Here is a 57671-nt window from a genome sequence, read left to right on the forward strand (position 1 = left end):
CACCAACGGCGGATCTTCCGGCGCATTCGCTGGCCAGCCGCTGCGGTCAATCTGCTGGACGAAGGCGTACAGCATGCCCATTTGGTGGGCGACCCACCCGGTAGTCATTAAATAGCCTTCGACACGCGTTGTCGGAAAGTACGCTCTGCTCTGCTCGCGCACCCGATTGAACGAATCAAGGCTATATCCAAGCTGAGCCAGGTCACCGAGTCGTCGGAGGGCCGAGGCCATGTCGTCGGGCTGACCAGGCTCATGCCCGTAATCGCCGTCGTGCATCTCGAAGAACGGGCGCATCGGGTTCCGGTCGGCAACCATCTGTTCCTGCAGGAGTGAATCAAGCTCGCGGTGAAACCAGGGCAACCCTCGCTCCAAACGTTGAAGTCGGACATCCTGGTCCAACGTATTCCAGTCGCGCACCGCTGCAAACCATTGCAGCCGTAGATCTGACGTCTCGCCGACCTGTGGCATCAGTTCTGAAGCGCTTCGCCCCAAATGCGACTTTGGTTCTGCGCGAGGGCAATTCGTTGTTGGAACTCTTCGGGCGTGAGTTCGCTGCCATACCTGTTGATCCCCTGCCATGTCTCATCGTGGATGTCTTGGATACGCTGAGCGCAGGCCCTTACCGCCGCTATGCGTTCAGGGCTGCAAAGCGTTACCACCGCGTCGCGGTATTGGTTCCACGCGATCTGGCTGATCGCCTCGACCCTATCTACAGCTGCGGTCTGGTCGCGTTGGCTAGCAAGCGTAGCGGGTCGACCAGCGCAAACGGCACGCCGATGAGTAAGCCAGTTAAGCCCGCTAGCACATTCGGTATGTAGGAATACGAATCGATCCACTCCGCTCTGGTCAGGTCGGCGGCCAGACATACGAGGAGCAGAGTGACGCCGAGAGCCAACATGGCCCACACGAGTATCTTTGTAGAGAGCCCGAAGTTACGGAAGACGTCAAAGATTCCTTCGGGTTTCACGGTAGTAGGATGGTGCTTCGGCCATATCCCCGTTCCGGCCATATTCAAGCGATCTCCTAGAACAGCTCTTCCTGCCCGTCATCGAACTCGGGCACTGCTTCGTCATCGTCCCCCACGCCTTCCGCTACGTCATAGTCGGATTGCTTTGCACCCCGAAATACGGTGACCGATGACGGCGCATAGATCCAGTTGTAGTTCCCCTCGCGCTCAACAACTCCGCTTACCTGCAGCGGGATGTCGTCGCCATGAGCGCGCCATGCGACGCCGTATTGTTCGGGCGACACGCGCACCCGAACAGTACTCATGCCGGGCCGCCTTCGAATTTGCAAGCGGATGGTGTGGTCATCGAAAGTCGGAGTGTGATCTAAGCGGGTTACTTCTCCAATAAGAGTCACAGCTTCTGGCTCACGGGTATCAGAAAAGTGCTTCGCGACCCTCTCTAATACTGGTGACTCAGCCGCATGAAATTCGAACTCGCGCAACCCACCCGTTGCGCGCTCAATCCGCAGCCCACCGTCGCCAGCTCGAGAGAACTCTGCAAAGGCGTTAGCCATCTCGTGCGAAAGGCCAATTGGCACAAGCTCGTCGAATAGCTCGGTTCGCGGTGTCTTGCGGTACTCGTCTAGACCGGCTCGAAGACCTTCTGAGACTTCGATTAGTTTGTCGATGATCTCCGAGCCTGTCTTGCCTGTGACGCTCATTAGATGCTTCTTGGATGCAGATTCTTCGGCCTTGCTGAAGAAAAACCGGCTTCCGGATGGCGAGAAGGCAGTCACCGCATAGCTACCAATTTCAGTCTGGCCCATATACGTTGCGGCTAAGAACTGCCTAGCAATGTATGCCGCCGAACTACCGAAGTATCTCCGTTGTTCCTTCGTCGCCTTCGCTGCTGCGGACAGAGCCGCACGCACAGAAGCGTGCAGACTTTCGCCTTCACCCCACTGGATCAGACCGGCATCCAGTGCCGTTTCCTTCTCCCAACGTGTTCCATCGAGCATTGCAGAAGTTTGTAGGTGCAGAAAGTCCAACGCCCTGGATGCGTCGGATCCGTACGTGCTTATGAACGTTGACTGCGCTCGTTGAAGGAGCTCGCCATAGTCTCCTGCGTTCACGTCGGTAGGAACGATGACCTCGTTGCCTTCGCCCACCGTGTCGCGCCAGATCTCGTATCGACCGGGAACACCTCCGGATCGCTCCCATGAGAACCGTCGCAAGAGTGATAAGACGATGTCAGGGTCTGGCGTCGTTTGGTTGCTGTCTGATGGGCTCACGGCTTGCCGCCCTGCCCAATGCGCACCATCATTTTGCATAGCTCGACGTCGGTGAACTTATTTGCTGTAGGAGCGGAGACGGTGATGGTCGGTGCGTCGGTCTCGGGCTTTTCTTCCAAGTTGACCCAGTAAGCGCCATAGTGCACCTGCGTATAGTCCTTGCCAAGCGACAGCCAATCGTCCTGTTTCTTTGGAAGATGCATGATCACAACGATTTTGGGGATAATCGGGCTAGGAGTGCGAAAGTAGTTGTAGCGGTCCTTCTTCATTGAGACGCTGATCCGTGAGCCATCGGCCGACAGTTCGTGAGCCGTCGCTTTCAGCTGAACTTCGAGACGCGCAACCTTATCGTCACGGTGCTGGTTAGCCTTATGGGTGAGGATGAGGTCCACACCTTCGTCAATCCGAGGCTCAGAAACGACGCACCCGGCTGCCGATGCGACACCTTGTACGTGGGCTTGTTGGTACTGCTCCATGAGGTCCTTCAGCCTTTCGGGCGAACCCCTGACGACGGGCGACAGCCCTCCGGCCCCGGCAGTCGTCGCCCCCATCTTCGGCAGTTTATCGACCGCAGTTCCATGGCGTGAGCATGCCAGCAGGCCCCGACAAATTTCGAACTGCTGTTCGGGTTGCTGGGATAGCGGCCCTCAGGGCGCGGGCCGCTGACTGCTGACACGTTGCTGACGCGGAAGGTCGGCGGCGACAATGAGCCCGCGCAGATTGGCGACACAAATGCCCTCTGACCTGCATCGATCTCTGTGCCCCCAGTGGGACTCGAACCCACACTGGACGGATTTTAAGAACGGGCGTGCGGGTTCACGCGACCAGCGATAACAGGTAGCTGATACCGCCCATATTGCCTGCTAGACCGCCGATTCGAGCATTGCCAGCACGTTCGCGGTACGGCTTCGGTACACCCCCAGAACGCCCCCGGGTCGCGTACACGCCGCTACACGAGCGTGTTGGATATCGAGCACGCACGACAACGGCACTCGTACTGTGGAAGGGGTACGAGTGCCGTGCCGTCGCTCGCGTGCTGAGTGGTGCTCGACACGCTAGACTCCGCACTTGGAACGTGCGTGCCCTCGGGCTTCGCGCTTCGCCCGGTCTCCTTGGGGGAGAAGTCAGGACTAAGAGGTTGCCGCCTGCTAGTCCCGCCCGCCGTCGCATGCAACGGCAAGTCCTGTTATTCGTCGTCTCCGTTCTCGAAAGCCGGAGCCCCGGTGTCGGAGTCCTGGAATCCGACGGTGTAGATCGTGTCGTGGCCTTCGACTTCCACCGCCTCGATGTAGTGATCCTCCGCTGCGCGGTCGATGGCGGTGTTTAGCGCGTTGTCCGGCCTCTTCCAGTACTTTTCCAACTCTTCTCGACCGTAGTGATCAAAGAAGCGTTGCCGCAACTGTTCTCGCGTTACCGGCTCGCCAATCACCTTCATGAGATCAAAGATCATCCGCTTTGACTTCAACCGCGTTCCACCTCCGGGCGCCACATACGGCTCAAGCTGCGGCGGAGCTACCGGCGGGGACACCGATGCCTTGACCTCGCCTATCCATTGGGATCCAGATTCGCCTTCGATGACAAAGTCCGACTGCCTGTTCGAGGCATCGGCACTCGGCGTATACAGGTGCAGCGCATACAGGTTAGAAAGGGCATCAAGTGAATTGAGGGCCGTTTCGATCCGCGCGACGACGTCCTTGGCGGAGTTGAACTCCTCTTGCTTCTTCTTCATGACCACGACGGCGTCCTCCAACTGAATGCGAAGCGACACGACGTACGCGTCGTGCAAGGCGCTCATCTCGTTGGGACACTCGGTGCCGGTCATACGGTCCACACTAAACTATGTGGAGGACAATCCCCATCCTTAACGCGCCACAAGTTGGATTCTCAGGAAACCCACATCTTTCCGCATCTTTCCGCATCTTTTCGCCCGCAGGTCCGTCCACATCCGTTCCACATCCTAGCAACTCGTTGCACATCGACTCAGCCGAACAGCGACACCACGTTGGAGGCCGTGGCGGTGGCCTTCACCGGGGCTGGCGGTTCCGGGAGGCTGTTCACCGCGCCGCCGTCCTCCTCGGGCACGAAGTCGCCGTACACATCAAGCGTCAACGTGAAGGTGCTATGGCCGAGCCACTTCGATACCTGCATGAAGTGGACGCCCGCCGACAGCTGGAGAACCGCGAACGTGTGGCGCAAATCGTGCACCCGAACCCCGCGCACCGCTGGGCGGGCCGGGGCTGCGGCGGTCGCAGCCCTAGCTGGCCGGCTCGCGGGCAAACCGACCGCTTCCAGTGCCGGCTTCATGATCGTGTCGTAGAACGCGCCGAGAGCCAACGGAGAGCCCCAGTCGAGCGGGACCGCGTACCGCTGGCCGGTCGCTCGGTGCCCGCCGCCGTTCTTGCGCGAAGGCCATAGCGGCGCAGTGGGTTCCGCTGACCGCGGGTCGTGTTCGCCAGGTAGTCAGCCAGTTTCGTAGCGAGCCAGGGCGGGAGCGGTACGGTGCGCCGAGACTTCTTCGACTAGGGCGTGCCGGTAACCCACTCGCCGCCTTTGCGGTCCTTCGTGCGCGCGACCTTCACCGAACACTTCGGCCCCGGCGTGAACACGAGGTCGCCAACCTCCAACCCGGCTACCTCGCTCGCCCGTAACCCGCTGTACGCCACGAACTCCACCATGAGCCCGTACACCGGGTACGCGGGCAGGCCGGGCACCTCCCGCGCGATAGCAGCCGACGGCCGGCCAACCTGCTCGGCGGTGAGCGGGTGATGTTCGAAGCCTTCCCGGTCCCCGGTCGCGCGGCTGGCGGAGAAGTCCACCGCGTCGCACGGGTTCGCGGCGATGGCTTTGTGCCGAAGGGCGTACTTCATGACCCGCCGCCGCGTCACGTCCCAGGCGTGCTTAACTGTGCCCGGGGTAGGGGCTCTTGGTCGCCTTGCCGGGAGGACTGCCGGACCCACGCCGCTAGTAGCTTCTCGCAGTGCGCCGGAGTGATCGCGGCGACAGCGGTTCCGCCCAGCCCGCCGAGCACGTAGCACCGCAACAGCCGTGCGTACTCGTCGGCGGTGCGCGCTTTGAGCTTCCCCTGTGAGACCTTGACCGCCTGCTCATCGAGCCATCCCCGCGCGTAGAAGCCGAACGACAGCTCACCAGCCTTCCGCTGCTCAGCGAGGGCCGATGTCCTGGTGGTGTGTTTCGCCGCGTTCAGCTCATCGACGCGGGCCTGCGCGGCCGGGCGCGTGGGGTAGCGCTCGGAGCGGTTGCGCATCTTCTTAGGGCCGTCCGGGTGTGCTGCGTCCTCGGGGACCGGCAGCCCGAAGTCGTCGTGGACCGGCTCTCGCCAAATCACGGCGTAGCTCTTGACCGGCTTGCCGTTGCGCTTGCGGGCGGTATCCATAACCTTCATGTAGGCCATGGCTAGTCCTGTTCTCGGGGAGTGATTTCGGTGTGCACCCTGGTCACCAAGGTGTGCGGGTGCTCTTGATCTCACTGATGTAGTAGTCAGCCATCTGGCCATCGGCGAACATGACGCGGTGGACCATGTCGCCCGCGTCGGCGTAGGTGCGCTCCACGTGCCCCGTCTGGCCTTTGCGGTCGTCGTCGGGCAGCCGTACGAGCACTCTCACGGGCTCGCCGGGTGAGTACCGGTCGACACGCGCAGTCATGCGGCGGTGCCCTCTCCGCGAGCCAGAATGCGGGCGACGACGGGGCTGGTCCACCTACCGCCGCGCTTGGTGGGGTGGCCCTCGTCAGCGAGCACCCGCGCTATCTCGCGGGTGGAGTAGCCCACGGTCTGTAGCTCGCGCATGCGGGCCAGCGCGGCCTGTTCGGCGGGCTCTGGGACGAGCGCGCCCTTGACCGTGCGATAGCCGTAGGGCAGCGCCCCGTGGGCGTAACCGCCGCGAGCAGCCTTGGCAGCCCGCCCTGCGGCCAGCCGATCCACGGTCATCTCGCGGTCGTACTCGGAGATGGCACCCATGATGACGCGAACCAGCTTGCGCGACGGGTCGTTCGACTCGCCGTTGAGCATTTCATTCTCGTTATCGCGGGTCGACAGGACGATGCCGCCGAGGTCGGACAGCTTGCGTAGCAACAACTCCTGCACCATGACGTCGCGCGCAAGCCGGTCCAGCCGCGCCACACGATCCCCGCCGCCTTCCCCGCCTTTACCAAGGCTGCGGCCTCAGCACCAGCTGACGCGGTTGCGTAGCTCGGACGCGCCGCTGATCGTGTCCTCCTGCCAGGCCACGATCCTGTGGCCGGCTGACTTCGCCCACTTGGTGATCGCGGCGCGCTGAATGGTCGGCCCGAATGCCTCCTGCTGGTTGGCTGACGAGACCCGCACATAAGCAACGAGTTTCATGGTTTTGGCTCCAGGTCGGCATCGGGGAACGCCACGGCCTCTGCGAGGTGGTCTAGGCGAATGTTGTTGCGCACGTGCCGTTCCGCGAACACGTCGAGCACGGTGCCGGTCTTGCCAATCAGCGTCTTGCCGGTCCAGTCGATGGCGCCGGGGTGGGCCGGGTCGGTTATGGGCTCGCGGCCCGCCGCTGGCGTGACCGAGACCACGCGCACGCGGTCGCCGGGTTGGTATCTGCTCACATCGGTTCCTCTCGTCGGGGACAGGTCACCTGGGGCGACCAGGAGCGCCGCGTTGTCCCTAGTACGCCGCCCCGGCAGACGGCGGCGCATACCGCCCCAAAGCGCCGAGCATGGCGGAACCGCCGCGTAGGGCTCGCCGCAGCGAGGCGCGCGGCAACCCCGGCGACATCGTCGCCGGTTGACCGGCCCCGCTGGTGGGTGGCCTTCGTCGCGAGCGAGTCATCCACCCACCAGCGGGCTGCCCCCAATCGTGGTCGTGGTGGCTGGTAGGGATGTCCGTCGTCCCCCATAGGTTCTGGTGCCATGGACTGGGGATGGCTGATTCCGACGGCCACGGTGGTGCCGGCCATCCTCACGCTCGTTACGTTCTTGGTTTCCGTGCCGTTCAGCCCTGCCCGGTACTGGGCTTGGCGATTACGACGGCAAGGGGAGACGGTCGCGGCGCTCGATCCCGAACGCCATAGGAACCAACGCGAAGCACTCCTGTGCCAGACCGACTATTTAGCCGATAGAGCGGTTGCCGCGGCCCAGATCCCCACACCTTGGAAGCGCTACACGCTTGGAATTTTCGCGTGGACACACTTGCTGACGCTCGGCTTGTCACTAGTCATACTCGACCCACCACCAGCACGGGCATTTGGTGAATGGGCAATGATCGCTTTCTTCTTCTACGCGTTCCCCGTGTTCGGGTTCACCTTGACCTTTGGCATGTGGCAATACATCCGTTCCGAGCGAGTCAGGTTTGTCAGGTCAGGCTTCCCGCCGAATTTCCGTATACGGCGTGACCCCTGGATACAAATGTGGCGCGATTATGAGCGCAGAGAGAACCTCGCGAAGGCACTTCAACGTGCCAAACGTATGGACAGGACCGGGCTCATCCCGCCGCGATGGAGGCCACGCGCACCCCATGTGCGTCTGTGGCGACGAACTAAGCCGACAGTTCGCCGAATTCTGTTCGGCATCCAAGCGCCTCGGCATTAGCTAGGCTGGCACGCACTCGCTGGACCGCGTACACGCCGCGTACACGAACGGCCTCCCAGCGCGTCGACGACCCGACAATAACGCCTTTACCAGCACCTATCCCGTGCCCCCAGTCGGACCCGAACCGACACTGTGCGGATTTAAGAACGGGCGAGCCGCTTCCGGCGGCTAGGAGAAATGGCTCGCCATGACGCCCATATGACTGCAGGACAGGCCTTTTGACCTCGTCGCCAACGCGGACGGGTGGGCTCATTCTGCAGTGCGGCAAGCACATTGGCCTGCTTATGGACCCAGCACCGCTGCTCGCGGGTCGCCGCGACCACCTCGCGGACGGCTTTCCAGAACCCGAGCGCACCGTCACCGGTCGCCAGGACCGGTGCTGTCATTCCGCGGCGGCGGCAGTCGCGCAGCAGATCAGCCCATGACTCGGTCGACTCCCGATACCCGTCGGTGATCGCCACCAGTTCCTTGCGGCCGTCAGCACGCTCGCCGAGCATCACCAGCAGCTTCTCCTGCTCGAGCTGAAAACCCACAGGGTTAATCGTCGAGGCCGACAACCCGGCACCTGAGCCGAGGAACTGCTCCAATGCCTCGTTGGCCTTCTCGGCATCGTGAACTACCACGAGCATGGGCGTACCTTCCCAAGCAGCGCGCCAACGCCGGTCTTGATCTAAGCCGCTGCGTTGTCAGTGGGCCCTGGAACACTCGCCCTGTGCCAAGGTGCCGAAACAGACGTGACGCATCTTTTGCCGTCATCGGCACTGCTGTTCGGTATCGAGAGTTGCGTCGAGGAACATCGCGTACCTCCTCGCGTCTCCTTGAATTTGGGCCGCGTCCGAGCAGCGACGGAATACACCATCGAACTAGCCGCCGTTGAACGAGGCCGTCACCCGTTCAGGAGAACTAATGGGTAAGAAGTTTGACCGGACACCCGTTCGCGTCGTTCTCTCAAACGGAGAGATTCGGTACGAAGCTCGAGCAACTGTCTATGTCAACGGCAAAAGGAAACGTTTCAGGCGACGGTTCAGAACTGCTTCCGAGGCCCACGCATTCTTAGCGGAAATGCCTGAGCCAAAGCGCGTGGGCCGCTACAAGATCAGCGATGATCAGTATTGCGAGGCGGTCCGAAAGTCTCGTTCAATTGCCGGTGCACTCAGGTTGTTAGGTGTCGTGCCAGAGGGCGGTAATTATCGTGTCCTTCAACGAGCGATCACGCGACTCGATCTCGATACGTCCCACTTCACGGCGCAGTCCTGGTCAAGAGACGCGACGGTCGCTTGCCGCGTGCGACCGATAGCGGACTACTTATCGAATAGGTATCCAATTCAATCTCATCGACTGCGCCAGCGATTGCTCAACGAAGGCATCCTCGAGCGAAGGTGCTCCGGTTGCAACCTCGACACCTGGATGGACCAGCCGCTACCTCTGGAGCTGGACCACAAAGACGGCAACCATCAGAACAACTCACCGGATAACCTCAGACTGTTGTGTCCTAACTGCCACGCGCTTACGCCCACCTTCCGAGGGAAGAACAAGAGGTCCGCGCCCACGCTAGACTCAGCTACCTAAAGGGGACGTAGCCTAATTGGCATCGGCGGGGCGCTTAAAACGCCTGACATTTGTGGGTTCGAGTCCCACCGTCCCCACCATCACGGGATTCTCACAGGTCGCGTGATTACTTGCCACCGTCGACCTCAATCGCGCACGCGCGCAGGTAAAGACGCTCTCCTGGTGACTGCGAATTCTCGACAGCGTGCGGCGTCGACGGCGTATCGGACGTGATGCGCTCCGCGCTGCCAGCTTCGAGAGCGTCATCGACGTGGCGGGTGGCGTTAGGAGGCGTCAACAGCGTGTTCGATATTTTGGGTCACACACTGCCGTTCTCACGCACACCGTCGACTCTCTTGTCGTCGATCTCTTGGCCAATCTTCCGCTGGGTTTTCGGTAGCGGGATTCGCGTTGATGTAGTTGTCGACGATTCCTTGCCAATCGTCCGCCTCAAGGTCCCAGTCCTGATGAAAGTTAGTAGCTACTCTTCATGTGCTCCTTGTGGCCATAGACCAGGCCATTTACGCTGATGCGCCACCCTCGTCTCGCGAGACTGCAGCTATCGCGGACCGCGCACTCGTACGCACTACCTGCAGTCTCACGCCAAACCAAGCGACGCGTCGACGGATATAACCCTGTGAGCTGGGCTGACCGAGTCGATCTGCGGGCGCCGCCCCTGACGCCCTGATCATCAGGGAAAATAGCTCTATGGCATTCCTTGGGCGTAACCGTGGCGATCTGCGAATCTACCTCGGCGCAGCACCCGGCGTCGGCAAGACCTACTCGATGCTGTCGGAGGCGCACCGGCGCCTCGAGCGCGGAACCGACGTCGTCGCCGCCGTCATCCAGACCCACGGACGTCGCAAAACCGCCCAGCGTCTCGCCGGCATCGAAGTGCTGCCTCCCCGCTACGTCGAGCACCGCGGCGAGCGCCATCCCGAACTCGACGTGGAGGCGATCCTGGAGCGGCGCCCCAAAGTCGTGCTCGTCGACGACCTCGCCCACACCAACACTCCCGGCAGCAAGAACGCCGAACGCTGGCAGGATGTCGAGGAGATGCTCAACGCCGGCATCACGGTGATCACCACCGTCGGCGTCGAGAGCCTGGAGAGCCTCGCCGACGTTGCCAGCCAGATCACCGGCGTCGAAACAAAGGAGCGCATCCCCGACGAGATCGTCCGCGCCGCCGACCAGATCGAGCTGGTCGACATCACACCACAAGCGTTGCAGCGCAGGCTTGCTCACGGCAACATCTACCCGCCGGAGCGCGTCGACGCCGCGATGTCCAACTACTTCCGCGTCGAAAACCTCACCGCGCTAAGGCAATTGACGCTGCTGTGGATGGCCGACCAAGTCGACGCCGCGCTCTCGAAATACCGCTCCGACAAGAAGATCCCCGAAACCTGGGCGCCCCGCGAGCGGGTGGTCGTCGGCGTCACCGGCGGCCCCGAATCAGAAACGCTGGTGCGCCGCGCCTCCCGCATCGCCTCGCGGTCCGGCGCCGAACTCAAGGTCGTCTACGTCGTCCAGGGAGAAGGTCTCACCGGGATCTCCTCACAGCAGAAGAAGGCCGTGCGCGACCTCGCCGTCAGCCTCGGCGCGACCATGCACACCGTCGTCGCCGGCGACGTCGCCGCGGCACTGCTCGACTTCGCCCGCGACGCCAACGCCACGCAACTGGTCATCGGAAGCACCCGAAAGTCACGGTTGGCGCGCCTATTCGAAGAGGGCGTCGGCGACAGGGTCGTGCGGCAGTCCGGCACCATCGACGTCCACATGGTCACCCACGAGGACGCCGGCGGCGGCACCTCGGGGTCGCGTAACTCACCTCGACCGCACCGCGCGCTGTCTTGGTTTGCCGCCCTGGCGATTCCGATCGCGATCTGCGGGCTGACCATGGCACTGCCCGATGGACTCCTCGCCATCGGCGGTCAGGGTGCGCTGTTCTTGACCGGCATACTCGGCGTCGCGTTGCTGGGTGGTCTTATCCCCGCCGTGCTGTCGACCGTGCTCTCCGGAGCGCTGCTCACGTATTTCTTTCTCGCGCCGCAGAACACCTTCACCGTCGGACAAACCGACGGCGTAATCACCGTCGTAATGCTGATGCTCGTCGCCATAGCGGTGGCCGCTCTCCTCGACCACACGGTCAACCGCGCCCGCGAAGCGCGTCGCACATCTCAGGACTCCGAAATGCTTTCGCTGTTCGCAGATTCGGTGCTCCGCGACGTCGACATCGACGTGCTGCTCGAACGGATTCGCGAAGCGTACCTGCAGCGCGCCGTCAGCATGATTCACACCCAAACCGGCGAGGTCGTCGCCGCCGTGGGCCAAGATCCGTGCACCGATGTCGACGACGCCGACACCGCCGTCGACATCGGCGACGACGAATACAGCATGCTCCTGGCCGGCCCACCGCTCACCACCCGCGAGCGCCGGGTGATCAGCGCCGTCGCCAACCACGCCGCAGACCTCGTCAAACGCCGCGAATCAGCCCAGGACGCCAGCAAGACCGGCGCCGCCGTCGCAGTCGACGAACTATGGCGTTCGTTGTCCTCAGCGGTGGCCCACGGGCTACGCAGTCCGCTGGCTGCGGCCAAATCAGCGGCGCCCACCGTGCGCAGCGGCGACGCCGACTTCCCGGTGGAGGACGTCGCCGACCTCCTGGTCACCGGCGAGGAATCCGTCGACGAACTCATGGCCGTCGTCGGCAACCTGCTCGACTCGTCGCGCCTCACCGCCGGAGTGATCCACCCCGAGCGTGACCGCGTCGAACTGGAGGAGGCCGTCCAACGGTCATTGCTCGGGATCACCCCGGGTAACACCGATTTCACCCGGCGCGGTGTCGAGCGGGTCAAGACAACCGTGGACGGCGCCGCGGTCCTCGCGGACGCGGCCCTGCTCGAACGCGTACTGGCCAACGTGATCGACAACTCCCTACGCTACGCGCCCGGCAGCGCGGTCCGGGTGACAGCAGGTCAGGTGGGCGACCGCATGCTCATCGCCATCGTCGACGAAGGGCCCGGCATCCCCCGCGGCACCGAGGAACAGATCTTCGAGCCGTTCTCGCGGTTCGGTGAAGGACCCAAAATCGGTGTCGGCCTCGGGCTTTCGGTGGCACGGCGGTTCGTCGAAGCGATGGGCGGCACGATTTCGGCATCCGACACCCCTGGCGGTGGCTTGACGATCGAGATCGATCTGCCAGCCGCACGCAAGGAAAACTGATCAGTCGATCGTCTCGAGGCGGTAGCCCATGCCCCGCAACGTGACAAAGCGCTCCGCGCCGAGCTTGCGTCGCAGATAGCGCACGTACACGTCGACCACGTTCGATCCCGGGTCGAAGTCGTAGCCCCACACGTGGCTGAGCAGCTGTTCCCGCGACAGCACTTGCCCGGGATGGCGCAGGAACGTCTCCGCCAACGCAAACTCCCGCGCCGACAGATCCACCGTGCGACCATCCACTTCGGCCTGTCGCGTACGCAGATCCAAATGCAAACCACCGCAGGACAACACGGTCAGCTCAGGTGTGCGATCCGGCGCCAGCCGCACCCGGATGCGAGCCAGCAGTTCTTCGAACCGGAACGGCTTGGGCATGTAATCGTCGGCGCCGCCTTCCAGCCCGGCGACCGTATCGTGCACGCTGGTGCGCGCCGTCAACACGATCACCGGAATCGGATGGCTCTCCGCCCGTAGCCTGCGCAGCACCTCGAACCCATCCATCTCCGGCAACCCGATGTCCAGCACCATCAGATCGAACCCGCCGCTGACCGCGTAGTCGTAGGCCGACGGCCCGTCGGCCACCACCGTGGTGCTGAACCCGTTGGCAGCCAAGCCCTTCTCGACGAACGACGCGATCCGCGGCTCGTCCTCGGCAATCAGTATCCGCGCCATTGATCCTCCCTCACCGCAGGAATCACGACCGAGAACGTCGCACCCCGACCGGGCTCGCTGTCCAGCAGCACGTCCCCACCGTGTGCGACCGCGATCGCCCGCACAATCGAAAGCCCCAGCCCCGCACCGTCTGAGCGTCGTGTGCCGCCCCGGGCGAAGCGCTCGAAGATCCGATGTCGCTCTTCGTCGCTGACACCCGGTCCCGAATCCGAAACCCAGAACCGCAGCGACCCGCCCGACAGCTGCGAGCCGACACCGATCCAGCCACCTTCTTCGGTGAACCGAGACGCGTTGTCGGCCAACGCCACCAGCGCCTGGGTGATCCGCTGTGGGTCGAGTACGGCGGTCGTTCGTGCCACCGTCTCCAACCTGAAGTCCCGCGGTGCGAGCCGGGAGATCTTTTCGAAGGCCTCCCGGGTCAGCGCCTCGACGTCGACCACGTCGGGATGCAGGAACGACGGCTGCTCGGACTGCGCCAACAACAACAGGTCCGAGACCATCCGGTTCATCCGGTCCAACTCGTCGTCGACCAGCGCCACCGTCGACGCCACATCCTGCGCGTCGGCGGGGTCAAGCACCTCAAGGTGACCACGCACGATCGTGATCGGGGTGCGCAACTCATGGCCGGCGTCGTCGACGAACCGCCGCTGCGCGGAGACCCCAGCTTCAACCCGGTCGAGCATTTCGTTGATGGTGGCGACTAGGCGGTCGAGCTCGTCGTCTTTACCCCGCGACGGCACCCGCAGCGCGAGGTCGGTGTCGCTGATCATCCGGGTGGTGTCGGCGACGTCGCGCAACGGGCGCAGGATCCGGCCGGCCAGGATCCAGGCCGCCGCGGCGGCGCCGATCATCGTCACCGAACCGACGATCAGCATCAGCCGCGCCGCGTCGTTGGCGGCGTCACGTTCGGCGTCGCCCATGTATGCCGCCACGATGACACCCTCTGCGGGATCACCGGCCAGTCGGACCGGGATCGCGAGGTAGCGCACCTCACCGGCTTCTGCGTGCTGGTAGCGGCCCTCCACCGGCTCGGTCACGTTGGCGACCCGTTCAGCGAACGCCTCGTCCTGCGACAGCACCTCCTGCGCGCCGGGTTCCTGCCTGCTCTGGGTGCGGTACTGCCCGTCGACATAGCCGAGGAACTTCTCGTTGGGCCGGGCGATGTTGTAGGCGATGGCCTCCCGAATCACCTCTTCCACGCTGGCGAACGGCTCACCCGTGCGCGGATTGACACCGGGCTCGGTCAGCTCGGCGAACTCCTGCACCTCGAACCGCAGCGCCTCATCCATCCGCGCGTCGACTGCCCTGACCAGCAGCTGCCACGTCACGAACGTGACGACGCCCAAGGCGGTCAACACCAGCAGCAGCACCCACGCGATGATCTGCGTGCGCGCGGTCCACGGCAGCAGCCGGCGCCATCGCCGCCTCGGATCCACCGGGGCAGACTCAACGGTCATCGTCGTCCTCCCCGGGTCGCTGTCGTCTCTAGTACCCATCCTCTCGTGCCGTGCCTTCGGCGACCGACGCGCGATCAGTCGTCGTCGTCATCGTCATCCCAGTCGTCGTCGTCCCAGTCGTCGTCGTCCCAGTCGTCGTCATCGTCGTCGAAGTCCCCCACGCTGACCGGGGGCGGCGGCGCGGGCACATCCACCGGTGGTGGCGGCGGTGCGAGCTTGGACGCCGCGGGGAGCTGCGGCGACGGGGCGGGCGCAGCGGGCTCGTGGGTCGCCGGCCGCTCGGGCGCATGGACGGTGATCGGGCCGAGCGGCTCATGGTCGGCGGCGGATCCCGTCGACGCGATCACCACGCCGCCCACACCGGCGGCCAGCAGGGCCAACGCGGCCAGGGCAAGGGTCAACGATCTGCGCATGACATCCACGATCGGACGCCCGGATGTCACCGTGGTGATAACCAGATGAGAACGTTCTCATCTGGTGGCTGCAAGCCGTGGCCGCAGCCGCTCGACCGAGATGTCGGCCTGTCGTTGCACATCCTCGATCAGCGCGTGGGCGTGCGCGATCAGCCCGTCGACGTCGATGCCATGCGGCTGGGCCGACGGCCGATCCGCCAGCCGTTCCGCGGCCCGCGTCAGCACGGTCGCGGCGCCGACGGTGTTGCCGCGCTGGATGTGGGTGATGCCGACCGCGAGCTGCGCCAGCCCCTGCCACATGTTGCGTTCGTCGTCGGGCGCGTTCTTCCACGCCGCCTCCAGCACCTCGTGGGCGTTGAACGCGAGCCCGTCGTTGAGCAGTTCTTGCGCGTAGGCAAGGGTTTCCGCCGGTGATAGCTGTAGGTCTTCGGGGATACCCGGCACGCCCTGGCTGCCGTGCGGCAGCGGTCTGCCGAGCGCGTCGCGGGGCCTGCTGCTGCGCGCCTTGCCCAACTCGTCGCGATCTCGTTCGACCACCCGGCCCTCCTTCTCGCCGTCTATGACGGCGCCGTCTCCTCGGCCAACGCAATCAGCCTCGCTCGAACCAGATCTGGCCGCTCGTCGATGATGAAATGGCTGGCGTCGACGGTCTCCAGGGTGTAGTCGTCGGCGTTGGCGGATTCTGGCGCGGCGAACGAGACGTGTACCGCACTGTCATCGAGTCCGAACAGGCACCGGATCGGCATGGTCGCCCGCGGCGGCGCCGGCGACCGTGCGGCGGCGGGCAGTTCGCGAAGCAAGAATGTCCGGTACGTGTCTCGTGCGGTCCTGGCCACCACCGGATCGCGGAACCGCTCGACGTAGACACGGGCGGTGTCGCGGTCGATGTCGGAGATCGACGCGAACGCCCGCTCCAGAAACCGCGTGCGCTGCTGCACCGGGACGCCGACCGTGGCCATCAGCAGCTGGTACCAGAACCGCCACAGATGAGGCGCCACCGCCCGCGTGGGCAGCCACGGATGGGCCATGTTCATCACGAGATAGCCCTCGAAACGCTCCGGCGCGGTCAGCAGCATCCGATAGCCGACGAAACCTCCCCAGTCGTGGCCGACCAGCAGCACCCGTTCCAGTCCGAGCACATCCATCAGCGCCAGGACATCGCTGGCGACATCGTCTTTGGCCCAGCGGTGCGGCGGCGGTCCCGACCAGCCGTAACCAGGCAGGTCGGGTGCGATGATCCGCATTCCGGGCGGCGGGTCGGCGAGCAGGTCGCGGTACACCCAGTGGTGCTGCGGCCAGCCGTGCAGGGCGAGGACCGGACGACCGTCGGGCGCGCCGGCCTCGGTGACGTGGAAACGCACGCCGCGGGCGTCGACGAACGATCGTCGAACACCGTCGATAGGTGGCGGTTGTGCAGGCATAACGCGACTATAGGAAGGCGTGTCGCGCTACCGTGCCGGTATGGCCGGATACCGAGAACTGTGCGACGCCAGCCTCCGCGATCCCGCGTCGTTCTGGGCCGAGGCCGCGCGGGAGGTGACGTGGACGCGCGAGCCCCAACAGATCCTCGACGACTCCAACCCGCCGTTCTACCGCTGGTTTCCCGACGGGGAACTGAACACGTGCGCCAACGCGCTCGACCGCCACGTCGAGGGCGGCCGCGCCGACCAGCCCGCGCTGATCTACGACTCCCCCGTGACCGGAACCCAGCGCACCTACACCTATCGTGAACTCCTTTCGGCCACAGCATGTTTCGCCGGAGCACTGCACCAGTTGGGGGTCCGCAAGGGCGACTGCGTCGTGATCTACATGCCGATGGTGCCCGAAGCGGTGATCGCGATGCTGGCGTGCGCACGGCTGGGTGCGATGCACTCGGTGGTGTTCGGCGGGTTCGCCGCGCACGAACTGGCCACCCGCATCGACGATGCCCGCCCGAAGGTGATCGTGTCGGCTTCCTGCGGCATCGAACCGACCCGCATCATCGACTACAAGCCGATGCTCGACGCAGCGCTTGAGATGGCCGACCACCCGGCTCAGACATGCGTGATCCTGCAGCGCGAACAGCAGCCGTGTCAGCTGGTCGCCGGTCGGGATCTGGACTGGCAGGAGCTGATGTCCACCGGCCGACCCGTCGACCCCGTGCCGGTGAAAAGCACCGACCCGCTGTATGTGCTCTACACCTCCGGGACCACCGGCAAGCCGAAGGGCATCATCCGCGACAACGGTGGACATGCCGTCGCGCTGCTGTGGAGCATGCGCCACATCTACGACACCCATCCCGGTGACGTCTATTGGGCCGCTTCGGATGTCGGCTGGGTGGTCGGCCACTCCTACATCGTCTACGGCCCGCTGATGCTCGGCGCGACAACGATTTTGTACGAAGGTAAACCCGTCGGCACACCCGACCCGGGTGCCTTCTGGCGCGTCGTCTCCGAACACGGGGTCAAGGCGTTGTTCACCGCGCCGACGGCGATGCGCGCCATCAAGAAGGAGGATCCCGACGGGCTGCACCTCGACAAGTACGACCTGTCGAAGCTGCAGTATCTGTTCCAGGCCGGCGAACGGCTCGACCCCGGCACCTACCACTGGGCGGCGGAGAAACTCGGCCTGCCGGTCATCGACCACTGGTGGCAGACCGAGACGGGGTGGCCGATCGTCGCCAACCCGATGGGGATCGACGCGATGCCGGTCAAACCCGGCTCGGCCACGGTGGCGATGCCCGGCTACGACGTGCGCATCCTGTGCCCGGACGGCTCGGAGTGCGCCGTCGGCGAAGAGGGCGCGATCTGTGTGCGGCTGCCGCTGCCGCCGGGCACCCTTCCGACGCTGTGGGGCGACAACGACCGCTACGTCGCGTCCTACCTGTCGGCGTTTCCCGGCTACTACCTCACCGGCGACGGCGGATACGTCGACGAGGACGGCTACCTGTTCGTGCTCGGCCGCACCGACGACGTGATCAACGTTGCCGGACACCGGCTTTCGACGGGCTCGATCGAGGCGGTGCTGGCAGCGCACCCGGCCGTGGCGGAGTGTGCGGTCATCGGCGTCGACGACGAGATCAAGGGGCAGGTGCCGCGCGGCTTCGTCGTGCTCAAGGCGGGCGCGCCTGCCGACCGGGTGGCCGACGAACTGATCGACGCGGTGCGCGAGAACATCGGCGCGGTCGCGTCTTTGAAGACTGTCGACGTCGTCCCTGCGCTACCGAAGACCCGGTCGGGAAAAATCCTGCGCAAGACCATGCGCGGTATCGCCGCCGGCCGTGACGAGCCGGTGCCGTCGACCATCGAGGATCCCGCGGTGCTCGACGCGCTCAAGCCGATCCTGCAGCGCTAGCCTCTTTTTCGGCGAGCAGACACAGAAGGCCCCTTTTTCCCGCTAGAAACGGGGCCTTCTGCGTCTGCTCGCGAAGGAACGGGTCAGAGCCAGGGGTCGCGCCAACCGGGGTAACCGGCAACGAGTTTCGCCGCCCCGGGCGGACCCCACGATCCCCGCGGGTACGGCTCCACAGGTGGCGGCGCGTCAAGCAGCGGTTGCACGATGCGCCAGGTCTCCTCGACCCCGTCTTCGCGGGCGAACTGGCTGGAGTTACCGTGCATGGCGTCGCTGAGCAGCCGCTCGTAGGGCTCGGGCGCGTCACCGAGTTCCTCGGCGAACACCAGCGACAGGTCCACCGTCCGGGTGCGGTTGGCGCCGGGCTCCTTGGCCTGCACGATCAGGTCGGCTCCGGGTTCTGGATCGATGCGCAGCACGAGTTCGTTGGGGTCGTGGGTCGTCGCGGTGATCGGCAGCTTGGGCGGCCGCTTGAAGATGACGCGAATCTCGGTGGCGCGCACCGGTAAACCCTTGCCGGCCCGGATGAAGAACGGGACTCCCGACCAGCGCCAGTTGTCGATCTCGAGGCGCAGCGCCGCGAACGTCTCGGTCTGCGAGTCCGGTTTGACGCCCTTGATCGACGTGTAACCGTCGTACTGTCCGCGCACATAGTGGGCCGGGTCGATCGACGGGATCGCGCGGAACACCTCCACGCGCTTGTCACGTATCCCGTCGGCGCCTGCGACGCTTGGCGGTTCAGCGGCGAACAACCCGATCAGCTGCAGCAGATGGTTCTGCACGACGTCGCGCAGCGCGCCCACCGGGTCGTAGAAGCTGCCCCGGTCCTCCACGCCGAAGTTCTCAGCCATGGTCAGCTGCACACAGTGGATCCGGTCGCGGTTCCACAGCGGTTCGAAGATCGAGTTGGCGAACCGCAGGAACATGATGTCCATCGCCGGTTCCTTGCCGAGGAAGTGGTCGATGCGAAAGATCTGCCACTCCTCGAGCACGCTGCGCAGCTTCTCGTTGAGTTCGCGCGCCGACGTCAGGTCGTGTCCGAATGGCTTCTCCACCAGGACCCTGGCCCGGGTGGTGAGGTTGGCTCGCGCCAGGCCGTCGACGACGCGGCCGAACAGCGACGGCGGGATCTCGAGATAGAACACGGGTGTGTGCTTGCCCTCGATCGCCTGGGCCACGCGCTCATAGGTCTTCGGGTCGGCGAAATCGCCCGACACCATCGAAAGCCGTTGCGCGAACCGGTCGAACACCTTGTCGTCGATCGGATCACCGCTCGCCTCGATGGCCTTGCGGGCGTGGTCGCGCAGGGTCGACGCCGACCAGTCGTCGAGGGCGACACCGACGATCGGACAGTCCAGCAGACCGTTGCGTTCCAGCCGGTACAACGACCGAAACGTCATCTTCCTGGCGAGGTCGCCGGTGATCCCGAAGATCACCAGCACGTCGGCGGGTGCGGTGTTCATGTTCTTACTTCTTCTCGGCGTGGCCGCCGAATTCACTGCGCATCGCCGACATCACTTTGTCGGTGAAGCCACCGAGCTGGCGGGATTCGAACCGTTCGAACAGCGATGTGGTGATCACCGAAGCGGGCACCCCTTCGTCGACCGCGGCCAGCACCGTCCAGCGTCCCTCCCCGGAGTCCGACACCCGGCCGGTGAAATCGTCGAGTTGGGGTGAGCGCGCCAGCGCGTCGGCGGTCAGGTCCACCAGCCACGAGCCGACCACCGAGCCGCGCCGCCAGACTTCGGCCACCTCGCCGACGTCGATCGTGTACTGGTAGGCCCACGGGTCGCGCAGCGGTGTGGTTTCGGCGTCGACCGTCCGGTCGACGGTGCCGGCGTCGGCGTGCTTGATGATGCTGAGCCCCTCGGCGATGGCGGCCATCATCCCGTACTCCACACCGTTGTGCACCATCTTCACGAAATGCCCTGCCCCGCTTGGTCCGCAGTGCAGATAGCCGTCGGGGGCGGTGCCGTCGGTACGGGTGCGGCTCGGGGTGGGTTCGGCGGTGCCCTGCCCAGGCGCGATGGTCTTGAAGATCGGGTCGAGGCGCGTGACCACTTCGGTCTCACCGCCGATCATCAGGCAGTAGCCGCGCTCCAGACCCCACACCCCGCCGCTGGTGCCACAGTCGACGTAGTGAATGTCGTGTTCCTGCAGGGCTTTCGCTCGGGTGATGTCGTCGCGATAGTAGGAGTTTCCACCGTCGATCACCGTGTCGCCGGCGTCGAGCAGTTCCACCAGCTGATCCAGGGTCGAATCCACCACCGCCGCGGGCAGCATCAGCCATACCCCGCGCGGCTTTTCGAGCTTGGCGACGAAGTCGCTCAACGACTCTGCGCCCGTGGCACCCTCACCGGCCAGGGCGGTGACGGCGTCGGCGTTGCGGTCATAGACCACGCAGCGGTGCCCGTCACGCATCAACCGTCGCACCAGGTTGGCGCCCATCCGGCCCAGTCCCACCATTCCCAATTGCATCGGCGTATCGGTTGCCATGTCACTCCTTTGTCGTCAGATCGGCTGCACCGAACCCGCCAAGATCCTCGCCCCCGACTCGATAGGAAACCCAGCTAACGACTATAGGCACCCGCGATGTCATCCGGAGCAAATCGACTGGATGCATTGAATCCTTTGCACGGCAGCTGAATACGTGTTGGATGCGTGCTGAAACGGACTTCGTCTGCCGGGGTGACTCGGCCCACGAGCCCGCAAAGCATCGACACCGTTGCGTTATCGGCATATGTTGATAAGCGTCGTGCGAACGATTCGACAGAGGAGTTGATCTGCGATGCGTGCACCAGCCAATGACCGTTCCGGTTGTTCATGCCATTGTCACAAGTGCGACCAGGGCCACCACTGCGGCAACGCCCCGAACTGCTACATCAAAAAGTAGCCTCGCGGGTCGATTAACCGCCGGCCGAGGGGGTATCTCCTAGCTTTGCCGGCCCGTCAATATGCAGCGGGCCGGGCGGGAGGCGGAGATGACGGCGAGTACCCCGAAATACATGGCCGTGCAAGCCGCGGCGATCTTCGTCGGCGCGGGTCTGCTCATCCTGGGCGTCTGCGGCTTCATCCCGGCCGTCACCACCGGCTACGACCGGCTGACGTGGGCGGGCGGGCACACCAGCGCCGAGGTGTTCGGGCTGTTCGCCGTCACGGCGCTGCACAACATGGTGCATCTGGTCACCGGCGCGGCGGGCTTCATGATGGCCCACAGCTACGCCGCCGCACGCGCATACCTCCTCGGCGGCGCGCTGGTGTACCTGGTCCTGTGGGCCTACGGGTTCTTTTTCGAGGGAGCGGCGAACTGGCTGCACTTCGGGATCGCCGCGATCATGGCGCTGCTCGGGCTGACGCTGGCAGGCCAACGCGACCCGACCAAGCGGCGCAGAAGGGTACGGGCCTGACCGAGCCGGCTCAGGCGATCGACAGCGCGATGCCGTCGAGGATGTCGTGCTCGCTGACCACCAGCTCGTCGATCCCGGCCCGCTGGCCCAGCGCGGCGGCGAGTTCCTCGATGATGATCGCCCCGCCGCCGATGACGTCGACGCGGCCCTCGTGCATCGGTCCCAACGCCGCGCGTTGGGCGCGGGTCATCGCGATCACCTCCTCGCATGCACCCAGCAGATCACCGAACCCGACCCGCGACAGGTGGATGGCCGCCGAGTCGTAGGTCGTCATCCGCTGCGCCAACGCCGACATCGTCGTCATCGTGCCTGCGACGCCGACCCAGGTGCGGGCCTCGGCGACGGGCACTACGTCGAGCGCCTCGCGCAAACCGTCGCGCACCACGTCGCGCGCGACCGCGATCTCCTCGGCGGTCGGCGGGTCGGAGTGCAGACAGCGTTCGGTCACCCGTACGCAGCCGATGTCGGCGGAGTAACTGGCCGTCACGTCGTCGTGGCCCAGCACCACCTCGGTGGACCCGCCGCCCAGGTCGACGACGACGAAAGGTGCTGCGGCCGCGTCTAGTTCGGCCACCGCACCCCGAAACGACAGCTCCGCCTCCTCGGTGCCGGTGATCACCTCGGCGACCGTGCCCGCCACCACGGCGCCCAAGACATCGGCCGTCATCGCGAAGAACACGTCACGGTTGGCCGCGTCCCGGGTCGCGGACGTGGCCACCATCCGGATTCTGGCGACGTGGTGATCGGCCAGCAGCCGGGCATAGTCGCTGAGCGCCGCCTGGGTGCGGTCCAGGGCCTCGGGGGCGAGCCTTCCCGTGGCGTCCACCCCCTGGCCGAGCCGGACGATGCGCATCTCGCGGTGCACATCGCGCAGCCGCGGCCCGTCGAGGTCGGCGATCAGCAGCCGGATCGAGTTCGTTCCGCAGTCGATGGCGCCGACCCTCGTCATGTCCACTTCCCTTCCTCGAGGATGCCCGCCATCGCCGGTTCGTCGGCCAGCAGCGCCAGCGCCTCGTCGCCCAACGGGTTGGTGCCCGGTCCCTTGGCCAGCGAATGCGCGATCAGCACATGCAGGCACTTGACGCGGTCCGGCATACCGCCGCCGGAAAACGTTGTGCCCAACGGCTCGATCGCATCGCGCTCGGCGAGGTAGGACTCGTGGGCCCGGCGGTAGGCGGCCGCCAGCTCGGAATCCTGGTGCAGTCGCTCCGTCATCTCCTTCATCAGGCCGTCGGACTCCAAGCGGCTGGCCGCCGCGGTCAGCACCGGGTGGGTCAGGTAGTACAACGTCGGAAACGGTGTGCCGTCAGGCAGTCTCGGCGCCGTCTTGACCACGCCGGGTTCTCCGTTGGGGCATCGGTACGCGATCGCCAGGACACCGCGGGGTTCACGCCCCAACTGCCGCGCGACGGCGTCGAGGTCGGACTGCTCAGCCACCGGGAGCGGGCGGCGCGGGGGTCGGCGGCGGCGCCCCAGGTGCCCCTGGCGGCGCTCCGGGCGCACCTGGCAGCGGCAGTGGTGCGGGCGAAATCCCGTGCGGCTCATCGGCGATCGTGTTCCACAGCGCCGTGTACCACGGCTGATCGAGCTTCGCGGTTTCGGGCTCGTGCCCCGGGGCGCCCGGCACCGCGAAGTTCTCCGGCAGCTGCACCTGATATGGCGTCTCACCCGACATCACGAACCCCAACCGCTCACGCGCCTGGGCGGCGATGAACACCGGGTCGGCGAGCTTGACCTTCTGCTCCTCGAGCTCGGCGATTTGCGCGCGCAGCTGCTCCTCGGTGGCCTTGAGCTGCCTCATCTCGGTGCGCTGACCGAAGTAGGTGCGCACCGGGCCCGCGATCGTCAGCGTCAGCACGCACACCACCGCGGCCAGGATCGCCGCGCGCCGCGCCGCGGAGCCGAACCGCTGCTCGGACTGCTGCTCGGCCGCCTCGACGATCGACTTGCGGATGGACTCCGTGGTGTCCTTGGCCGCATCGGATGCTTGACGCGGTTCTTTCGGATCGGCGGCGCGGCTGTCGCGGCGCGCCGTGGTGCGAGGACGACCCTTGCCACCGCCCTTACCCGGCTTACCGGGCCGGGAGGTGGGTGACCTTCTCTTCGGATCGGGTCGTTTCGCTTCGGGCACGGGCTATTTCGTCTCCAGCGTGAACCGGGGGAACGCCAGGTCGCCGGCGTAGCGGGCCGCGTCACCGAGGGTCTCCTCGATGCGGAGCAGCTGGTTGTATTTGGCGACGCGCTCGCTGCGGGCCGGGGCGCCGGTCTTGATCTGCCCGCTGCCGACCGCGACGGCGAGGTCGGCGATCGTGGTGTCCTCGGTCTCGCCGCTGCGATGGCTCATCATCGTGCGGTAGCCGCTGGCGTGTGCCAACGCCACCGCGTCGAGGGTCTCGGTCAGCGTGCCGATCTGGTTGACCTTCACCAGGAGCGCGTTGGCCGCCCCCTTGTGGATGCCGTCTTCCAGCCGTTCGGGGTTGGTGACGAACAAGTCGTCGCCGACGAGTTGGATGCGGTCGCCGATCGCGTTGGTCAGCGCCACCCAACCGTCCCAGTCGTCCTCGGAGAGCGGATCCTCGATCGACACCAGCGGGTAGGAGTCGATCAGACCCGAGTAGAAATACACCATGTTCTCGGCGCTGCGGGCCTCGTTCTCGAACGCGTAACCCTGCTCGGCACTGAAGAATTCGGTGGCGGCGACGTCGAGCGCCAGCGCCACGTCGGAGCCCGGCGCGAAGCCCGCCGTCTCGATGGCGTTCAAGATCAGGTCCAGCGCGGCCTTGGTGCCCGCGACGTCGGGGGCGAAACCGCCCTCGTCGCCGAGGCCGGTGGCCATGCCCTGTTCCTTGAGCACGCCCTTCAGCGCGTGGTACACCTCGGTGCCCCAGCGCAGCGCTTCCTTGAACGACGGGGCGCCGATCGGCGCGATCATGAACTCCTGCACGTCGACACCGGTGTCGGCGTGCGCGCCGCCGTTGAGGATGTTCATCATCGGCACCGGAAGGATGTGCGCGTTGGGCCCGCCGATGTAGCGGAACAGCGGCAACGCCGATGATTCGGCCGCCGCTTTCGACACCGCCAACGACACCCCGAGGATCGCGTTGGCGCCCAGCCGGGACTTGTCGGGGGTGCCGTCCAGGTCGAGCAGGGCCTGGTCGATGAGCCGCTGGTCGTCGGCGCTCATGCCGATGACGGCGGGGGCGATCTCGTCGAGCACCGCCTCGACCGCCTTGTGCACGCCCTTACCGCCGTAGCGGGCGCCGCCGTCGCGCAGCTCGACAGCCTCGTGCTCACCTGTTGACGCGCCCGACGGCACCGCCGCGCGGGCGAAGGTACCGTCCATCAGCGCCACCTCGACCTCGACCGTCGGGTTGCCCCGGGAGTCGAGGATCTCGCGGGCTCCGACCTGCTCGATGATGGGCACTCGCTTCTCCTTGATCGTGATGTGGACGATGGCGTTAGGGGTCGAGCCTAGAGCCTGCGGACCTGCCCGGCGTGCTCAGAGGGGGTGTCCGTTCGCATAGGCCGTCGCCCAGTCGCGCACGTTGCGGGCGTACTGGTCGGAATGGTTGTAGGCGCGCAACGCGTTCATCCAGCCCCTGGCGGTGGACAGGTCCTTGCCGCGCCAGCACAGGTAGCCGGCGGCCGACAGCGCGGCGTCGTCGATGTTGTCGGCGCTGATCTCCCCGTCGTTGTTGGCGTCGACGCCGTAGAGCCGCCAGGTTTCGGGGATGAACTGCATCGGTCCCATGGCACGGGCGTAGTCCATGTCGCCGTCGTGGCTGACCGCGTCGTCGTCGAGGATCTCGAGGTTCCCGCCGGTGCCGTCCAGCAGGACGCCGCGGATGGGTGGGCGCACGTCACCGTTGTCCCCGATGGCCGCGCCGCGATAGGTGCCGTGGTGGCTTTCCACCTGACCGATGCCCGCCAGCGTCGTCCACTTCAGGTTGCAGTCCGGGTTCTCCACCTCGGCGACCCGGGCGGCGTAGGCGTAGGCCTCCAGCGCGCCGACGGGTATCCCCAGGGCCGGCGCGCGTTCGGCCGCCCAGTCGCGCAACTGGTCGGCGGGTCGGCCGTCGGCGTAGGTGTCGATCTGGGGCACGGCGTCACCCGGGGGTGGGGGCACGCCATCAGGGATGGGCGTACCGAGCTGCCAGGAACAGCTCGAAGCCAAGAGCAGCGCTGCCGCACCTACGACGGCGACAGCCCGCAGCCAACGCACCGGCGACACCAAACTCCTCAACCAACTTCGGTTGCTGCCCATGTTCCCACGTGTTTGCCGCGTCGCGCCCGAACGCCCCTCGCGTTTTCAGCGCGGCTCGAACTCCGATGCGACGACTTCCTCGGTTGTCCCGTCCTCCGGCGACGGTTCGGGTACGTCTTCGGGGCCGGTCTCGGGCACATCGGCGGGTGTGGGCTCGGGCACCTCGGCGGGCGTCGGCTCGGGGATGCGGTCGGGCGCCGGTTCGGTGTCGGCGGACGGCCAGTGTGCGCGCCACTGCGCCTCGGTGATCTCCCCGAGCGGGGCGACGTCGAGTTCCTCGGGAACGTCGTCGCCGCGGCGCGCGGCGGCTATCGCGTGCTCGACGTTGCGCACGGTGTCCATGAACTCCAGGACCTGCGCCCGCAACGCGCTCTCGGCGTCGGAACCCGCCGTCACGGTAACCGAGGTGATGGCGTCGGGGACCAACTCGGCGGGCAGGTTGGCCGCCGTGACACGCTCAATGACCTTCTGCGCCAACGCCAATGCGGGCTGGCCGGTCGGAACGTCATCCATGGCGGAGAAGGCCCGCCTGGCCCTCTTTTCCAAGGCCTTGCGTTGTTCCCACTGGGCCAACTGGTCGTCGAGTGAAATCGATTCGCCCGCAAGCACTGCCGGCACCCGGTTGCCGAGTTTGCGCACCAGCGAGTCGGCGACGTCGTCGATCGTGAACGAGCTGTGTGGCGCGTCCTCGGCGATGCGGGCGTGAAAAAGCACCTGCAGCAATACATCTCCGAGCTCTTCGCGCAGTTCGTCGGCGCTGCCGCTACGCACCGCGTCGAACAACTCGTAGGTCTCTTCCAACAGGTAACGCCGCAGCGAGTCGTGGGTCTGTTCGCTTTCCCACGGTCCCGCCGTGCGCAGCTTGTCCATCATTTCGACGGCGTCGAGAAGCCGCTCCCCCGGCGCAGGCTCAGCGGCGGCGATCAGTTTCTCACCCGCGGCCAGGCGCGCCTTGACGGCGGGATGGTCCTGATCTGACGACAGCAGCACCGGTGCGGCCTCCTCGTCGGAACCGTCGGAGAACCACGGCCGCGCCGACGGCAGCGACCACGGCACCTTCACCGGCATCTCTTCGGTGTACTGGACGTCGCCGCTGAGCAGGTCGATCGCGTCGACGGGCACGAGGGCGGGGCGGCGGGGGTCGACCAATACGACGGTCATGGGCTGGACCCCCTCACGCAATTTCGATGAGACCGCTGGTTTCGGTTATACCAACACTTCGTCGGAGCGCGGCGGCCCTGGTGACAGGCGATGGCCGCCCTGCCTGGTGGCAAGGCGGCCATCGTGTCATGGCTGGTAACTCAGGACTCCGGAATGGTCCAGTGTCCCGGCGCCTCGTCGAAGAACGGGTTGACGAGCCCGTTCACGGTGGGCATCTTCTTCAGCTGCCCGGGCGGGATGCCGTAGAACGGGTTGGGCACACCGTTGATGAACGGCGAGTTCTTCAGCTGGCCGGGTGCGATGTCCGCGGGTGGCAGCCGGAAGTAGTCACCGAGCCGTGGGAGCCAGACGTCGGGCACGTTGACGGCCGGCACGTTCACGTCGGGAACGTTCACGGCCGGCACGTTCACATCCGGAACGTTCACGGCCGGCACATTCACATCCGGAACGTTCACGGCCGGCACATTCACATCCGGAACGTTCACGGCCGGCACGTTCACATCCGGAACGTTGACGTCGGGAACCGGAATCGGTGGCGGCGGCGGCACGAACGGATCGGCTTGCGCCACACCTGTCCCCAGGCCCAGCGCGCCGCCGAGACCCAGTGCACCGGCCATCGTCGTGGTTACCGCGAATTTCTTGAAGTTCATGTTCACTCCTTCGCCTCTCGTCACAGCGACGTCAGTCGCGTGATGTTCGGTTTGGGAATTGCACGATCTGGCCGCCTTGATCTAGACGACAGCGCAACACCTTGACCCCCCCACCAGGTGTGTCGGGTCGCGGTCGGCGCGGCGTTATCAGCGGTGCCGCGCTTTTCGCCGTGGGTTAAATCACAACGGGGCTGAGCAGGCGTTAAACCGAGAGTTCGAGCTTTGCGGTCACATCGACGCTGCCCTGGGGTTTGCCGTCGAGCGCCAGCAGCAGGTCGGCGACCAACTGCACCAGTTCAAGATCACGGATCCGTGGCGCGCCCACGCCGTCACCGGCGCGCGGAATCGGGACCTGCACCGTCGACGTCGTCGCACGGTAACGCGCGCTGGGATACATCCGCTTGAGCCGAAGCTGCTGGGAGTCCAGCAGCTGCAACGGGGCCAACTTCAGCGTCGTCTCCGACATCGCGCTGACCTCCGTCACGCCGTAGTGCCGCATCAGCAGGCGCAACCGCGCGATCGCCACCAACCGCTGCGCCGGCGCCGGTAGCGGCCCGTAACGGTCCACCAACTCATCGACCACGGCGTCCACAGCGGCGTCGTCGGCGGCGGCCGCGAGCCGCCGGTAGCCCTCCAGCCGCAGCCGGTCGCTGCCGATGTAGTCCTGTGGCAGGTGCGCGTCGACCGGCAGATCGATGCGCACGTCCTTCGGTTCCTCCGGTGCCGCAACGGTTTTTCCGTCGGCAGCCGCCCGATACGCCTCGACCGCCTCGCCCACCAGCCGCACGTACAGGTCGAAACCGACGCCCGCGACGTGACCCGACTGCTCGACGCCCAGCACGTTGCCTGCGCCGCGGATTTCGAGGTCCTTCATCGCGACGGCCATGCCCGCGCCCAGTTCATTGTTCTGCGCGATGGTGGCCAGCCGGTCATAGGCGGTCTCGGTGAGCGGAACCTCGGGCGGATACAGGAAGTAGGCGTAGCCGCGCTCGCGGCTGCGGCCCACCCGCCCCCGCAGCTGATGCAACTGTGACAGCCCGAACGTGTCGGCGCGCTCGACGATCAACGTGTTGGCGTTGGAGATGTCCAGGCCGGTCTCGACGATCGTCGTGCACACCAGGATGTCGTAGTCGCGGTTCCAGAACCCCTCGACCGTGCGCTCGAGAAGTTCCTCGGGCATCTGGCCGTGGGCGACGACGACGCGCGCCTCGGGCACCAGGGCTTGCACCCTGGCCGCGGCCTGATCGATGGTGCGCACCCGGTTGTGGATGTAGAACGCCTGCCCGTCGCGCAGCAGTTCGCGTCGCAGCGCCGCGGCGATCTGCTTGTCGTCGTGCGGACCGACGTAGGTCAGCACCGGGTAGCGCTCCTCGGGCGGGGTGAGGATCGTCGACATCTCCCGGATGCCGGCCAAGCTCATCTCCAGCGTGCGCGGAATCGGAGTGGCGCTCATGGTCAGGACGTCGACGTGGGTGCGCATCGACTTGATGTGCTCCTTGTGCTCGACGCCGAACCGCTGCTCCTCGTCGACCACGATCAGGCCCAGGTTCTTCCACGTCACACCGGTCTGCAACAGCCGGTGGGTGCCGATCACGATGTCGACGCTGCCGTCTTTCATGCCGTCGAGCACCGCCTTGGACTCGACATTCGACGTGAACCGCGACAGCCCCTTGACGGTGACCGGGAACCCGGCCATCCGGTCGGTGAACGTCTGCAGATGCTGATCGGCCAGCAGCGTGGTCGGCACCAGCACCGCCACCTGCTTACCGTCCTGCACCGCCTTGAACGCCGCGCGCACCGCGATCTCGGTCTTGCCGTAACCGACGTCGCCGCAGATCACCCGGTCCATCGGGATCGGCCGTTCCATATCGGCCTTGACCTCGGTGATCGCGGTCAGCTGGTCGACGGTCTCGGTGAACCCGAACGCGTCCTCCATCTCGGCCTGCCACGGGCTGTCGGGGCCGAACGCGTGCCCTGGCGACGCCTGGCGCTTGGCGTAGAGCGCCACCAGTTCCTGCGCGATCTCCGCGACGGCGCGGCGGGCCTTGGTCTTGGTGTTGGTCCAGTCGCTGCCGCCCAGCCGGCTCAGCGACGGCGCCTCACCGCCGACGTAGCGCGACAGCTGATCCAGCGAGTCCATCGGCACGTAGAGCCGGTCGGCCTTCTGGCCCTTCTTGCTCGACGCGTACTCCAGCACCAGGTACTCGCGGCGGGCGCCGCCGACGACGCGCTCGGTCATCTCCAGGAACCGGCCGATGCCGTGCTGGTCGTGCACCACCAGATCGCCGGCCGTCAACGCCAGCGGGTCGACGACGTTGCGGCGTTTGGCGGCCAGCCGCCTGCCTTCGGTCGCCGCGACCCGGGTGCCGGTCAGGTCGGCCTCGGTGATCACGACCAGGTTCGCGCCCGCCACCACCACGCCGTCGTGCAGCGGCCCCTTCAGCACGCCGACCACACCTTCCTTCAGTGTGGCGCCTGCCTCCAAAAGCGTTGCCGCCGTGTCGGCTTCGCCCAGCTGCTCGATGACGCGGTGCGCGGTTCCCGTGCCGGGTGTCACGACCGCCGCATAGCCGCCGGTCGCCACATGGGCGCGCAGCATCGCGAAGATCTCGCTGATGCTGGCCTGTGAGCCGCGTGCCGAGGGGGCGGGCCGGATGTCGACTTCGAGTGCGGCCTCATCGGAGAGCTGGCTCAGCGTCCACCACGGGTGGCCGCCCTCTTGCGCGGCGGCGCGGGCGTCGTCGATTTCGACGAAACCCGATGCGCCCATCGACTCCAGGTCGATCGGTGCGCCGCCGCCGATGGCCGCCGTCGACCACGACGCCTCCAGGAATTCGCGGCCGGTCTTGATCAGGTCGGCGGCGCGGGTGCGGACCTTTTCCGGGTCGCAGATCAGCAGCGGGGTGTTCGGCGGCAGGTGTGCGGACAACGTGACGAGGTCGGTCTTGCGCAGCAGCGGCAGCAGGGCTTCCATGCCGTCGACCGGGATGCCGTCGGCCAGTTTGGCCAGCATGTCGGGCACGCTGCCGGTCAGGTGGTTCTCCTGCACGGGATGTTCGGCGGCCAGGGCGGCGGCGCGGTCGCGGACGTCGTCGTTGAGCAGCAGTTCGCGGCACGGCACCGCGATCACGGTGTCGATGTCGATCTCGGGGATCGACCGCTGGTCGGCGACCGCGAACATCCGCATCTCGGAGACCTCATCGCCCCAGAACTCGACGCGCACCGGGTGTTCGGCGGTGGGCGGGAAGATGTCGAGGATGCCGCCGCGGACGGCGAACTCGCCGCGTTTGCCGACCATGTCGACGCGTTCGTAGGCCAGGTCGACCAGGCGGGCGACGACGGCTTCGAACTCCGCCTCCTGCCCGACGGTCAGCGTCACCGGTTCGACGTCGGCGAGGTCGGGGGCCATCGGCTGCAGCAGCGAGCGCGTGGTGGTGACCACCACCTGCAGCGGCGGGCCCAGGCGCGCGTCGTCGGGGTACTTGAGCCGTCGCAGCAGCATCAGCCGGGCGCCGACCGTGTCGACGCCAGGCGACAGCCGTTCGTGGGGCAGGGTCTCCCAGGACGGGAACATGGCGACCTGGTCGCCGTAGACGCCGCGCAGTTCGGCGGTCAGGTCGTCGGCTTCGCGGCCGGTGGCGGTGACCACGACAAGCGGGCCGACCTGCGCGAGCGCGCACGTGACGAACAGCCGCGCGCTGGACGGGCCGACGAGGTGGAGATCGGCGGGTTCGTCGGCGGCGCGGCGGGCGACTTCCTTCAGCGAGGGGTCGCGTAGCGCCAGCTCGACAAGCCCCGCGATCGGGGTTTGGACATGGGTGTTCCCCGATACGGTCATGATGCATCCATGGTATGCGCGGGCGACTTTCTTTGCCCAACGGGACGTTTGGGCGCCGAACGGGCCCTACTCGTCGAGCAGCTGGGGGTCGTCCTCCAGATGCATGAGCCCGTTCCAGCACAGGTTGACCAGATGCGCGGCCACGACTTCCTTCTTGGGCTCGCGCACATCGAGCCACCACTGTGCCGTCATCGACACCGAGCCGACCAACGCCTGCGCGTACAGCGGCGCCATCTCCGGATCCAGACCACGCTTGGAGAAGTCGCCGGCCAGGATCGACGACACCTGGTTGACGGCCTCGTTGAGCAGCGTGGAGTAGGTGCTGCCGGACGTGATGGCCGCCGGGGAGTCGCGGATCAGGATGCGGAACCCGTCGGTGCGCTCGTCGACGTAGGTCAACAGCGCCAGCGCGACGCGCTCGATACGCAGCCGGGAGCGGTTGTTGGTCATCCGCGTCAACGACGACGTGATCCCGTCCAGCAACGCCGACATCTCGCGGTCGACCACCACCGCGTAGAGCCCCTCTTTGCCGCCGAAATGCTCGTAGACCACGGGTTTGGAGACGCTGGCGCGTTGGGCGATCTCCTCGATCGAGGTACCCTCGTAACCGCGTTCGGCGAACAACGAGCGGGCGACGTCGATGAGCTGATGGCGCCGCTCGGCGCCCGTCATCCGCGCGCGGGGCGGACGCACCTCTTTGTCCAATGCGGCCACGGTTTCCAGGCTAGTTCAGTCGACTAGCATCACGTGGTGATCGATCCGTCGTGGTGTAATCGGCAGCACCTCTGATTTTGGTTCAGATAGTTCAGGTTCGAGTCCTGGCGACGGAGCATATTGGTCGCGACTGTGCGCTTTCATACGGTGTCACCGGCGTGTCGCGTATGAAACCGCACATTCGATAGGCAGGAGACCGGATGACGGCAACTACCGAAGCCGCGGTGGTCGTTCTCGCGGCCGGCGCCGGTACCCGGATGCGCTCCGACACCCCCAAGGTGCTGCACACGCTGGCCGGCCGCAGCATGCTGGCCCATGCGCTGCACGCGGTCGCCAAGGTAGCGCCCCAGCACCTCGTCGTGGTGCTGGGCCACGACCGCGAGCGGGTGACGCCTGCCGTCGACGAGTTGGCCGAACGGCTCGGGCGCGGCATCGACATCGCGGTGCAGGAGCAGCAGCTGGGCACCGGGCACGCGGTGGCCTGCGGGCTGTCCGCGCTGCCCGGGGAGTTCGCCGGCACCGTCGTGGTGACCTCGGGGGATGTTCCGCTGCTGGACGCCGACACGCTGGCCGAGCTGATCGCCACCCACAGTGCCGGATCCCGGGCCGAACCCGCCGCGGCCACCGTGCTGACCACCACGCTGCCCGACCCGACCGGCTACGGCCGCATCCTGCGCACCCAGGACGGTGAGGTGATCGGCATCGTCGAACAGGCCGACGCCAGCCCGTCGCAGCAGGCCATCGACGAGGTCAACGCCGGGGTCTACGCGTTCGACATGACCGCGCTGCGCTCGGCGCTGAGCCGGTTGGGCTCCGACAACGCACAGCAGGAGCAGTACCTGACCGACGTGATCTCGATCGTGCGCTCCGACGGGCAGGTGGTGCGGGCCCAGCACATCGACGACGCCACCCTGGTCGCCGGCGTCAACGACCGCGTGCAGCTGGCCGAACTCGGCGCCGAGCTGAACCGGCGCATCGTGGCGGCCCACCAGCGCGCCGGGGTGACGGTCGTCGACCCGGCCACCACCTGGGTCGACGTCGACGTCACGATCGGCCGCGACTCCATCGTCTACCCCGGCACCCAGCTGCTCGGGGCCACCCGCATCGGCGGGCACTGCCACATCGGCCCGGACAGCACGCTGACCGACGTCACCGTCGGCGACCACGCCACCGTGGTGCGCACCCACGGCGGGCAGGCCGTGATCGGCGACGGCGCCGCGGTCGGCCCGTTCGCCTACCTGCGGCCCGGCACCGTGCTGGGCGCCGACGGCAAACTCGGCGCGTTCGTCGAAACCAAGAACTCGACCATCGGCACGGGCACCAAGGTGCCGCACCTGACCTACGTCGGCGACGCCGATATCGGCGAGCACAGCAACATCGGCGCCTCGAGCGTGTTCGTCAACTACGACGGCGAGAACAAGAACCGCACGACGATCGGCTCACACGTCCGGACCGGCTCGGACACCATGTTCATCGCGCCGGTCACCGTCGGCGACGGCGCCTACACCGGGGCGGGCACCGTGGTGCGCGAGGACGTGCCGCCGGGGGCGCTGGCGGTGTCGGCGGGTCCACAACGCAACATCGAGGGATGGGTGTCGCGCAAGCGGCCCGGCAGCGCCGCGGCGCAGGCCGCCGCAAACGCCGCATCAGACGATGACGAACACTAGCTGTTCGTTTTCTGGCAACCCGGCAACAGGGACCCGGCAACGCTACGTACGATTGGGCCGTATCGATCCCGATTTCGAGGGCGGCGACAGACACTGTGGGCACCGAGTGGACCGACAACCGCAAAAATTTGATGCTCTTCGCGGGTCGCGCGCACCCCGAACTGGCCGATCAGGTGGCCAAAGAGCTCGACGTTCCAGTCACCGCGCAGACTGCCCGCGACTTCGCCAACGGCGAGATCTTCGTCCGCTTCGATGAATCGGTGCGCGGATGCGACGCGTTCGTGCTGCAGTCACACGCCGATCCGCTGAACAAGTGGCTGATGGAACAGCTGATCATGATCGATGCGCTCAAGCGCGGCAGCGCCAAGCGGATCACCGCGATCCTGCCGTTCTATCCCTACGCGCGTCAGGACAAGAAGCACCGCGGCCGTGAGCCGATCTCGGCGCGGCTGGTCGCCGACCTGCTCAAGACCGCAGGCGCCGACCGGATCGTGACCGTTGACCTGCACACCGACCAGATCCAGGGTTTCTTCGACGGCCCGGTGGACCACATGCGGGCGCAGAACCTGCTCACCGGCTACATCGCCGAGCAGTACCCGTGCGAGAACATGGTCGTGGTCTCCCCGGACTCCGGCCGGGTGCGCGTGGCCGAGAAGTGGGCCGACTCGCTGGGCGGTACGCCGCTGGCGTTCATCCACAAGACGCGGGACCCGAAGGTGCCCAACCAAGTGGTGTCCAACCGGGTGGTCGGCGAGGTCGCCGGCCGCACCTGCGTGCTGACCGACGACATGATCGACACCGGCGGCACCATCGCCGGCGCCGTGAAGCTGTTGCGCGACGAGGGCGCCGGTGACGTGATCATCGCCGCGACGCACGGGGTGCTCTCTGAGCCCGCGTCGCAGCGGTTGGCCGACTGCGGCGCACGTGAAGTGATCGTCACCAACACCCTGCCGATCGGTGAGGACAAGCAGTTCCCGCAGCTCACGGTCCTCTCGATCGCACCGCTGCTGGCCAGCACAATCCGCGCAGTATTCGAAAACGGTTCCGTCACAGGACTTTTCAACGGATCGGCGTAAATGACAGACAGCACCATCTACCACAACCCCCGCTGCTCGACCTCCCGTAAGACCCTGGAGTTGTTGCGCGAGAACGGGATCGAGCCGACGGTGGTCCAGTACCTCAAGACTCCGCCGTCGCGCGCGGAGCTCGAGAAGATGATCGGCGACGCCGGCATCAACGTGCGCACCGCGGTGCGCAAGAAGGAAGCGGTGTACACCGAACTGGGGCTGGCCGACGCCAGCGACGACGAACTGCTGGACGCGATGGTCGAACACCCGATCCTCATCGAACGCCCGTTCGTCGTGACGCCGAAGGGCACCAGGCTCGGCCGGCCGATCGATGCGGTGCGCGAGATTCTGTGACGGCTCTTCGCTGCGTGGCGGGGGCCGCGCTGGTGGTCGGCGTGGTCGCATCGGGTTGCGGCACGGAACCGCCTGACTACCAGTCGGTCTGGTCGACGTCACCGACCACCACGACCCCGGAGAACGCCGAGCCGCCGGTGCCGATCGCGGTGTATCTCGAGGAGCAGGGCGTGGTCGGCGATCCCGTCGCGCCCGAGAAGCTGACCGATCTGACGGTGACGTTCCCGACGCCGCCGGGTTGGGCGCCCTACGTCAACACGAACCTGACGCCGCTGACCCGGGTGATCGCCAAGGGCGAGACGTATCCGACCGCGATGCTCATGGTGTTTCGGCTCACCGGCGACTTCGACGTCGAGAAGGCGATCACCGAACACGGCTACGCCGACGCCGAGCTGTCGCAGAACTTCAAGCGTCTCAACGCCTCCACCGACGACTTCAAGGGTTTCCCGTCGGCGATGATCGAGGGCAGCTACGACCTCAACGGTCAGCGCATGCACACCTACAACCGCATCGTCATCGCGACCGGCGCGCCCCCGGCCAACCAGCGCTACCTCATCCAGTTCACCGTCACCGGTTATGCGGCGAAGGCCGCCGAGGAGGCGCCGGACATGGAGGCGATCATCGGCGGTTTCAACGTCGAGGTCCCGAAAGCCCCCGAGCCGCCCCGCTAAGCCGACGCGGCCCGCTCGCGACCACTAGGGTCGAAGCCATGAGTTGGACCGCTGCCGAACTGCCTTCCTTCGCCGGACGCACTGTCATCGTCACCGGCGCCAACAGCGGCCTCGGGTTGGTCACCGCGCGCGAACTGGCCCGCGTGGGAGCCAAGACGATCCTGGCGGTGCGCAACACCGCCAAGGGGGACGAGGCCGCCGCGACCATCACCGGTGACGTCGAGGTGCGCAAGCTCGACCTGCAGGACCTGGCGTCGGTGCGCGAGTTCGCCGACGGGGTCGACGGCGTCGACGTGCTGGTCAACAACGCCGGCATCATGGCGGTGCCCTACGCGCTGACCGTCGACGGCTTCGAGAGCCAGATCGGCACCAACCACCTCGGCCACTTCGCGCTGACCAACCTGCTGCTGCCCAAGATCACCGAACGCGTCGTCACGGTGTCGTCGATCATGCATTTCATGGGGCGCATCAGCCTCAAGGACCTCAACTGGAAGGCCCGCCCGTACCTGGCCTGGCCGGCCTACGGCCAGTCCAAGCTGGCCAACCTGCTGTTCACCAAGGAGCTGCAGCGACGCCTGGACGCAGCGGGGTCACCGGTCAAGTCGCTGGCCGCGCACCCCGGTTACTCGGCGACGAACCTGCAGGGCCGCACGGGTAACCCGATCGGCACGCCGGTGTGGCTGGCGGCCAACCGGCTGTTCGCGACCGAGCCGGATTTCGGGGCGCGCCAGACGCTGTACGCGGTGGCTCAGGACCTACCCGGCGACACGTTCGTGGGGCCGCGCTTCGGCAGCCGCGGCCCGACCGGGCCGACGCAGTTCCGCAGCCCGCTGGCCCGCAACGCGAAGACGGCGGGCGCGCTCTGGGAGCTGTCCGAGCAGCTCACAGACACCAAGTTCAGCCTCTGATTTGGGGGCGCGCCGCTGACTGCGCTACCCTCGACGGCGCGTCACGGCGAGGGTGGTTTCGGCCACCGTGATCGACGGGAGCCTTTCGAGGTTGCGACCCTGCCGTGCTCAGGACACGACACAGGAGCAACATCTCATGGCCAAGAAGACCGTCAACAATCTCAAGGCGCTGGTCCGGCAAGAGACCGGCAAGGGCGCGTCGCGGCGTGCGCGCCGTAACGGCAACGTGCCCGCCGTGCTCTACGGCCACGGCGCCGATCCGCAGCACCTCGAGCTCAACGCCCACGACTTCTCCGCCGTGTTGCGCTACTCGGGCACCAACGCGGTGCTCACCCTCGACATCGAGGGCAAGGAGCAGCTGGCGCTGACCCGCGCGCTCGAAATCCACCCGATCCGCCGCACGATCCAGCACGCCGACCTGCTCGTCGTGCGCCGCGGTGAGAAGGTGACCGTCGAGATCAACGTCGTCATCGAGGGCGAAGCGGTGCCGGGCACGCTGGTCACCCAGGAGGTCAACACCATCACGGTCGAGGCCGACGTGCAGTCGATCCCCGAGCAGTTCGCGGTCTCCATCGAGGGCGCCGACGTCGGCACGCAGTTCTTGGCGGGCTCGATCGAGCTGCCGTCGGGGGTGACGTTGGTCTCCGATCCGGAGATGCTCGTCGTCAACGTCGTTGCCGCGCCGACGGCCGAGGAACTCGAAGCCGAGAGTGGCGGCGCGCCGCTGGAGGAGCAGGCCGAGGAGGCCGCCGAGGCCGCGGCCGAGGCAGAAGCCGAGGCGCCTGCCGAAGAGGCCGAGTAGGCCGGCATGGCCGAACCGCAGGCGGGCGGAACGCACCCCCGGCTGGTGGTCGGCCTCGGCAACCCGGGCCCGCGGTACGCCACGACCCGACACAACCTCGGGTTTCTGGTGGCCGACATCCTGTCCGACCGCATCGGCGGCGGGTTCAAGGCGCACAAGAAATCCGGCGCCGAGGTGGTCACCGGCCACCTCGCCGGCCGCCCGGTGGTGTTGGCCAAGCCGCGCTGCTACATGAACGAGTCCGGGCGGCAGGTCGGCCCGCTGGCCAAGTTCTACTCGGTGCCGCCCGCCGACATCGTGGTGATCCACGATGAGCTCGACATCGAGTTCGGCCGGATCCGGCTGAAGTTCGGCGGCGGCGTGGCGGGCCACAACGGGCTGCGTTCGGTTGCGCAAGCCCTGGGCAGCAAGGACTTCCAGCGTGTCCGGATCGGTATCGGCCGTCCACCCGGCCGGATGGACGGTGCCGCGTACGTGCTCAGCACCTTCACCTCCGCCGAGTGGCGCGAGGTGCCGACGATCTGCGAGCAGGCCGCCGACGCCGCCGAACTGCTTGTGTCGCAAGGCCTCGAGCCGGCCCAGAACATCGTGCACGCCTGGGGCTAGACGTCACCGTATCCCCATGCCGCCGTCGACGACCTTGACCTGCTTGTGCGGGAAGCGGCGCTCGGCGTGCTCCTTGGCGGCGGAGTTCGGCAGCACGTAAAGCGTCTCCTTCTTCTCCTGCAGCGGCTTGAGCACCAGATCCATGAACGCCTTGCGGTTGTCGAGGTATGGCTCGATGACCTCTTCACCCGCCGGGCACACCGCCAGGCAGTAGGCCGCCTTGTAGTTCGCCTTGAACGACAGGCTCTGCCACATCGAAGCGTTCTCGGAATCGGTGACGCGAGAACGGAAGTCGGCGGCATCGGCACTGTCGGCCAGGGTCTGCGCCCAGTCGGTGAACCCGCCCATGAACTCGCGGTAGTTGTGCACCGAGCACGCGAAAAAGTCGAAGTCGCCGTCCTTCTTGATCGCGCCGACCGGACAGGCCGCGACACACAGCTTGCACTCCAGACACGGTGAGTAGTCCAGCGGCTCACCGTAACCGGATATCGGCGCGGCCACCACGACGGTGCCGAGCAGGATGAAGTTGCCGAACCGCGGGTGGATCACGTTGCGGTGGATGCCCATCACGCCGTTGCCCGCGGCCACCGCGACCGGCTTGTGCGCCACCACCCATATGCGGCCGGGAAACCGATCCATCTCCATCGGAAACGACATCGACGGGTTGATCGCCCGGTAGCCGGCATCCTGCAGTGCGCGGGTGATGCGATGTGCGGCCTCGTTCATGATCTCGCCGCTGCGGTGAAACTCCTGGTTGGCGACGCTTCGGGCGGTGGACCGGACGTTGTCTCTGTTCATCTTCACCACCAGCGACACATAGCTGAGCGCACCGGGCAGCGCGGCCTCGGCGTGTTCGCGCTCCAATGCCAACGCCGGATCGTCGACGCGGGCGAACGCGACGTCGTCCGCGCCGGCGTCCCGGCATACCTGCCGTAGCCAGTCGGCGTCGATGACACCGGGTTTGGCGGTCGGGTGCGACCGCACCTTGCGCACCGTCGGGTGCTCGACCAGCTTGGCGGGAACGTTCTGGCTCATCCTAAGTATAGTACACCATACTCAGATAGCGACTGCGGTGACCGGTTACAGGAACGAGTTCTCTGCGGTCAGGCCGCGTTCGGGGAATTCGCCCAGCGCGAAGGTCTCGGCGTTGCCCAGGCCGGTGCCGCCGCCGACGGGGTCGTCGATGCGTACCAACTGATCGCGCAACTGGTGTAGTTTGCGCGCGTTTTCGGGCTTGTCGCAGTCGGTCATGTGGCTGCCCTCGACTCGCAGATCGCCCACCCACTGCCCGTAGACCCAGTCGTTCCAGCCGTAATAGCCTGCGGTGCCGAGGTGAAAGCCGGTCGGCCCGGCGGCGGTGACGGTCAACGGCCGCTTCGTGCCGTCGGAGTCGATCAGCGTGACGGTGCCGTGGGTGAACCTGCGGTTGTCGTCTCGGAAATGCATGTCCTGTTCGACGGAGACGAACCGGTGCGAGGTGCCGTCGTCGTTCTGCTGCTCTGCCTGACAACGGATTTCGAGGAACCCGTCCCCGCGCTCCTCCTGGTACATGACGAACAGCGAGTAGGTCGACCCGTCGGGCCTGCTCATGGTCATCGGCAGCCAGGTCATGAACATCTGTTTGATCTTGCGCCCGCCGCGCGGCAGCCCGGGGATCGGTTTGCCGACACCGGGCCGCAGCCCCCAGGAATGGTCGCGGACCGAGATCCATTCATCGGCCGTGATTTCGGTGCGGCGGCCCTCGACCTCCACCCAACCCGACGCCACGCCGATCTGGTGGTAGCGCAGAACGTTGTGCGTGACGCGGTAACCGTCGGGGCTGCGGTCCGGCCACGGGTCTTCCAACGCGGCGTCGAAGTCTCCCCGCAGCTCGACGTCGAAGGTGATCGGCGCGTGCTCGGTGGCGGCCAAGCTGATCCGGACGGCTCGCAACGGTTCGACGACGCGGTAGGCGATCGGCCCGACCTCGGTCCCGGTGGGATCAGACGACAGCCGCCGCCCGCCCCGCACGGTCCACTGTTCGGTGCCCCGGCACACCCCGGCCGCCCCGTCGAAAACCCCTCTGTTGGTGTACTTTCCGACGCCGAGCACCACCTGTAGCGAGTTGTCCCTGGCATGCGCGAGGGTCCAAATCTTCTCCGTCCACGACGGATCGGACTGGCTGACCGTGGCGAACGTGTCGACGATCTGGTGGGTGAGCAGTTCGTCCTCGGGCACCAGGGCGCCGTAGTTCGTCGACAGCAATGACATACCTTTCTGCGGGCTCAGCGGAGGCTTCCGGCGAACGTCGTCATATCGGTTCCCCGCTCGTATTCGCGCATCCAGGTGTCGGCCCACTCGGGCAGGGGCTGGTCGGCGGGGTTGTGGTAAGGCGCCTGGGACAGCGCCAGCCGCCACAGCATCTTCGCGAGGTCGCCGGTGGGCACCGGGCCGAAGATGGTGGGCGCCACGGCGTACCTGCGCACGACCGGGATGCGGTGCTTGAGTTCGCCGGTCAAAAAGTCACCGGACAACAGCTCATGGGTGGATGCGCCACGCTCCTCGAAGGGCACGATCTCGTCGAAGGCCACCGCGATCGCGTCGGCTATCGCGGCCACATGGCTGAAGGTGCGCTTGATGTGCCTGACCCGCGACCACGGGTAGGGGTTGACGTGGTTGCACAGGGTCAGCCCCGAACTACGGTGCTCGATCTCCTCGACGAAATGCCACATCATCAGCGACGCGACACGCGGGTCTCCCCCGCCGAACAGTGAATCACGGTTGTCCAGAAGGACTTTGAACAGCGGCGTGAACGTCGCCTCGAGGTTGGCGATGTAGGCCAGGTGGAAATCGACCGGCTCTTGACGAATCAGCGCGTCGTAGGCTGCGCAGGCGTCGTCGTAGCAGTGTTCGAGGTCGGGATAGCGGTGGATCAACGCCAGCATGTGCTTGCGGTGCGCGGCGGCATGCTGGGCTTCCTGCTTGAGGAACGCCTCGGCCTCGGCCGCGACGCCGGCGTCCTCGTCGAGCCGGTCCGCCGCCATCCGCACCGCGCTGACGATGTAGCGCTCGAAGGGCACCGCGATGAACGTGAACGCGTTGCAGAACAGGCCGAACTGCGGGTTGGCGGGCTGCCACAGAAACGGCACCGGCGCATCGAAGTCCCAACCGATCTTGCGGACCACGAGCCCAGCCATCCGCCGCAACCTCCCGCCATGGGACCGAACATGAGGCTTCGCAATGCCTGCCTGAGCGGGTTCGGGCGCCCGGGCATAGACTGTGCATCAGTGTGACATTTGCCCCTATAGATGTAAAGGAAGAGATGGGCGCTTCTGCCGTAGAGGCCGAGCAGTCGACACGTCGACGCATCCTTACCGCGACGTTCGTCGTGCTCGCCCGCGACGGACGCCGCAAGCTTCAGCTGTCCGACGTCGCGGCCGAAGCCAAGGTGTCCAGGCCCACGCTCTACCGGCATTTCGGCTCCAAAGAGGGTCTGCTCGAGGCGTTCGGCCTCTACGAGCAGGACAACTTCGACGCCGGCATCGCCACGGCCATCGCGGGTTTGGCGGGTCCGGACCGACTCGACGCGGCGCTGCGGTTCATCGTCGAGTTCCAGCGCAACTACTCGCTGGGTTCGCTGGCCGAGATCGAACCCGAACACGTGCTGCATCAGATGAAGCGGGTGTTGCCGATCATGCACGAACGCATCGCCCGCATCATTCCCGGTGCGGCCAGCGATATCGCCGCCGCAGCCGTCGTGCGGATCGCGGTGTGCCACTACCTGATCGACGGGACGAACTCCGAGCAGTTTCTCGCCGAACTCCGCCACGCCGCCGGTCTCGATCCGGCTACCGGGCGCCACCCACGGCCTGCTTTACATCGCGGTAGCTCTGTGTAACCCTTCTCCTATGGCAGGCATCACGCTGGCGCAACGCGACCTCGATGCCACCCGGATGCAGTTGCAAACATGGTTCGCCCACCGGTTCGGCGGCGCGGCGGTGGTGTCGGAACTACGTACCGCCAACCGCTCCTCGGGGTGGTCAAGCGAGAGTCTGGTGTTCGACGCCGAGGCCGGTGACCGCTCGGGCGAGTACGTGATCCGGATACCGCCGTCGGGCGGCGGCATCTTCCCCGACTACGACCTCGACGCGCAGTCCCGGACGCAGGAACTGCTGCACCGGCACGGGATCGCCACGCCATCGCCCATCGTGTACGAGCCCGACGAATCGTGGATCGGTTCGAGATTCCTTGTGATGCCGCGCATTGTCGGCCATACCCCGTCGGACATGACGTATGCCACCCGCGGGTGGCTGCACGACGCGGGCCCGGGCGTGCAGCGGCGGGCCCACGATGCGTTTCTCGACACCCTGGCGCGGTTACACCGCGTCCCGGTCGACGAAGCGCCCTGGTTGGCCCGGCCAGACGGCATCGGTGTCACAGCGGAACTGAAGTGGTGGCAGGACTACGTCGAGTGGGGCACCGACGGTGCGGTTCCCGATGTCATCGTCGAAGCCTTCGACTGGCTCATCGACCACCAACCCACGCGGACACCGGAATTGAGCATCTGCTGGGGTGACGCGCGGCTGTCGAACGCCATCTTCGACGACTCCGGACAGATCGTCGGTGCGCTGGACTGGGAGCAGGCCTGCATCTGTCCGGCCGAGGCCGACATCGCGTGGTGGCTGGCCACCCGCAAACAGATGCTGGAAGTCAACGGCCTTGACCTCGACCCCGAACTCGACGGTTTCGACAGCCGCGAACACGTCGTCGACCGGTACGAGAAGATGCTCGGCAGGCCGTTGGAGGACCTCGACTGGTACGAGATCTTCGCGATGGTCCGCATGGGCTGCTGCATCGTGCGCATGCAGGCGTTGCTGCGGTTGACCGGACAACCCGACCACTTCCTGACCAGGGCGCCGATCCTGCCGGCCTGGACGCTCGAGGCGATCGGCGGCTAGCTTCCCGTGCGCCGCGCATAGGCCCACAACGCGAACGGCGCGAAGATCGCCGTCAGCACCATCGACCACACGATGGTCGCGAGCACCGGATGGTGCAGTGGCAGTTGGGCACTGGCGGGGGCGGGTCCACCGTTGCCCCAGAGTTCGCGCATGGCCTGAGCCAGCGACGACACCGGGTTCCATTCGGCCATCACCCGCAGCCAATGCGGCATCGGCTCGGTGGGCACAAAGGTGTTGGCCAGGAACGTGATCGGAAACAGCACCGTGAACATCACGCCGTTGACCGCCTCCACCGACCGCAGCAGCGACCCGATCAGGATGCCGAACCAGATCATCCCGAAGCCGAACACCAGCACCAGCGTGAACGCCAGCGCCGCCTCGGCGACACTTCCCCTGATCCGCCATCCGATGGCCAACCCGGTCAGCGCCATCACCACCACGCCCAGCGATGAGTGGATCAGGCTGGCGATGCTGCGCCCGATCAGCACCGAGGACCGCGAGATGGGCAGCGACCGGAAGCGATCGATGATGCCCTTCTCGACGTCGGCGGTGATGCCCGAGGCCACCACGAACGCCGAGAACACGATGGTCTGCGCCTGGATGCCGGGCAGCAGGAACTCCCGGTAGTTGGTCCCACCCGGGTTGATGATCGACGCACCGAACACGAACGCGAACAGCAGCACGAACATGATCGGCTGCACGGTGACGTCGCTGAGCATCTCCGGCATGCGCTTGGTGTGGATCATGTTCCGCTTCACCATGATCCACGACTGCTGGGCGATGTTCGTGGGCCGGATCGGCACCGGCTGCCGCTGGATCGGCACCGCTGCGTCGACGGCGGTCATGCGCTCGCCTCCTCTTCGGTGCGATGACCGGTGAGCGTGAGGAACACGTCGTCGAGGCTGGGCCGCGACAACCCGATGTCGTCGACGGCGATGTCGCCGCTTCGCAGCCAGTCCGCGACCCGGACCATGTCGTCAAGGCCGTCGGCCTGCGCCGTGAGCCGGCGCGCGCCGGTGTCGACGAACACCTCCGCGCCGGTCTGGGCGAGCAGCGCCTGCGCTCGGGACAGATCGTCGGCGTTCGACAACGTGACGACCAGGCTGGCGTTGCCTGCCTGTTGTTTGAGTTGCAGCGGTGAGCCTTCGGCGATGATGCGGCCCTTGTCGATCACCACGATGTTGTCGGCGAGCTGGTCGGCCTCTTCGAGGTACTGCGTGGTCAGCACCAACGTGGTGCCCTGCCGCACCAGGTCGCGCAGCGCCTCCCACAGTTCGCTGCGGCTGCGCGGGTCCAGGCCGGTGGTCGGCTCGTCGAGGAACAACACGGGCGGCGACGCCAGCAGGCTCACCGCCAGGTCGAGCCGACGTCGCATACCGCCCGAGTACGAGCGCACCACACGGTCCGCGGCATCGACGAGCGAAAACCGTTCCAGCAGTTGATCTCCCAGCTGCCTGAGGGGCTTGCGGCGAATGCCGTACAACCCGCCGATCATCTTGATGTTCTCGCGGCCGGTCAGCAACTCGTCGACGGTCGCGACCTGACCGGTCAGACCCATGCTGCGGCGCACCTGGTGCGGTTCACGGCCGACGTCATAGCCGGCCACCCGCGCGGTGCCGCTGGTGGGTTCGGTCAACGTCGTCATCATCCGCACCGTGGTGGTCTTCCCGGCGCCGTTGGGCCCGAGCAGGCCGAGCACGGTACCGGGCGGGACGGTGAAGCTGACGCCGTCGACCGCGGTGTCGTTTCCGAAACGCTTCACCAGATCAATGGCCTCGACGGCCGGTGAAAGGGGCACACTCCGACGCTATAGACCCGGAAGGGTCGGCGCACCCCGCCGGGCAAGGGTTAGCCATGCGCGGTGTGGGCGTGACCTACCAGGCGAAGGGCCGTCGTCTGCAAGGCTTCTGCACCCGAGAAACTTGCAAAAGAAATTTCTCCGATTTGCTATCGCGAGTTTAAATCCATCTTTACTATCCCGAGGAGCCCAAGACTTACCCGGGCGTCAATAGGGTCTGGCATCTTGTCGTCGAAATTGGGGGGAAGCGCCCATGGCTGGTCTGGCTGCGTCGAATCGCGCTGCGGATATCGACTCGAACTCCGTCGCGCGCACGCGGATTGCCCAGCGGCGGCGGCGTTCCGAGGACTTCCCGGTGCGGCGATGGCTGCAGCTTGGCGCCGCATCTGCGGGGCTGGGCACCGCGCTGGTGGGCTTTTCTCTGATGGGTCCGCAGGTCGGGGTGGCCGCGGCCGAGGATGGCGGCGCGTCGTCATCATCCGAGTCATCTGAGTCATCGGACTCGCCGTCCTCTGAAGCGTCGTCGACCGATTCCGGTTCGCAGAGCACGCCGACCGGCACCCGCTCGAAATTCTCGGACGCCGCGGACGACGACCAGGACGCCGACGACGCCCAGGACTCCTCCGACGACGACGACACCAGCGCGTCGGACACCACCGAGTCCGACGTGGACGAGGACGAGGTCGACGCCGACGACGAGGACTTCGACACCACGTCGTCGGCGTACTCGGAAGCCACCGCAGCAGAGGCCACAACGCTTGGCACATCCGAGGATTCAGCGGCCACGACTGCCGTCGACCCGGCACCGTATGGCCTGCTGCCGTCGCAGAACCTCTACACGTTCTTGGTCGGCGATGGCACGGCCGACCGGCCCAACGGCGGCATCCTCGCGGGTAACGGGTACTCGTGGACCGCCGAAACCTGCACCGGGACAACCGCATGCCACGGCGGCAACGGCGGGTTCTTCGGCAACGGCGGCGACGGGTTCAACGGCGGCCACGGCGGTAACGCGGGCTGGTTCGGCAACGGCGGGTCCGGCGGCGACGGTGTTGCCGGCGTCAATGGCGGCGCCGGAGGCAACGGCGGCCGAGGTGGCCTGATCCGCGGCAACGGCGGCCACGGCGGCGCAGGCGCCCAGACCGAGCAGGGTTCCGCCGGCGGTCACGGCGGCCGCGCCGGCCTGAACGGACGCGGCGGTGACGGCGGCGCGGGCGGCGCCTCCACGGGCGCATATCGCGGCGGCACCGGGGGCCACGGCGGCACCGGCGGGCTGCTGTGGGGCGACGGCGGCGACGGCGGCGCGGGCGGTATCGCGATCCTGGCGGGGCAGACCGGCGGCACCGGCGGCAACGGCGGAAACACCGGGTTCCTGTCGCTGTCAGGCGTGGCCGGGGACGGGGGCGCCGGCGGCAACGCCGCGTTCGGCGGTCAGGGGGGCATCGGCGGCAGCGCGGGTTTCCTGGCGCTGTTCACCTTCGGTGGCGCCGGCGGCGCGGGTGGCAACAGCCCGTGGCAGGGCAGCAGCGGTAACCACGGCGGCGACGGAGGCAACGGCGGCAACGGCGGGCTGTTCTCGGGCAGCGGCGGTAGGGGCGGCGACGGCGGAACCGGCGGCGGCGACGGCGGCCACGGCGGCAGCACCGGCGCGCTGTCGCTGTTCGGCAAGGGCGGCGACGGCGGCGACGGCGGCATCGGCCAGGCCGGCATCCCCGGCCTCAACGGCACCGCCGCCAACCTCGACGGTGGCCCCGGCGCCCACGGCGGACCCGGCGGGAGCGGCGGCAACGGCGGCAACGGCAGCTTCTTCATCGGCAACGGCGGCGACGGCGGAGCCGGTGGTTCCGGCGGCACGGGCGGTAAAGGCGGCGCGGGGCATTACGGCGCGAGCACCCGGGTGGGGCCCGGCCAGGACGGCGGTGACGGCGGAGCCGGCGGCGACGGCGGCGTCGGCGGCGCGCTCGGCGGCACCCCCGGCGCCGGCCGCTTCTTCTTCTTCATCTCCGCCGACGGCACCAAGGGAGCCAGCGGCGCAGGCGGAGCCGGCGGCAAGGGCGGTGACGGCGGTGTCGGTGGCTGGACCTCCGACGACGACATCGGCGGAGCCGGCGGCACCGGCGGCGCAGGCGGTAACGGCGCCCAAGGCGGCGTCGGCGCTCCGGGCGGGCCCGGCGGTGACGGTGGCGCAGGCGGGGACGGCGCCGACGGCGGTCGAGTGAGCACCGGCGGCCGCGGCGGCAACGGCGGCGCCGGCGGTATCGGTGGCACGGGCGGCCCGAGCGCGACCGCCGACGATCCGGGCGGCGAGGGCGGCACCGGCGGCACCGGCGGTGGGGCCGGTAACGGCGGCGACGGCATCGCCCCGGGCGACGGGGGTATCGGCGGCGACGGCGGCGACGGCGGCGACGGCGGGGTGATCGCCGGTGACGGCGGCAAAGGCGGTCAGCCGGGCTCCGGAGGGCTCGGCGGTCACGGCACCGACGGTTCGACCGGCACCGACGGTGACGACGGCGAAACCGGTGCCAACGGCTCCCCAGGAGCCAGCGCGGCGACCGCGGCACTGGCGGCGCCACGCGTCCCGAGCGTGCAGTCGGTGCTGTCGAATATCGGTCGGCAGCTGTCCTACATCTTCTTCAACCGCGCGCCGAGCGTTTCGCCCGTCATCGGCGGCCAGGAGGGCGATGACAAGCAGATTACCGTCGACCTGAATGCCAACGGCAACAACGGTTTCGGTGTGACCTACACGATCAAGGAGGGACCCAAGTACGGGACGCTGGAGGCCGGCGACACCCCGGGAAGCTACATCTACACCGCGAACGAAGCGCTGATCGCGCCGGGGATCACCGACCACTTCGTCATCACCGTCGACAACGGGGCGGCGGCCCGGCTGCCCGGGTTCGCCGGCGTGGTGCAGGGGCTCTTCCACGGCCTTGCCGTTCGGATCGGCGCCGCCAAGCCCGACACCATCGACCAAGCGATCACCATCGAGGTGCTCGGCAACGGTCAATACGGCAACGCGGAGGACGCCAAGCAGTACTGGGTCTCGCAGAGTTACTACAACTGTGTGCTGCAGGCCAGCGCGGCGGCGGTCGGGCAGGCCACCCAGAGCACCCCGCCGACCGAGGAATACATGGTCATGTTGGCCAAAACCACGGACAGCGTGGCGACTCCGGGTCAGAAGATGTACCTGCACGAGAACATCGAAGAGGGTGTCGCCAGTGAGGACGCCGCGGTGCTTATGGAGAAGTACTTCGACGTGACCGCCACCTACAAGAAATGGGGCACCTTCGACGCCGACGGGAACCGGCTCGTGGCCGCCACTGCAGAAGAGGGGCAGGAGGCGCTCACCGAACTGCAGGCCGCGTTGGCTGAGGGCAAGGCCGTGGTGGTGGGCTACCCTGTCGCGATCGTGTGGACGGCGGTCACCGACTTCGTGCCGAGCGGGGACGACAGCTACACGCGCGCCGACCACGCCGCCGTGGTGACCCAGGTCGATATGAAGCGCGGCATCGTCTACGTCAACGACAGCTCGATGAGCAACGAGGGGCAGAACGTCGGACAGGGCAAGGCATTACCGATCGGGGTCTTCCTGAGCGGTTGGCAGGCAGCCGATTACGAGATGACGGTTGTCGTGGCGAAGACACCGGAGACGGGGGCGCCGGGCGTGCGGGTCGCCTGACCGGTTTAGGTGACCAGCGAAACCGAGGTGGAGCGGCGCAGCTTGCCCGACGGCGTCTTGGGGATCGTGCCGGGGCCGAGCACCACGACGTTGCGGGGCCGCACGTCGACCTCGGCGACCACCTCGTGGGCGACCTGGTGTTCGATGCGGCGCACCTCGACCGGGTCCTGCCAGGCGTTGGATTCGACTGCGACGGCGAAGGTTTCGCGGGAGTGCCCGGCGTCCAGGCGCACCGCGACAGCGCAGCCGGGACGCACACCGTCGACGCGGCTGGCGGCCCGTTCGATGTCGGTGGGGTAGATGTTGCGGCCCGCCATGATGATGACGTCCTTGACGCGGCCGCACACCACGATGTTGCCTTCATCGGTGATGTAGCCGAGGTCGCCGGTGTCATACCAGCCGTGCTCGTCCTGAGCCGGGATGAACCCGCCCATCGTGATGTAGCCGGGCGTCACGCATTCACCGCGCAACTCGATCACCCCGACACCGCGCGGGGGCATCACGTTGCCGTGCTCGTCGATGACGCGGGCCTCCAGGTCCTGCAGCAGCGGGCCCAGCGAGGCCAGCCGGCGGGTGTTGCCCTTGGTGGCGGGCACCGCGCGCCGCAGCGCGGCCAGCAGATCCGCGTCGACCTCGTCGGTGACCAGGCCCGCCCCACACGGTGAGAACGACACCGCCAGCGTCGTCTCGGCCATACCGTATGCCGGCAGGATGGCGTCCGGCTTGAGGCCGAACGGCTTACCCGCGTCCAACAGGTCCTCGACGTCGGCGGGCTCGACCGGTTCGGCGCCCGAGAGCGCGAACCGCAGCGTCGACAGGTCGAACTCGCCGGGCTTGGCCTGGCGGCGCAACCGCTTGGCGAACAACGCGTAGGCGAAGTTCGGCGCCGCGGTCATGGTGCCCTTGTACTTGTCGATGAGCTTGGCCCACAGCAGGGTGTCGCGCAGGAAGTCCATCGGCGTGACCTTGACCAGTTCGGCGCCGAAGTACATCGGGATGGTGAGGAAGCCGACCATGCCCATGTCGTGGAAGCACGGCAGCCAGCTGACCATGACGTCCTTCTCGACGTCGTATTCGGCGCCGACGAACATCGCCTCGGCGTTGGAGTAGATGTTGCGGTGGGTGATCTGCACGGCTTTCGGTGAGCCGGTGGAACCCGATGTCAGCTGCATCAGCGCCAGATCGTCCTCGCCGACGTCCACCGGGTCGATGGGCTCGGCGGCCAACAGGTCGCTGACGGTCAGCACCGTGATGCCCTTTTCCTCGAGCACCGGGATCGCGACCAGGAACGGCTCCGACACGATCACGGCCTTGGCCTCGATCATGCCGATCACGGTCATCGTGTCGTCGGCCCAGATCGCCAGGTCCGTGCGCGGGGTGGGCTGGTGCAGCATGGTGAGGCTGGCGCCGCGCATCCACAGCCCCTGCGCGGTCGGGGCGATCTCGACCGGGAAGCCGGCCAGCACGCCGACAGCGTCACCGAGTCCGATGCCGGCGTTGGCCAGCCCGCCCGCGATGCGGCGGGCCCGCTCGTGAACCTCACCCCAGGTGTGCCGAACAGGTTCGTACGGTTCGCCGGTGACCATGCCGGTCGTGACCGTGCGCGCGTTGCGGTACATCTTCTCGGTGAATCGGCTCACGACAACCTCCTCGGTTCCGAGGCGAAGGCCCCGGTGTAATGCTCCGCCTGATCAGAGCCACCTTCGCGATTACGCGCGCACAAATCGGGAGCGGTTATGTCTCGAATCGGTGATGCACCGGACCAGCGGATGCGTCTGACGAGCCGCCCACCGAGGGTGTCGGCGGGCGAAATGCTCGCGTCCGATGCTTGACCGCTAGTTTTCACCGTCGTTCATCTTATGCAACTCTTAAGTAGCTGCCAAACTCTCGGAAGTATTGAGTTCTGTGTCACACCGGCGCGGGGACTCAGACCGGCGTCGACGGCGCCGGTACGACGCGCGCACCGTGCACCGGCCCGCTGGCCACCCGCACGCTGCGGCACACGCCGGAATCCGCCAGCACCGCGCCGATGTCGAGCGCCGCGGTGGCCGATGCGCACAGGAAAGCGCACGTCGGCCCCGAACCCGACACGATGCCTGCCAGCGCCCCGGCCTCGGTGCCTGCCGCCAGCGTGCGGGAAAGCGCCGGGTCCAGCCGCAACGCCGCCGCTTGCAGGTCGTTGCCCAGCAGCGGTGCCAACGTCTTCGGATCGCCCGATGCCAGCGCGCCCAGCACCGGTTCGGGATCCTCAAGGCGCGGCGGCTGATCGGGCGAGCCGGCGTCGCGCATCCGGTCGATCTCGGCGAACACCGCGGGCGTCGACAGCTCACCTTCTGCGAACGCCAACACCCAGTGGAAAGTGTTGCGGGCCAACACCGTCGCCAGCTCTTCACCGCGGCCGGTGCCCAGCGCGGTGCCGCCGTGCAGCGCGAACGGTACGTCGCTGCCGAGCTGGGCGGCCAGCGCGTGCAGATCGCGTCGCGGCACCCCGAGTTCCCACAGCGTGTTCATGCCCACCAACACCGCCGCCGCGTCGGCGCTGCCGCCGGCCATACCCCCGGCCACCGGGATCGACTTGTCGATGGAGATCGCCACGTCGGGTGCGCGCCCGACGTGCTCGGCCATCAGCTCGGCCGCCTGCCAGGCGAGGTTGCGCTCGTCGGCGGGCAGTGAATCGACCCCTTCGCCCGACATTTCCAGCGACAGCACGTCGGCGTTGCGCACGGTGACCTCATCGAGCAGCGAGACGGCGTGAAAGACCGTGGTCAGCTCGTGATAGCCGTCGTCGCGCAGATCTCCGACCTCGAGGTAGAGGTTGACCTTGCCTGGCACCCGCACGGTGACCGACCCAGTGGGCACCCACTCCGAGGCGGTGTTTCCGTTCCAGGTCGGCACGGCACGACACTATCGGAGTCCGGCGGCCCCCAGCAGCCGTCTGCGCAGCCGGGCTGAACCTAGGCTGAAACGGTGATTGCCCCTGGCGACCGGTTCGAAAGCTACGTCGTCGACGCGGTGCTGGGTCACGGCGGGTACGCGACGGTGTATCTGGTGCACGACGCGGCCGCTCCGCACCGGCAGGCGGCGCTGAAGATTCTCGACGAACGACACCGCCACCAGGATCAGGTCGCGCGGCTGCGCCGGGAGTTCGAGCTGGCGCACCGGCTGGACCACCCGCACATCGTGCACGTCTTCGAGCGCGGGCGCGGTTGGCTGACAATGGAAGTCGTCGACGGCGGCGGGGTGGCGGCGCTGGCCGAGTTGGACGCTCGGCTCACCGCGCTCGCGCAGATCGCCGATGCCCTGGACTACACCCACAACCGCGCCGTCGTGCACTGTGACGTCAAACCGGCGAACATCCGGATGGCCTCGGAAGACCGGCTGCGCGCTGTGCTCATCGACTTCGGCGCGGCCCATTCGATCACCGACGACATCGGGCGTCGCCCCGCCAGGGCCGAGTTGTCCCTTCCGTACGCGGCGCCGGAACTGATCGCCGGGCACGCCCCGACGTCGGCCACCGACGAATACGCGCTTGCCTGTACCGCCGTCGAGCTGATCACCGGGTCACCGCCGTTCACCGACGACTCCAGCATGGCTTTGATCCGCGCCCACCTGCACCGGCGACCGCCGCGGTTGTCACGCCAATACACCTGGCTGCCAAGAGTGTTCGATTCGGTACTGACCAAAGCGCTGGCCAAGAACCCAGCCGGTCGCTACCAGTCGTGCCGCGAGCTCGTTTCGTTGATCACCCGGGCACTGCACTAGGGCCGCAGCTAGCCGACGCCGATGGAGCCCTTCTGCTGCTCGCCGGCGTCCTGTTCGACCTCGGGTTCATAGGCCCGACCCGAGCGCTGCAGCAGCCGCACGAAGTCCGCGATCGACAGCGTCTCGCCGCGCCGCGAAGGATCGATGCTCGCCGCCAGCAGGTGGCTGGCCGACTCGTTGCCCGAACCGGCCCACTCGGCGAACGCGTTGCGCGACGTCTTACGACGCTGCGCGAATGCGATGTCGATCAACTCGAAAACCTGCTTACGGAAGACCTCGTCGGTAGGCCACGGCGAGACCTCGTAGCGGTCGATGCGCACGAGCCCGGAGTACACCCGCGGAATCGGCCAGAACACCGTCGGCGACACCATGCCGAAGCGGCGCACGTTGCCGAAGAACCTGGCCTTGACGCTGGGTACGCCGTAGTCCTTGCCGCCCGGTTCGGCGGCCAGGCGCTCGGCGACCTCGGCCTGAACCATCACCATCACGGTGCGGATGGACGGGAACTCGGCCAGCAGGTGCAGCAGCGCGGGCACCGCGACGTTGTAGGGCAGGTTGGCGACCAGCGCGGTGGGCTCATCGTCCATCTCGGCCCGCCGGAACGTCAGGATGTCGCGGTTGAGCACCGTCAGCCGATTGATCTCGCTGTGCGAGTGATCGGCGATGGTCGTCGGCAGCTGACGGGCCAGCACCGGATCGATCTCGACCGCGGTCACCCGCGCCCCGCGATCCAGCAGGGCCAATGTCAGGGACCCGAGACCGGGGCCGACCTCGAGCACGTGATCGTGTCGGTTGACACCGGACGCCGACACGATTCGGCGCACGGTATTGGCATCGTGGACAAAGTTCTGTCCGAACGATTTGCGTGGCCGAAAGTCAATCTCTTTGGCCAGATGTCGTATCTCGGTCCGCCCGAGTAGTCGAATGGTCAGCGCGCCCCAATCCTCCCGCTACACGTCGGCCACGCACCCCAACCTTGCCGCGCCCGAGTGACCTCAGCAATCGCAATTTGCTCTTCTCTTGTCGCCAAGTCGGCTCTCGCAGCATACCTCAGACCACCGTTGCGCTCCCAGGTGTTCTGATCAAATTGCACACCGCCGTAATATCCGTTGCCCGTATTGATGGCCCAATTACCTCCGGCTTCGCACCGGGCAAGGGCGTCCCAAACAGCTCCGTTGGAGACCGGCGGAACCTCGGTCCCTGGCTTGGCGCCAATGCGAACCACCCCTTCGCGGGCCGGTTCGATAACGACATTGGCTACTGGCAGTCTGCCGGTCTCCACGCCGTTGATTTTCGCGATGGCAAAGGTCACGTCCTGTGTGCCGGGCGTTCCGGGGTCCTCGACCACGGTCCGGCTCTGGTTCAGCGTGGGGTCCTCGACGCGCGTGGTGTGCGCGGGCAGCGGGACCCGCTCGGTGACGTGGTCGATGCGGACGCGGGTCACGTGGATCTGCATGCCGTCGGTGACGGGTGCGGTCGGCGCGGGGTCGACGCTGTCCTTCTGCTGTAGCGGCGCGCCGGCGGCCGCCAACAGGGCGCCGACGTTGGGCGCCGCCAGGTGCACGGTGCTCTGCTTGCCGGCGTCGTGCAGGTGCACCGTTTTGGGGCTGACCACCGGAAGTGACATGCCCGCCAGCGGAACCCGGCTGCCGCGCGACGCCGCGGCGGGCGCCTTGTCGGTCATCTGCAGTTGCGCCAACGCCTCGTCGACGGTGGAGGCCGTGGTCCAGACCTCCCTGCTGTTCTCCCCGTCGAGCGAAAGCTGCAGCGGGCGGCTGCGACGCAGCACGATCGTGTCGGACTGGCGAACCGGCGACTCGGCCGCCGGGTAAAGATCGTCGCGTTCGCTGACGTCGAACCCGTTCTCGGCGACGACATCGATGACACGCGACTTCATGGTCGCCACGGTGGTGGTTGTGCCGTCCACGGTCAGCGTCACTGTCTTGTGCGCAGCAACCGCCACCCCGCCGGCGAAAACCAGTGCGAGCAATGTCGCGCCGACCAGAAGCCGCAGCAACGGCGAGCGCGTTTCATGGATCTTGTTGATTACGTTCAAAATCTGCTTTATCCCGACTCGGACGGCGTGCTAAGGGCGCTGTTCGATCACCGAACGATAACGAAAAGGACTACGTCCAACAACTCGGCAGCCTGTAGGCCCGTGCGGCCGTCGCAGTAGTTGCTTGGGCAAGAACTTCCGCGGGCCTGCCGAGCAGTTCGGCCAGCGCCCGCACAGTGTAGGGCAAGCAGTACGGCTCGTTGGAGGCGCCTCGGTACGGGTGCGGCGTCAGAAACGGCGCGTCGGTCTCCACGAGCATTTGCTCGAGCGGTATCAGCGACGCCGCTTCGTGCAGCGCCTTGGCGTTTTTGAAGCTGACGGTGCCCGACAGGCTCAGCAGCCAGCCGGCCTCGACGCAGGTGCGGGCCATCTGCGCGTCCGAGGAGAAACAGTGGAAGATCACGGTCTCGGGCGCCCCTTCGGCGCGCAGCACGTCGAGCACCTCGGCGTCGGCGTCGCGGTTGTGGATCATCAGCGGTTTGCCGGTTCGCTTGGCCAGGTCGATGTGCCAGGCGAACGCCTCGCGCTGACGGGCGGGTGCCGCGCAGCCGTCCAGCTTGCCGGGCCAGTACATGTCCATGCCGGTCTCCCCCACCGCGACCACCCGGGGATGTGCGACGAGCCGCTCGATGACGGTCTTGGCTTCCTCGGTCAGCGCGTCGGCCCGGGTGGGGTGCAGCGCGACGGCGGCGTATACGCGGGGGTCGGCGTCGGCGGCTCCGGTCACCCAGCGTGCGGAATCCAGGTCGTCGGCGATCGTGACGACGGCCTGCACGCCGACCCGTTCGGCGCGGTCCACGATCGCGGCGATGCTCTCGGCGTCGGTGGCGCCGCAGGCGTCGAGATGGGTGTGCGCGTCGATGAGCGGGCTCAGCGGTTCCGGGGCGGGCGGCGGCTGCCGTCTGCCTGGGCGCTTCTCACTCACGGCAACACCATAAGCTGACCTAGAAATGAAACAGCCCTACTACGTCACGACCGCGATCGCCTACCCCAATGGCGACCCGCACGTCGGCCACGCCTACGAGTACATCGCGACCGACGCGATCGCGCGGTTCCGGCGTCTCGACGGTTACGACGTGCGGTTCCTGACGGGCACCGACGTGCACGGGCTGAAGATGGCCGAGACCGCCGCCGCCGAGGGCGTCGCGACCGCGGAGTTGGCGCGGCGCAACTCCGATGTGTTTCAGCGGATGCAGGAAAAGCTCAACATCTCGTTCGACCGGTTCATCCGCACCTCCGATCCCGACCACTTCGAGGCGTCCAAGGAGATCTGGCGCCGGATGAACGCCGCCGGCGACATCTACCTCGACTCCTACAAGGGCTGGTACTCGGTGCGCGACGAGCGGTTCTTCACCGAGGCCGAAACCACCGTCGGCGCCGACGGCGTGCGGGTGTCCGCCGAAACCGGCGCACCGGTGACGTGGACCGAGGAGCAGACCTACTTCTTTCGGCTCTCCGCCTACGCCGAGCGGCTGTTGGCGCACTACAAGGCCAATCCGGAGTTCATCGAACCCGAGGTGCGCCGCAACGAGGTGGTCAGCTTCGTCAGCGGCGGGTTGCGTGACCTGTCCATCTCCCGCACCACGTTCGACTGGGGTGTCCCGGTTCCCGACCACCCCGACCACGTCATGTACGTGTGGGTGGACGCGTTGACGAATTACCTGACCGGAGTGGGCTTTCCGGACACCTCCTCGGAGCTGTTCACCCGGTTTTGGCCCGCCGATCTGCACATGATCGGCAAGGACATCATCCGGTTCCACGCGGTGTACTGGCCGGCGTTTCTGATGTCGGCGGGAATCGAGTTGCCGCGCAAGGTCTTCGTGCACGGCTTCCTGCTGAACCGCGGCGAGAAGATGAGCAAGTCGGTCGGCAACGTGGTGGACCCGAACGCGTTGGTCGACACCTTCGGGCTGGATCAGGTGCGGTACTTCTTCCTGCGGGAGGTGCCGTTCGGCCAGGACGGCAGCTACAGCGAAGAGGCGATCATCGGGCGCATCAACTCCGATCTGGCCAACGAACTGGGCAACCTGGCCCAGCGTTCGCTGTCCATGGTCGCCAAAAACCTCGACGGCGTCGTGCCGGAGCCGGGTGACTTCACCGCCGAGGATTCCGAGTTGTTGGCCGCCGCCGACGCGCTGCTGGAGCGGGTGCGCGGCCATTTCGATGCGACGGCGATGCACCTGGCGCTGGAGGCGATCTGGTCGGTGCTGGGCGCGGCCAACCGGTACTTCTCGGCGCAGGAGCCGTGGGTACTGCGAAAGTCGGAGTCCCCACAGGACGGGGTACGCTTGCGAACCGTCCTCTACACGACGTTAGAGACCGTGCGGATCGCGGCGCTTTTGAGCCAGCCGGTGATGCCGGAATCGACGGGTAAACTGCTCGACTTGCTCGGACAGCCTGCCGAGCAACGCACATTCGCGTCGGTTGGCACGCGGTTGGCGCCGGGTACGGCGCTGCCCGCACCGACCGGCGTGTTCCCGCGCTACCAACTGGACTGAGAATGAGTGGCCTTCACAACAAGCTGCACGACATCTACGAGGAAGTATCCCGGCGCAACCCGGGCGAAACCGAGTTCCACCAAGCCGTTTACGAGGTGCTGCACAGCCTGGGACCGGTGGTCTCCAAACACCCGGAGTACGTCGACACCGCGGTGATCCGCCGGCTGTGCGAGCCGGAACGACAGATCATCTTCCGCGTGCCGTGGGTCGACGACACCGGCACCGTGCAGATCAACCGGGGCTTCCGCGTCGAGTTCAACTCGGCGCTCGGGCCGTTCAAGGGCGGGCTGCGGTTTCACCCCACGGTGTACCTCGGCATCATCAAGTTCCTCAGCTTCGAGCAGATCTTCAAGAACTCGCTGACCGGTATGCCGATCGGCG

52 protein-coding genes, 2 tRNA genes and 3 pseudogenes (1 of these 57 running past the window's edge) are annotated in these 57671 nt (G+C 66.7%); 19 read left to right on the forward strand and 38 right to left on the reverse strand.

The genetic code is table 11. The features are described 5' to 3' along the window. From ABQE93_RS10895 to ABQE93_RS10945, 11 genes and pseudogenes are all read right to left on the reverse strand, one after another. Positions 1-468, reverse strand: a 468-nt coding sequence (locus ABQE93_RS10895) for a hypothetical protein (RefSeq protein WP_448408011.1), incomplete at its 3' end; no start/stop codon positions are given. Positions 469-709: 241 nt separating this feature from the next. Then, positions 710-967: a hypothetical protein gene (locus tag ABQE93_RS10900; protein WP_448408009.1), complete on the reverse strand. Its 258-nt coding sequence runs from the start codon at positions 965-967 to the stop codon at positions 710-712. A gap of 56 nt (positions 968-1023) precedes the next feature. Further along, complete coding sequence (locus ABQE93_RS10905; protein ID WP_448408007.1) at positions 1024-1965, reverse strand: hypothetical protein; 942 nt, start codon at positions 1963-1965, stop codon at positions 1024-1026. 269 nt (positions 1966-2234) lie between these two features. Then, positions 2235-2789 (reverse strand): DUF4365 domain-containing protein, encoded by a 555-nt coding sequence (locus ABQE93_RS10910; protein ID WP_448408005.1) that lies wholly within the window; start codon positions 2787-2789, stop codon positions 2235-2237. A 635-nt stretch (positions 2790-3424) separates the two neighbouring features. Further along, entirely contained in the window at positions 3425-4060 is a 636-nt protein-coding gene (locus ABQE93_RS10915; protein WP_448408003.1) for a hypothetical protein, read from the reverse strand. Positions 4061-4218: 158 nt separating this feature from the next. Continuing rightward, a pseudogene (locus ABQE93_RS10920) lies at positions 4219-4449 on the reverse strand (tyrosine-type recombinase/integrase); the annotation flags it as partial. 308 nt (positions 4450-4757) lie between these two features. Next, positions 4758-5105 carry a site-specific integrase gene (locus tag ABQE93_RS10925; protein ID WP_448438060.1) on the reverse strand — a complete coding sequence of 116 codons (348 nt, stop codon included), beginning with the start codon at positions 5103-5105 and terminating at the stop codon, positions 4758-4760. 14 nt (positions 5106-5119) lie between these two features. Then, entirely contained in the window at positions 5120-5641 is a 522-nt protein-coding gene (locus ABQE93_RS10930; RefSeq protein ID WP_448407998.1) for a hypothetical protein, read from the reverse strand. Between the two features lie 52 nt (positions 5642-5693). Continuing rightward, on the reverse strand, positions 5694-5900 hold the full coding sequence (locus tag ABQE93_RS10935; protein WP_448407996.1) for a hypothetical protein: 207 nt from the start codon (positions 5898-5900) through the stop codon (positions 5694-5696). Then, a pseudogene (locus ABQE93_RS10940) lies at positions 5897-6598 on the reverse strand (recombinase family protein). The gene ABQE93_RS10935 and the pseudogene ABQE93_RS10940 overlap by 4 nt, the downstream one beginning before the upstream one ends. After that, a complete protein-coding gene (locus ABQE93_RS10945) occupies positions 6595-6837 on the reverse strand; it encodes a hypothetical protein (RefSeq protein WP_448407994.1) in 243 nt (80 codons plus the stop codon). Before ABQE93_RS10945 ends, ABQE93_RS10940 begins: the two are co-directional and overlap by 4 nt. Positions 6838-7140: 303 nt before the next feature. Here ABQE93_RS10945 and ABQE93_RS10950 point away from each other — a divergent pair, with 303 nt between their 5' ends. Further along, complete coding sequence (locus ABQE93_RS10950; protein ID WP_448407992.1) at positions 7141-7818, forward strand: hypothetical protein; 678 nt, start codon at positions 7141-7143, stop codon at positions 7816-7818. A gap of 228 nt (positions 7819-8046) precedes the next feature. On the opposite strand, the pseudogene ABQE93_RS10955 reads toward ABQE93_RS10950, so the two are convergent. Continuing rightward, positions 8047-8339 (reverse strand): annotated as a pseudogene (locus ABQE93_RS10955) (transposase); the annotation flags it as partial. Positions 8340-9388: 1049 nt separating this feature from the next. Here ABQE93_RS10955 and ABQE93_RS10960 point away from each other — a divergent pair. Both ABQE93_RS10960 and ABQE93_RS10965 read left to right on the forward strand, forming a co-directional pair. Next, positions 9389-9467: transfer RNA gene (locus ABQE93_RS10960), tRNA-Leu, on the forward strand. A gap of 607 nt (positions 9468-10074) precedes the next feature. Beyond that, entirely contained in the window at positions 10075-12588 is a 2514-nt protein-coding gene (locus ABQE93_RS10965; RefSeq protein WP_448407990.1) for an ATP-binding protein, read from the forward strand. Here the strand turns inward: ABQE93_RS10965 and ABQE93_RS10970 are convergent, their stop codons facing one another. The 5 genes from ABQE93_RS10970 to ABQE93_RS10990 all read right to left on the reverse strand — a co-directional run bounded on the left by ABQE93_RS10970 (position 12589) and on the right by ABQE93_RS10990 (position 16545). Then, positions 12589-13254 carry a response regulator transcription factor gene (locus ABQE93_RS10970; protein ID WP_448407988.1) on the reverse strand — a complete coding sequence of 222 codons (666 nt, stop codon included), beginning with the start codon at positions 13252-13254 and terminating at the stop codon, positions 12589-12591. Beyond that, positions 13239-14711, reverse strand: coding sequence for a sensor histidine kinase (locus tag ABQE93_RS10975; protein WP_448407987.1), 1473 nt, complete (start codon positions 14709-14711; stop codon positions 13239-13241). Before ABQE93_RS10975 ends, ABQE93_RS10970 begins: the two co-directional genes overlap by 16 nt. 74 nt (positions 14712-14785) lie before the next feature. Next, the gene (locus ABQE93_RS10980; protein ID WP_448407985.1) at positions 14786-15124 is read right to left on the reverse strand and encodes a hypothetical protein; all 339 of its coding nucleotides are present in this window, start codon (positions 15122-15124) and stop codon (positions 14786-14788) included. A 57-nt stretch (positions 15125-15181) separates the two neighbouring features. Then, positions 15182-15661, reverse strand: coding sequence for a DUF309 domain-containing protein (locus ABQE93_RS10985; RefSeq protein ID WP_448407984.1), 480 nt, complete (start codon positions 15659-15661; stop codon positions 15182-15184). A gap of 20 nt (positions 15662-15681) precedes the next feature. Next, the gene (locus ABQE93_RS10990; protein ID WP_448407982.1) at positions 15682-16545 is read right to left on the reverse strand and encodes an alpha/beta fold hydrolase; all 864 of its coding nucleotides are present in this window, start codon (positions 16543-16545) and stop codon (positions 15682-15684) included. 40 nt (positions 16546-16585) lie between these two features. On the opposite strand from ABQE93_RS10990, the gene ABQE93_RS10995 reads away from it, so the two are divergent. Then, positions 16586-18457: a propionyl-CoA synthetase gene (locus ABQE93_RS10995; RefSeq protein WP_448407981.1), complete on the forward strand. Its 1872-nt coding sequence runs from the start codon at positions 16586-16588 to the stop codon at positions 18455-18457. An 83-nt stretch (positions 18458-18540) separates the two neighbouring features. On the opposite strand, the gene zwf is transcribed toward ABQE93_RS10995, so the two are convergent. Together zwf and gnd are read right to left on the reverse strand one after the other, a co-directional pair. Beyond that, positions 18541-19917 (reverse strand): glucose-6-phosphate dehydrogenase, encoded by a 1377-nt coding sequence (zwf, locus tag ABQE93_RS11000; RefSeq protein WP_448407980.1) that lies wholly within the window; start codon positions 19915-19917, stop codon positions 18541-18543. A gap of 4 nt (positions 19918-19921) precedes the next feature. Beyond that, positions 19922-20932, reverse strand: coding sequence for a phosphogluconate dehydrogenase (NAD(+)-dependent, decarboxylating) (gene gnd, locus ABQE93_RS11005; protein ID WP_448408070.1), 1011 nt, complete (start codon positions 20930-20932; stop codon positions 19922-19924). A 503-nt stretch (positions 20933-21435) separates the two neighbouring features. On the opposite strand from gnd, the gene ABQE93_RS11010 reads away from it, so the two are divergent. Beyond that, the gene (locus ABQE93_RS11010) at positions 21436-21861 is read left to right on the forward strand and encodes a DUF4383 domain-containing protein (protein WP_448407978.1); all 426 of its coding nucleotides are present in this window, start codon (positions 21436-21438) and stop codon (positions 21859-21861) included. 10 nt (positions 21862-21871) lie between these two features. Here ABQE93_RS11010 and ABQE93_RS11015 read toward each other — a convergent pair whose 3' ends face one another. The 9 genes from ABQE93_RS11015 to ABQE93_RS11055 all read right to left on the reverse strand — a co-directional run bounded on the left by ABQE93_RS11015 (position 21872) and on the right by ABQE93_RS11055 (position 32446). Further along, entirely contained in the window at positions 21872-22810 is a 939-nt protein-coding gene (locus tag ABQE93_RS11015; protein ID WP_448407976.1) for a Ppx/GppA phosphatase family protein, read from the reverse strand. Further along, complete coding sequence (locus ABQE93_RS11020; RefSeq protein WP_448407974.1) at positions 22807-23298, reverse strand: DUF501 domain-containing protein; 492 nt, start codon at positions 23296-23298, stop codon at positions 22807-22809. The genes ABQE93_RS11015 and ABQE93_RS11020 overlap by 4 nt, the downstream gene beginning before the upstream one ends. Next, on the reverse strand, positions 23291-23992 hold the full coding sequence (locus ABQE93_RS11025; protein ID WP_448407972.1) for an FtsB family cell division protein: 702 nt from the start codon (positions 23990-23992) through the stop codon (positions 23291-23293). The genes ABQE93_RS11020 and ABQE93_RS11025 overlap by 8 nt, the downstream gene beginning before the upstream one ends. A gap of 3 nt (positions 23993-23995) precedes the next feature. Continuing rightward, positions 23996-25285: a phosphopyruvate hydratase gene (gene eno / locus ABQE93_RS11030; RefSeq protein ID WP_448407970.1), complete on the reverse strand. Its 1290-nt coding sequence runs from the start codon at positions 25283-25285 to the stop codon at positions 23996-23998. Positions 25286-25360: 75 nt separating this feature from the next. Further along, the gene (locus tag ABQE93_RS11035; RefSeq protein ID WP_448407969.1) at positions 25361-26092 is read right to left on the reverse strand and encodes a lytic transglycosylase domain-containing protein; all 732 of its coding nucleotides are present in this window, start codon (positions 26090-26092) and stop codon (positions 25361-25363) included. Between the two features lie 78 nt (positions 26093-26170). Then, positions 26171-27286 (reverse strand): nucleoside triphosphate pyrophosphohydrolase, encoded by a 1116-nt coding sequence (locus ABQE93_RS11040; RefSeq protein ID WP_448407967.1) that lies wholly within the window; start codon positions 27284-27286, stop codon positions 26171-26173. Between the two features lie 140 nt (positions 27287-27426). Then, positions 27427-27936: a hypothetical protein gene (locus ABQE93_RS11045; protein WP_448407965.1), complete on the reverse strand. Its 510-nt coding sequence runs from the start codon at positions 27934-27936 to the stop codon at positions 27427-27429. Between the two features lie 202 nt (positions 27937-28138). Continuing rightward, a complete protein-coding gene (mfd, locus tag ABQE93_RS11050; protein ID WP_448407963.1) occupies positions 28139-31774 on the reverse strand; it encodes a transcription-repair coupling factor in 3636 nt (1211 codons plus the stop codon). A 66-nt stretch (positions 31775-31840) separates the two neighbouring features. Beyond that, positions 31841-32446, reverse strand: a complete 606-nt coding sequence (locus tag ABQE93_RS11055) for a TetR/AcrR family transcriptional regulator (RefSeq protein WP_069408237.1) — start codon at positions 32444-32446, stop codon at positions 31841-31843. Positions 32447-32532: 86 nt separating this feature from the next. On the opposite strand from ABQE93_RS11055, the gene ABQE93_RS11060 reads away from it, so the two are divergent. From ABQE93_RS11060 to pth, 8 genes are all read left to right on the forward strand, one after another. After that, a tRNA-Gln gene (locus ABQE93_RS11060) sits at positions 32533-32604 on the forward strand. An 84-nt stretch (positions 32605-32688) separates the two neighbouring features. Further along, complete coding sequence (gene glmU, locus ABQE93_RS11065) at positions 32689-34155, forward strand: bifunctional UDP-N-acetylglucosamine diphosphorylase/glucosamine-1-phosphate N-acetyltransferase GlmU (protein WP_448407962.1); 1467 nt, start codon at positions 32689-32691, stop codon at positions 34153-34155. Between the two features lie 95 nt (positions 34156-34250). Further along, on the forward strand, positions 34251-35231 hold the full coding sequence (locus tag ABQE93_RS11070; protein ID WP_448407961.1) for a ribose-phosphate diphosphokinase: 981 nt from the start codon (positions 34251-34253) through the stop codon (positions 35229-35231). Further along, positions 35232-35576 carry an arsenate reductase (glutaredoxin) gene (gene arsC, locus ABQE93_RS11075; protein ID WP_448407960.1) on the forward strand — a complete coding sequence of 115 codons (345 nt, stop codon included), beginning with the start codon at positions 35232-35234 and terminating at the stop codon, positions 35574-35576. Continuing rightward, positions 35573-36247 (forward strand): LpqN/LpqT family lipoprotein, encoded by a 675-nt coding sequence (locus tag ABQE93_RS11080; RefSeq protein WP_448407958.1) that lies wholly within the window; start codon positions 35573-35575, stop codon positions 36245-36247. The genes arsC and ABQE93_RS11080 overlap by 4 nt, the downstream gene beginning before the upstream one ends. Before the next feature lie 38 nt (positions 36248-36285). Then, positions 36286-37155: an oxidoreductase gene (locus ABQE93_RS11085; protein ID WP_448407956.1), complete on the forward strand. Its 870-nt coding sequence runs from the start codon at positions 36286-36288 to the stop codon at positions 37153-37155. Positions 37156-37291: 136 nt separating this feature from the next. Continuing rightward, positions 37292-37957: a 50S ribosomal protein L25/general stress protein Ctc gene (locus tag ABQE93_RS11090; protein WP_448407955.1), complete on the forward strand. Its 666-nt coding sequence runs from the start codon at positions 37292-37294 to the stop codon at positions 37955-37957. Between the two features lie 6 nt (positions 37958-37963). Then, on the forward strand, positions 37964-38563 hold the full coding sequence (gene pth / locus ABQE93_RS11095) for an aminoacyl-tRNA hydrolase (protein ID WP_448407953.1): 600 nt from the start codon (positions 37964-37966) through the stop codon (positions 38561-38563). A 3-nt stretch (positions 38564-38566) separates the two neighbouring features. Here the strand turns inward: pth and ABQE93_RS11100 are convergent, their stop codons facing one another. Genes ABQE93_RS11100 through ABQE93_RS11110 form a run of 3 tightly spaced genes read right to left on the reverse strand, consistent with a single transcriptional unit; the run spans position 38567 to position 41739 of the window. Then, positions 38567-39598 (reverse strand): 4Fe-4S binding protein, encoded by a 1032-nt coding sequence (locus ABQE93_RS11100; RefSeq protein WP_448407952.1) that lies wholly within the window; start codon positions 39596-39598, stop codon positions 38567-38569. Positions 39599-39643: 45 nt separating this feature from the next. After that, the gene (locus ABQE93_RS11105; protein ID WP_448407950.1) at positions 39644-40813 is read right to left on the reverse strand and encodes an Rv3169 family protein; all 1170 of its coding nucleotides are present in this window, start codon (positions 40811-40813) and stop codon (positions 39644-39646) included. Positions 40814-40827: 14 nt separating this feature from the next. After that, a complete protein-coding gene (locus ABQE93_RS11110) occupies positions 40828-41739 on the reverse strand; it encodes a metal-dependent hydrolase (RefSeq protein ID WP_448407949.1) in 912 nt (303 codons plus the stop codon). A 125-nt stretch (positions 41740-41864) separates the two neighbouring features. Here ABQE93_RS11110 and ABQE93_RS11115 point away from each other — a divergent pair, with 125 nt between their 5' ends. Together ABQE93_RS11115 and ABQE93_RS11120 are read left to right on the forward strand one after the other, a co-directional pair. After that, complete coding sequence (locus ABQE93_RS11115; RefSeq protein ID WP_448407948.1) at positions 41865-42440, forward strand: TetR/AcrR family transcriptional regulator; 576 nt, start codon at positions 41865-41867, stop codon at positions 42438-42440. 10 nt (positions 42441-42450) lie between these two features. Further along, positions 42451-43500 carry a phosphotransferase family protein gene (locus ABQE93_RS11120; protein WP_448407947.1) on the forward strand — a complete coding sequence of 350 codons (1050 nt, stop codon included), beginning with the start codon at positions 42451-42453 and terminating at the stop codon, positions 43498-43500. Here the strand turns inward: ABQE93_RS11120 and ABQE93_RS11125 are convergent. Both ABQE93_RS11125 and ABQE93_RS11130 read right to left on the reverse strand, forming a co-directional pair. Continuing rightward, on the reverse strand, positions 43497-44345 hold the full coding sequence (locus ABQE93_RS11125) for an ABC transporter permease (protein ID WP_448407945.1): 849 nt from the start codon (positions 44343-44345) through the stop codon (positions 43497-43499). The genes ABQE93_RS11120 and ABQE93_RS11125 overlap by 4 nt on opposite strands. Further along, a complete protein-coding gene (locus tag ABQE93_RS11130) occupies positions 44342-45298 on the reverse strand; it encodes an efflux ABC transporter ATPase subunit, DrrA-related (RefSeq protein WP_448407943.1) in 957 nt (318 codons plus the stop codon). The genes ABQE93_RS11125 and ABQE93_RS11130 overlap by 4 nt, the downstream gene beginning before the upstream one ends. A gap of 253 nt (positions 45299-45551) precedes the next feature. Here ABQE93_RS11130 and ABQE93_RS11135 point away from each other — a divergent pair, with 253 nt between their 5' ends. After that, positions 45552-48974, forward strand: coding sequence for a hypothetical protein (locus ABQE93_RS11135; RefSeq protein WP_448407942.1), 3423 nt, complete (start codon positions 45552-45554; stop codon positions 48972-48974). A 5-nt stretch (positions 48975-48979) separates the two neighbouring features. Here ABQE93_RS11135 and ABQE93_RS11140 read toward each other — a convergent pair whose 3' ends face one another. Both ABQE93_RS11140 and ABQE93_RS11145 read right to left on the reverse strand, forming a co-directional pair. Then, positions 48980-50614 (reverse strand): fatty acyl-AMP ligase, encoded by a 1635-nt coding sequence (locus ABQE93_RS11140; protein ID WP_448407941.1) that lies wholly within the window; start codon positions 50612-50614, stop codon positions 48980-48982. A 286-nt stretch (positions 50615-50900) separates the two neighbouring features. Further along, complete coding sequence (locus ABQE93_RS11145; RefSeq protein WP_448407939.1) at positions 50901-51869, reverse strand: 4-(cytidine 5'-diphospho)-2-C-methyl-D-erythritol kinase; 969 nt, start codon at positions 51867-51869, stop codon at positions 50901-50903. A gap of 72 nt (positions 51870-51941) precedes the next feature. On the opposite strand from ABQE93_RS11145, the gene ABQE93_RS11150 reads away from it, so the two are divergent. Then, on the forward strand, positions 51942-52736 hold the full coding sequence (locus tag ABQE93_RS11150) for a serine/threonine-protein kinase (RefSeq protein WP_448407937.1): 795 nt from the start codon (positions 51942-51944) through the stop codon (positions 52734-52736). 8 nt (positions 52737-52744) lie between these two features. Here ABQE93_RS11150 and rsmA read toward each other — a convergent pair whose 3' ends face one another. The 3 genes from rsmA to ABQE93_RS11165 form a co-directional block, all read right to left on the reverse strand. Further along, complete coding sequence (rsmA, locus tag ABQE93_RS11155) at positions 52745-53668, reverse strand: 16S rRNA (adenine(1518)-N(6)/adenine(1519)-N(6))-dimethyltransferase RsmA (RefSeq protein ID WP_448408068.1); 924 nt, start codon at positions 53666-53668, stop codon at positions 52745-52747. Further along, positions 53665-54792: a resuscitation-promoting factor gene (locus tag ABQE93_RS11160; protein ID WP_448407935.1), complete on the reverse strand. Its 1128-nt coding sequence runs from the start codon at positions 54790-54792 to the stop codon at positions 53665-53667. The genes rsmA and ABQE93_RS11160 overlap by 4 nt, the downstream gene beginning before the upstream one ends. 70 nt (positions 54793-54862) lie before the next feature. Further along, the gene (locus ABQE93_RS11165) at positions 54863-55717 is read right to left on the reverse strand and encodes a TatD family hydrolase (protein WP_448407934.1); all 855 of its coding nucleotides are present in this window, start codon (positions 55715-55717) and stop codon (positions 54863-54865) included. Positions 55718-55742: 25 nt separating this feature from the next. Here ABQE93_RS11165 and metG point away from each other — a divergent pair, with 25 nt between their 5' ends. Together metG and gdhA are read left to right on the forward strand one after the other, a co-directional pair. After that, on the forward strand, positions 55743-57290 hold the full coding sequence (gene metG / locus ABQE93_RS11170; protein WP_448407933.1) for a methionine--tRNA ligase: 1548 nt from the start codon (positions 55743-55745) through the stop codon (positions 57288-57290). 2 nt (positions 57291-57292) lie between these two features. Then, positions 57293-57671: the start of an NADP-specific glutamate dehydrogenase gene (gene gdhA, locus ABQE93_RS11175; protein ID WP_448407932.1), read on the forward strand. It continues 971 nt past the right edge of the window; only the first 379 of its 1350 coding nucleotides appear in the window; the start codon lies at positions 57293-57295; its stop codon lies off the right edge, out of view.

Source organism: Mycolicibacterium sp. XJ662, assembly GCF_053484035.1.

What these genes read in the sequence shown, in the direction of transcription:
- ABQE93_RS10905 (WP_448408007.1), bottom strand. Translation starts at nt 1,965, where the DNA reads ATGCTCGATGGAACACGTTGGGAGAAGGAAACGGCACTGGATGCCGGT.
- ABQE93_RS10910 (WP_448408005.1), bottom strand. Translation starts at nt 2,789, where the DNA reads ATGGGGGCGACGACTGCCGGGGCCGGAGGGCTGTCGCCCGTCGTCAGG.
- ABQE93_RS10915 (WP_448408003.1), bottom strand. Translation starts at nt 4,060, where the DNA reads ATGACCGGCACCGAGTGTCCCAACGAGATGAGCGCCTTGCACGACGCG.
- ABQE93_RS10925 (WP_448438060.1), bottom strand. Translation starts at nt 5,105, where the DNA reads ATGAAGTACGCCCTTCGGCACAAAGCCATCGCCGCGAACCCGTGCGAC.
- ABQE93_RS10930 (WP_448407998.1), bottom strand. Translation starts at nt 5,641, where the DNA reads ATGAAGGTTATGGATACCGCCCGCAAGCGCAACGGCAAGCCGGTCAAG.
- ABQE93_RS10935 (WP_448407996.1), bottom strand. Translation starts at nt 5,900, where the DNA reads ATGACTGCGCGTGTCGACCGGTACTCACCCGGCGAGCCCGTGAGAGTG.
- ABQE93_RS10950 (WP_448407992.1), top strand. Translation starts at nt 7,141, where the DNA reads ATGGACTGGGGATGGCTGATTCCGACGGCCACGGTGGTGCCGGCCATC.
- ABQE93_RS10965 (WP_448407990.1), top strand. Translation starts at nt 10,075, where the DNA reads ATGGCATTCCTTGGGCGTAACCGTGGCGATCTGCGAATCTACCTCGGC.
- ABQE93_RS10970 (WP_448407988.1), bottom strand. Translation starts at nt 13,254, where the DNA reads ATGGCGCGGATACTGATTGCCGAGGACGAGCCGCGGATCGCGTCGTTC.
- ABQE93_RS10975 (WP_448407987.1), bottom strand. Translation starts at nt 14,711, where the DNA reads ATGACCGTTGAGTCTGCCCCGGTGGATCCGAGGCGGCGATGGCGCCGG.
- ABQE93_RS10980 (WP_448407985.1), bottom strand. Translation starts at nt 15,124, where the DNA reads ATGCGCAGATCGTTGACCCTTGCCCTGGCCGCGTTGGCCCTGCTGGCC.
- ABQE93_RS10990 (WP_448407982.1), bottom strand. Translation starts at nt 16,545, where the DNA reads ATGCCTGCACAACCGCCACCTATCGACGGTGTTCGACGATCGTTCGTC.
- ABQE93_RS10995 (WP_448407981.1), top strand. Translation starts at nt 16,586, where the DNA reads ATGGCCGGATACCGAGAACTGTGCGACGCCAGCCTCCGCGATCCCGCG.
- zwf (WP_448407980.1), bottom strand. Translation starts at nt 19,917, where the DNA reads ATGAACACCGCACCCGCCGACGTGCTGGTGATCTTCGGGATCACCGGC.
- gnd (WP_448408070.1), bottom strand. Translation starts at nt 20,932, where the DNA reads ATGCAATTGGGAATGGTGGGACTGGGCCGGATGGGCGCCAACCTGGTG.
- ABQE93_RS11010 (WP_448407978.1), top strand. Translation starts at nt 21,436, where the DNA reads ATGACGGCGAGTACCCCGAAATACATGGCCGTGCAAGCCGCGGCGATC.
- ABQE93_RS11015 (WP_448407976.1), bottom strand. Translation starts at nt 22,810, where the DNA reads ATGACGAGGGTCGGCGCCATCGACTGCGGAACGAACTCGATCCGGCTG.
- ABQE93_RS11040 (WP_448407967.1), bottom strand. Translation starts at nt 27,286, where the DNA reads ATGACCGTCGTATTGGTCGACCCCCGCCGCCCCGCCCTCGTGCCCGTC.
- ABQE93_RS11045 (WP_448407965.1), bottom strand. Translation starts at nt 27,936, where the DNA reads ATGAACTTCAAGAAATTCGCGGTAACCACGACGATGGCCGGTGCACTG.
- mfd (WP_448407963.1), bottom strand. Translation starts at nt 31,774, where the DNA reads ATGACCGTATCGGGGAACACCCATGTCCAAACCCCGATCGCGGGGCTT.
- ABQE93_RS11055 (WP_069408237.1), bottom strand. Translation starts at nt 32,446, where the DNA reads ATGACGGGCGCCGAGCGGCGCCATCAGCTCATCGACGTCGCCCGCTCG.
- glmU (WP_448407962.1), top strand. Translation starts at nt 32,689, where the DNA reads ATGACGGCAACTACCGAAGCCGCGGTGGTCGTTCTCGCGGCCGGCGCC.
- arsC (WP_448407960.1), top strand. Translation starts at nt 35,232, where the DNA reads ATGACAGACAGCACCATCTACCACAACCCCCGCTGCTCGACCTCCCGT.
- ABQE93_RS11085 (WP_448407956.1), top strand. Translation starts at nt 36,286, where the DNA reads ATGAGTTGGACCGCTGCCGAACTGCCTTCCTTCGCCGGACGCACTGTC.
- ABQE93_RS11090 (WP_448407955.1), top strand. Translation starts at nt 37,292, where the DNA reads ATGGCCAAGAAGACCGTCAACAATCTCAAGGCGCTGGTCCGGCAAGAG.
- pth (WP_448407953.1), top strand. Translation starts at nt 37,964, where the DNA reads ATGGCCGAACCGCAGGCGGGCGGAACGCACCCCCGGCTGGTGGTCGGC.
- ABQE93_RS11100 (WP_448407952.1), bottom strand. Translation starts at nt 39,598, where the DNA reads ATGAGCCAGAACGTTCCCGCCAAGCTGGTCGAGCACCCGACGGTGCGC.
- ABQE93_RS11105 (WP_448407950.1), bottom strand. Translation starts at nt 40,813, where the DNA reads ATGTCATTGCTGTCGACGAACTACGGCGCCCTGGTGCCCGAGGACGAA.
- ABQE93_RS11110 (WP_448407949.1), bottom strand. Translation starts at nt 41,739, where the DNA reads ATGGCTGGGCTCGTGGTCCGCAAGATCGGTTGGGACTTCGATGCGCCG.
- ABQE93_RS11115 (WP_448407948.1), top strand. Translation starts at nt 41,865, where the DNA reads ATGGGCGCTTCTGCCGTAGAGGCCGAGCAGTCGACACGTCGACGCATC.
- ABQE93_RS11120 (WP_448407947.1), top strand. Translation starts at nt 42,451, where the DNA reads ATGGCAGGCATCACGCTGGCGCAACGCGACCTCGATGCCACCCGGATG.
- ABQE93_RS11125 (WP_448407945.1), bottom strand. Translation starts at nt 44,345, where the DNA reads ATGACCGCCGTCGACGCAGCGGTGCCGATCCAGCGGCAGCCGGTGCCG.
- ABQE93_RS11135 (WP_448407942.1), top strand. Translation starts at nt 45,552, where the DNA reads ATGGCTGGTCTGGCTGCGTCGAATCGCGCTGCGGATATCGACTCGAAC.
- metG (WP_448407933.1), top strand. Translation starts at nt 55,743, where the DNA reads ATGAAACAGCCCTACTACGTCACGACCGCGATCGCCTACCCCAATGGC.